Origin of the sequence: Nostoc sp. NMS8, from assembly GCF_017115045.1 — a bacterium.
In the GTDB taxonomy this organism is placed as follows: Bacteria; Cyanobacteriota; Cyanobacteriia; order Cyanobacteriales; family Nostocaceae; genus Nostoc.
The window spans coordinates 1-57,671 of sequence record NZ_JABXKK010000100.1 but is presented as its reverse complement, the minus strand read 5'-3'; the positions used below and the strand labels follow the sequence as shown (position 1 = coordinate 57,671).

The following is a 57,671-nucleotide window of genomic DNA, read 5'->3' as shown; positions in this document are numbered from 1 at the left end:
TGTAACCCCGAAACAGAACATAGTGATACTGAGGCTTGGGAGTGTAGTTTATGTACTATATCTCAAGAATTAATATTAAAAAAAATAGCGATTTCAAGAGTCATAAAAGGATGATGATTCTTACTTAGGAACGTGGATTAAATAAGATGCAAAACTTCATCTTGTCTCTAGCTTTCCTCTCAAATATATCGGCTACAGTGTACACACAAATCAGAACCAGTTTTACACCACGCTTGGGATGAGCCAGAAAACCCTCATGTAGAGACGCGATGAATCGCGTCTTAAAAACTGGTACGTTATACAGACGCGATAAATCACCGTCTCTACAGAAAGTATACTCGTCAATTATTCCTTGACAGACTACTATTTGCGACTTGTGTGTGCACCGTAGCCAATATATCGGAGAAGAATTGAGGTGAGGTAAACCAAGAACATAAATTGTATGTTATTTAATTCTTATTCCTTAGATAAGACCTTGAGGTTTTTGCTGGGGATTTGGTTTTTTGATTTGCGGTAATAAATCAATCTTAAGAATAGGTTTAATTGAGCGCTGTTGTTCTTGCCCCAGAATTTGAATTTCTCTCTCAATTGAATCTTTTCCTTGCCTAAAAAAGTCTTGATAATTATATGGAACCAAGTCACGGGATAAATGTTGAGCTTGTGCTGGGGTTAAACTAGGAACAGCTGGTTGAGCATTAGCAGAAGTCTGTATAGCTAGCAAAAAAGCTGTTGAAACCACCAAGGGTTTTATTTTTATACATCCGGTGGATATTAGGTTTAACATAATTGATACATCTGTTGCGTGAATCTTGCTTTAAACCATCTTGTATTGGTCTGGCTATAAGCAAAGTACACTTATTGGGTTGCTAATTACCTCCCACAAATGGGTGAATTAATTAATCAAACTATTAGTACAGCACAGGAAAAATCCAGCCACCATATCAATTCACTAGCCAAGTTGCTCAAGCAACTTCTTAAAACTAGGCAAACTTCCACCACTTGAAATTTCGATGAATATTGAGAGCGAGAAAATTGTACTAGATGCCAAAAATCTACTATTGAGCATCTAATGGTATTTTTGCCTTTTGAAACATCTGCTCGACCGTAAATTCCAGTCCCTCAAATAAACAATCTGTGAGTAATTCTTCTCCCATATAAGTTTGTGGTGCTGCATCTGGATAAAAAACAGTGATGCTTCTGGCTTTACTATCTAATACCCACACCCGCAGCACCTTAGCATCTAAATAGTCTTTAGCTTTAGCCGCCATTTGTCCAAAGGTTTGTCCCGGTGAAATAATTTCAATTACTAAATCAGGAGGAACAGAACATATTCCTTCTTGATCCCAATCAAGGGGTAAACGTTCATTAGAAATATATAAAATATCCGGTATTGGCATCCAATCTCGCCCTCGACGAGTTAATGCGACAGCTAATTCTGGGCAAACTTCTCCTTTTCCCTCACAGCATTGCTCAATTAAATTCAGAAGAGCGCGGGTAAGTTTAGAGTGAAATTTTTTTGGTGACATTTTAGGAATTGCTTGACCATCAATGAGTTCGTAGGTGATATCTCCCTCACCTGTTGGAAGATTTAAGAACTCTTGCAAGGTTAATTGATTCTTGGCTTGGAGTATCATGGCTCAATAATTCGTAATTTGTAATTGAAGAACATAGCAACTAATGTTTTATTCTGACTCCTGAATTCTTCTTTGGTCACATTCCCCGCAAAACTTGCCGAATAATATCCGATGGCACTTCATCGGTAACTGTTACTACACCAATCTCTGTTGGTAAAACAAACCGCACTTTCCCGGCTTTGACTTTCTTATCCAATTGCAAGGCCTCAATAATTGCTTCAATATCTACCCCAGTTGGTAATTGAGTTGGTAAACCCGCTTTTTGAATTAAAGCATTTTGACGTTCTGTGTCAAGATTTTGCCACATTCCCAATTCCACAGCAATTTGACCGGCTGCTACCATCCCAATAGCCACTGCTTCACCGTGATTTATTAGGCGATAACCAGTCAAACTTTCTACTGCATGACCGATAGTATGTCCATAGTTGAGAATCGCCCGTAATCCCCCTTCTTTCTCATCTTTGCTAACAACATCAGCTTTAGCTTGACAAGAGCGCGTTAATATGATGGTTATTAGCTCAGGTTTGACATAGCGGAGTTGGTCGAGGCGTTTACTTGCTTCCAACAGGGCAAACAATTCGGCATCCCAAATCACACCGTATTTAATCACTTCTGCCATTCCTGCACGAAACTCGCGCATAGGTAGAGTTTTTAACACATCTGCGTCAATCAGAACTAAGCGCGGTTGATGGAATGCCCCAATCAAGTTTTTGCCGTGGGGATGATTCACGCCAGTTTTGCCACCAATTGCCGAATCTACCATTGCTAAGAGAGTGGTAGGTACTTGGACAACATTAATGCCGCGTAGCCAAGTTGCAGCCGCAAAGCCAGTCATATCGCCAATTACACCTCCGCCCAAAGCCACCATAGTCGCAGAACGTTCTAGGCGGTTTTCTAAGGCAATATCGTAGAGTTTTTGGATGGAATTGAGGGTTTTGTAGCGTTCCCCAGGTGGTAGGGTGCAGCTAGCAACTTCAAATCCAGCAGATTTTAGGGATGCGATCGCTCTTTCGCCAAAATGTTTAAAAATCGTCGGATTAGAAACCAGCAATACCTTCTTGCCTAGCTTGAGACTAGCCATCTGTTGACCGAGTTGATCTAAACTTGAAGGTGCGATAGCAATCTCATAAGACTGCCCTGGTAGATTTACATTAATTACAGAAGTCATTGCCCAACCCCTAACAAGCGTTCGTGGGCTGTATTCTATCGCAATCTGGGGATTGGGGATTGGAGACTGGGGACTGGGGACAAGGATAATAACCTATGCCCAATGCCCAACAACTAATGATTCAATAGATTTAGGAAGTATTGTGGAGAAAAATAAATGTTTGCAATTGCAGCTTACATCGGCTTTTTAGCTTTGTTCTTTGGTTTGGCTGTCGGTCTGCTGTTCGGTCTGCGGACTGCCAAAATAATTTAACCGAGAATCTTTCTTGTGGGGTGGGCATCTTGCCTGCCCTCAGTTTACTAGGGACGGGCGAAATGCCCATCCCAGAAAAAGATATTTATCCTACAACAGCCGGACTTGCTATTTTCTCCTGTCTTTGGGAAGGCGATCGCATACCCAAACCAAGTAAGTTCAACATTTCTCGGTCAGTGTCGTAATCTGGACAGGGAGTTGTCACTGTTAACATCTTGTTGTCGTCGCTGGAAAAGATAGAATTGGCTCCTGCCATGAAGCAGAAAGCTTGCTCAACTTCAGAAAGTCTCGCCCTACCAGCACTAAGACGCACATCGGAAGCGGGCATTAAAATCCTGGCTGTGGCAATCATCCGCACAATATCCCAAATGGGGACATCAGGCTGATTTTCTAAGGGTGTGCCTGGTACTTGTGAAAGAATATTGATTGGTACGGACTCTGGATGCGGATGTAAGTTTGCCAGAGTTTGTAACATTCCAACACGGTCATCGACGGTTTCGCCCAAGCCCAGGATACCGCCAGAACATACAGTAACATTTGTCTGACGGATGTTTTCAATTGTGTTCAAGCGATCGCTATAAGTCCTTGTAGTAATAATTGTGCTGTAATATTCCTGCGAGGTATCTAAGTTATGGTTGTAGGCATAAAGTCCCGCTTCTTCCAATTTCCTGGCCTGATTGGCTGTCAACATACCCAGAGTGCAGCACACTTCTAAACCCATTGCGGTTACATCCTTGACCATTTCCAGGACTTCCTCAAATTGTGAGTTATCCCGAACTTCACGCCAAGCAGCACCCATGCAAATGCGACTAACACCAGTTTCTTTAGCTTTCTGGGCAATGTTAACTACAGTTTCCTTTTCTAGGAGTGCTTGCGCCTTTACCTCTGTCTTATAGCGAGAAGATTGGGCGCAGTAGCTACAATCTTCTGGACAACCCCCCGTTTTAATCGATATGAGTTTACAAACTTGTATTTTTGTTGGGTCATGATATTGGCGATGCACGCTAGCAGCTTGATAAATAAGCTCTAGCAATGGCGTGTTGTATATCGCCCGAATCTCTAATTCCTGCCAATCGTAGCGTATTCCCACCACATCACTATCCTTCTTGTAGACTGGGTTAATCAAGAGCTGTTTTTTGCTTGAATCTGCTGCGGTACAGCGTTTGGGCAAAGCGATTTTATCGAAGTTATGCCCTGCACTGTGCTTTATCACCCATTGGCTCTCAATCCTTCCGCTCTAGATATTAGACATCAGCTTATCAAGATTTTGGTGGAATGGCAGATTAAGAGCAAAAATACTCATGTATTGGGGATTTGGGATTTGGGATTGGGGGGACTTATGCAACTGGCGCATATATCTTTTGTTGGTCAACAGTCAACTGAGTGGCTTTAGGATAAAACAGGCGGATTTTGCCTGTATAGCCGCAAATTCTATTGCCTTGACTACTGCTAAACCGCAGGGTATGAGAGAATTTATAAATTTAGAGAATGTTATGGGAACAGATCCCGCCGATTAAGTAATTTATGATATCAGAACTGCCAATAATTACAAGCGATCGCCTATTATTACGAGCAGCCATCCATGAAGACATACCCCAAATTCTCAAATACTTCATTAACAATAAAACTTATCTCACTCCATTCTACCCTCTTTGGGCTGATGGTTTCTTCACTGAAGAATATTGGCAATATCAGATAGAGAATAGTTTTCTAGAATTTATCAATGGGCAATCGTTAAAACTATTTATTTTTACCAAAAAAAATCCCACCGTAGTTATTGGAACGGTCAATTTTAGTAATTTTGTTCGAGGAGCCGCTTATTTTTGCTATGTGGGATATAGCCTTGCTGAAAATAAACAAGGTAGAGGATATATGACAGAAGGGCTAAAATCTGCAACTCAATATCTCTTTCAGGAGTTAAATTTTCACCGAGTTATGGCTAATTATATGCCTCACAACCGACGCAGTGGCAACGTACTTAAAAGACTCGGTTTTGTTATTGAAGGATATGCTAGAGACTATTTATTAATTAATGGTCAATGGGAAGACCATATTTTGACAAGTCTTACAAATCCTAATTGGAAAGTACCTATATTTTAAACATCCTAAGTATAATTGTCAAAAATATTTGTTTTATTTCTCACACTATCTATACACAATATTTACTTATTTATAAATACTACTTTCTAATAAAAATTAGAAAGTTCTGTAAGATAACAAGACTTAAAATTAGCTAAAACCATTATTTTGAGTTTGTAATTATTGCCAAAGTTACAACTAGTGACAATAGGAAAATATTTAACCTGAAATCATTTTCATGTCTCGGTTGTGAACATTTACAAATTCATAGCAAATTCATAATAAATACACAACAAGTCCATAATCAAATGCAATAGTAAGATTTATTCACTACCTGGCTTATTTATCAAGGTTAGCTTTAGCCGATGTGTCCAATTTTATTAAATGACTGAGGAGTTTTTTCAAATGTCCATTAATTCTATAAAACCCTTTTCTGTATTTTCTGCTATCTTCGCTTTTGCTACCATTTTAAACGGAGTTGTCTTGGCAGCACCAGTTCCAAATTCAGCCACTACACCAGTCTTAAAAACTCAGACTAGTGCTGCATCACACCAGCCCATCAAACTCACAAAGCAACAACGCCTACAAATTCAACTGGCTCGCCAGCAAAGAGATAAGGATATTCAGGCTCTATTAAACCCATCCCAAGCTACTAAATTTAAAGCAGCGTTGCAATCACGTCAGAGAATCAGGATAGTGTTAAAATCTTTGGGTCTGAATCAAGAACAACAGAAACAGGTTCAATCCATTTTGCAAACTTATAACCTACAAGTGAAAAAAATTCTCTCTTCACAGGTATCACCAGCAACATCAAACTCAGTAGGAATTGCCGCACCAACATCACAACCAATTAACAAATAAAAAACTAAGTTTCATTTAATTAAGGTTAAGTTTCAGGAGACTGGCGGATTTGATGCAAACTTCGGTTAAGCCAGTCTTCATAGCAATCACAAAAACTCAGAGGTTGCTTTTGATATTAGTGTGATTCTGAACCAAAAAACTCAAATTTAGAGTCTAAAATTTCTAATTGAGTTAACTTTTTCTTTAATTGTAAAATTTTATTCATTATGCGCTCCAGATTTTGACGGTGGTGCTGCCATATTTTAGATATAAGTCGCTTTTTGCATCTATGCTGATGCTGAAGCCAGAGGTAGTATTAAAGGAAGAATGAATTAAGCTTTGCTCGTAATGACTCTGGCTGAAACCCCAAACTACAAGAATTCTAGCAATCCTTTTCTCACCCTCAACTACGAAAGCGCTTTAGAATCTCTAGGCGGCGACTACTATGATGAGGTTGCAGCGGCGGAATTTCCCCAACACTTCCTGCGTTGGCGTAATGATGAACTATTACCCCGTTTTGGTCTAGACCCCCAAGTAGTCAAAGACGAAGATTTCATCACAGCCTTTGGTCAATTTCAAGGGCGCAAACCCTTGTTGGCACTGCGTTACCACGGCTATCAATTTGGTGAATATAACGGACAATTGGGTGATGGTAGAGGCTTTCTCTACGGGCAAGTACGCGCCAATGATGGCCAATTGTACGATTTTGGCACTAAAGGTTCTGGGAGAACGCCCTACTCCCGTGGTGGCGATGGTATGCTGACGCTCAAAGGTGGGGTGCGAGAAGTTCTGGCTGCGGAAGCACTGCATTACTTGGGTGTACGTACTTCGCGCTGTCTGAGTATGATTGAAACAGGTTTACCACTCTGGCGGGGCGATGAACCTTCGCCTACCCGTTCATCTGTGATGATTAGAATGAGCAGTTCTCATATTCGGTTTGGCACTTTTGAGCGACTGCACTATTTCAAGCGTCCAGATTTAACTAAGAAACTGTTAGACCACGTAATTGAGCAGTATTATCGACACTTAAGTGCTGAAGAAGATAAATATGCCCTGTTTTACGCCGAATTAGTTAAACGGGTTGCAGAACTAGTAGCACAGTGGATGGCGGCTGGTTTTTGTCATGCAGTCCTGAATACCGATAATATGTCGATTACGGGAGAAAGTTTTGATTATGGCCCTTACGCATTTATCCCTACTTATAACCCATACTTTATAGCTGCATATTTTGATTATTCTGGGCGCTACTGTTATGGTAATCAACCAAGTATTTGCAAGTTGAATTTACAAATGCTCCAAGAAACTTTAAAGGCGATTATCGATAAAGGCGAAATGGAAGCTGCATTAGAAAGGTTTGATGAATATTATCAAGCTGAATACAGTTCTTTAATGTTGAAAAAGTTAGGTTTTTCAAAGTTGCCACATCCACAAGCTGCGGAACTGTTGAATCTAACGGTTGAATTTTTGAAAGATAGCCAAGTTGGTTATCACCAGTTTTTTTATGAGATGGCTCGTACTTTTTCATCGAAATGGCGAGATGAACCAGGTTTTGTAATGAATGGTTCCGATATTGTACCAGTACCGGGTGCGTCAGCAATTTTTGATGATTGGTGTATACTATACCATCAAATTTTGAATGATTTTGATAGTGACCGCATTGATGTAATTGCCCAAACTCTAGCTATTCATAATCCCGAAACGGTATTATTAAGACCAGTAATTGAATCTATTTGGGAATCAATTGCCCAGGAAGATAATTGGCAACCTTTTTATGATTTAGTCAAGGCAATTCAGTCTAGAAAATAGTTACTATGGGGCAAGGCTTGTAACGAAAATCATTTTTTTACTTTGCCCCTCTCCTTTATTGTCAATATAGCAATAAGCAAACTGATTTCCTTATGACTCTTGTAATTCAATACAGTTCAGTTAGCGTCAAAAACCGGAAACTGCGTAGTAGTCTGTCAAGTTTAAATTTATGGGTAAGCAAGTTCGTAGTCATGACATCAGTATAATCCTCATATAATAAGGCTTTTAAGCTAGTAATACTCCGCAAGAATCGCTGCCGGAACGCTGTTAGCAGATGGGACAATTTCAGAAAAAAGATTCAGACGATTAACCATAAGCACCGTTGGGAAGGAATCCTAAAAGTTGCTTCAATCTGTCGTCTGCTTCTTCATAGCAGTGACTAGGCATTTGATAATTCATAAAGGGTTCATACTTATGGCCAACCAGTCTCTTGGCGTAGGTAACTTGTGTGATGTAACGAGTGATAGAGGAAGAGTTTCTAGAGCCTCTATGCCATACCTGATTGTTAAAACAAACGGCAGAACCCATCGCTCCCAAGCAACTATAAATTCTGTCTTCATATCCGGAAATATCATCGTCGCATAACTTGCCAAATAGATGAGATTCTGGAATTACCTGAGTTGGGCCATTTTCTTCAAACAGTACATCCGTCAGGTAGTAATTAACAGTGAAAGCAAGAACATTCAGGCGAATGTTGGTTAAAGGTTTTCCATCAAGCGAAAGCACGTGGGGTGTATCGTCTTGATGCCATGCATTTTTAGCTAATCCGTCAGTTTTGGGAGGAATTTTAAATGAGTTATTGTGAATAACGTGAATTATATTAGCGTTGGGAATACCATCATGTATTGAGTAGCTGGTGCCATTGGCTCCACCAATTAAATGTTCTGCGAATGTAACGATTGGCTCTAAATCAAAAATATTCAGATTATGCTTAGAATGCTCGAACATTCGCTTCACTATCTTCTTTGATGTTTGATAATCTTTACCTTTAGTCTTTTTCAGGGTTTCATCTAAATCATTTCTTAGAAGCTCACATCGTTCTGGTGTTAACACATTCTCAATGACAAGAAAACCATTAGCATGAAAAGACTCAATCCATTCATTTAGTTGCTCTATAGTTGGCTTTTTACCAGTTAAGTATTCAGGCATTTTCTTCCTTTATTTTTAAAGACTAGTTGAAGGTTTCTACGAAATTGGTAAGACTATTTTTAGTAATACCATTATGGAAGATGGAAGTATTTGTTACGACAGTATTGGGTATTGAATACATAGATACTCATTCTTCTAGCTCAAAAACCGATTTTGTGAATTCAAAAACTAATTCGGTTGTCTCAAAACCTCAAACTTTCCCTACCTCTAACTAAATTGCTGGGCATAAAACCGCGCATAGCGATGTTCTAGGGCTAATAATTCTTCATGGGTTCCCGATTCGACAATTTGTCCTTGTTCGAGAACTAAAATACGATCGCACCTTCTAACTGTCGATAAACGGTGAGCAATAATAAATACTGTCCGTTTTTCCATCAATCTTTCCAGCGCTTCCTGTACCAACGCTTCTGACTCGGAATCTAATGCTGATGTCGCCTCATCAAGAATCAAGATTTGGGGATTGAGTAGAACAGCACGAGCGATCGCAATTCTTTGTCTTTGTCCACCTGATAAGTTTACCCCACGTTCGCCTACCCAAGTCTTGTAACCTTCTGGTAGCTGGCTAATAAACTGATGAGCATTAGCAATTTTTGCCGCCTCTTTAACTGCTTTGATGTCAAAAATATCTTGTCCAAAGGCGATATTTTGGGCAATCGTCCCCGAAAACATGATGGTTTCTTGAGGAACAATCCCAATTTGTCGCCGCAGACTATGCAACTTCACATCTCGAATATCAACACCGTCAATTAATATTTGACCAACTTCGGGATCGTAAAAACGGGGGAGGAGATTCACAAATGTGGTTTTCCCAGCACCAGAGGCACCCACAAGTGCGATCGCTTCACCTGGCGATACCAATAAGCTGATATCTTTTAATACAGGTTCACCCGGTTTATAGGCGAAGGAAATATGACGATATTCTACCTTGCCTTTGACTGGAGGGAGAGCGATCGCATTTGTCTTTTCAATCACCGTCGGTTGAATCGCCATCAATTCAAAAACGCGGTCAACAGATGCTTCACCCTGCTTAAATTCGTTGTAGTTGTTAGTAGTATGACCAATAGGATCGATTAACAGCGCCGCCGCCGCCAGATAACTGAAAAAATTCGCCACTGTCAAGTTACCTTGGGAGATTTGCCACGCTCCCACAATCAGCAACGATAAGGCACTTAAGGCTTCTAGAAACCCGATGATGGGAATCTGAATTGCTTTCAGGCGTTCGGCTGAGTATTTGGCTTTCAGACTGCGTTCTGCTTCATGGCCAAAACGGGCGATTTCGTAATTTTCGGCAGCAAAAGCCTGTACCAAACGAATACCGTTGAAAACTTCTGAAAGGATGGCTGATAAACCCGATACCCGATTTTGACTTTTTAAGGAATACTTGCGTAAGCGTTCCCCAAACCAGCCGACTAAAATACCCATTAGTGGCGCAACTATCACTGTTGCGAGTGTCAGTTGCCAATTTAGATAAATCATGTAAATCGGAATTGCTACCAACTGCAAAATACAGGGGATAAAGTCGTGAAATACTTTATTTACTACTTCGCCAACTCGGTCAACATCTTCCGTGAGGCGGTAAGATAAATCACCAGCTTTTGCAGTTTCAAAATAGCTGAGATTGAGCTTTTGCAGATGGGCATAGACTTGTTGGCGGAGATGAAAAGCAACTCGCAGAGCAGCTTTCGCCATGTACATATCTTGTATAGACTGAAACAAGCCTCTGACAAGAAATACTAAAGCACAGCTACCAGTTATTTGAGCGATCACTACTACATTACCTTGGGCAAAGGGAATTGCCAATTTCCCAGCGACATTGATCAACACTAATGTCGCCAGTACGTATCCCAAGATGCCAATAAGTCCCTTGGTGATGGTTTGCCACTGGAGTCGGATATAAGGCAGTAGTAGCCAGTAATTAGAACGCGTTTTCAAGCTCGAAAGTCCACAACGATATTTTACTTTGTTTGACGCTAACAGTTTTTGGTGAGTTTCTGAACACTTAACTAATTAGTTACAAACTGTTTTAGCGTTGATCCTAGAATTAATTACTTCATAAGATACTAGATAGTTCCATTAATTGCGGTGTGACAGTTCTAGGTGTGGAATCCCGGATTTAATCTTGTTTTGAATATCGCACCGCCCTCATCACCAACGCCGTCATAGGTAAAATAGACGTGCGCCAAGTCCCCATCCGCTAACCCCAGAACCCACCATGACACAGATCACCCTTTCCGATCTCCCCGAAACCATCCAAACCCTACTCAACCAAGCCCAAAAAACAGGCGAACCCCTCACTATTACCCAAAACGGTATCCCCTTCGCCATCATTTCCCCAATCAAGAAAAAATCCCTCCTGGAAACCCTTTCCACCCTTGAACCACTGGACGAAGACTTTGCCGACATGGACGAAGGATTATTACCCTTAGATGATATTGAGTTTTCAAAATGAGTTATTTATACTTGTTAGATACAAACATCATTTCCGGACTAATTAAAAACCCCAGAGGAGTGGTATTTTCAAAAATTAAAGATGTCGGAGAAGACAAAATTTGTACAAGTGTTATAGTAGCTTGTGAACCAAGATTTGGAGCTAGAAAGAAGAACTCCCAAAAGCTCATAGAAAAACTTCAAATAATTTTGGATAGTATTGAAATACTACCCCTAACTCATCCTGTAGAGCAATATTATGCAGAAATCCGCACTGATTTAGAACAACAAGGTGAACCGATTGGAGGTAATGACTTATTAATTGCTGCCCATTCTTTAACCCTTGGTCTAACTCTCGTTACCGCCAATACTCGTAAATTTTCCCGTGTTCCTAATTTAAAAATAGAAACCTGGCTCGAACCTCGCTAAAATCAGAAATATCTAAAAAATTGCCCTCTCCTCATAAGTAAGGAAAAGGCTGAATTAATCTTAAAATACTTCCTAATTTTTCGGTAAATTACGAATTACGAATTACGAATTACTTAATATCCGCCTTCTTCTTCGTATTCTGGCTGTCTTTCCTTGACTTTCTTAGGAATATTCACAGGCTTCGGCGCATCTTCCCAAGCATCGCCGTCTACGTCGTCATAATCGTCGTATTCGTCAACATAAGGCTTGCTATAAGGCTTGGCTTCATACTTTAGCGGCTGCGGTTGTTGATACCTGTCGTTGCCCGTTGCTTCGCTCCAGTTATCTTCTTCCTCGTCTTCTTCGTATTGAATAGACTCATACTGCCGCGCCTTCATTACCTGACGCTGTGGCCTTTCCTCTTCCACATAGTCTTCATTCCATTCTTCTTCCCGCGCTACGGGTTCTGGGGCGCGAACTTTTTGCCTGGGTGGCTGCAATGGCACTCCACTAGGCAGTTGATTGGGTGGTGCAATTGTACGTGGTGGAGTATAGCCGTATTCTTCTTCTGCATCGCGCTCCCACGGCGCTTTCCCGATACCCAAGCGCTCTAGTAAACCAACTGTCAACTGGTTTACCCGTTCTTCGGCTCCCTCAAACACAATCAACCGATTGGGGCCAGTGCTGACAATTTCATCTACTGAGAACTCATAAGTACTCACAAATTGATCGGGAATTTGGGGCAATCCTAAAGAAGCAATAACTATAGATTCAAGCTTCCCGTTTTCGCCGTTGAACTTGAAGCCCCGAACTTTGCCTAATACTTCACCTGTTTCTGTGATTACTTCCCAGTTAATCAGATTACTGAGAGATTCAACTTCGATATCTTCAATGACATCTTCGTTATCAACCAAGATCACATCACCAATCTGGCTGATGTTGTTGAGGTACATATAGCGCGGTATGCCCGAAATGGAGATCAGGCTGTCTCGCAAACCAAGAGCCACAACCTCTCTTTGATCGATATCAACCCAGACTTGACTGATGATGCCTAGCCGCTTGCCGTTGTCGCGGGTAATCACCTGGGTATTTAATATGTCGGAACGCCTAATTATCTGTTCAGAGGTCATTCTATACCGAGTCCTGATCTCGAATCCGGTTTGGTTTATCTATACACTATTATTAACAAAAACTCAAGCAGATGTATTGGATGATTGTAATTTAATCCCCAAAACTTGAGTGTAAGCTCCTCGTGCTTGAGTAACGCCAATTGTGCGTTCGGCTGATTCTATCATCGGACGACGCAAACTCACAACTATAAATTGCGCTTGTTGTGACTGTTGTTTAATCATTCTAGCTAATCGTTCTACGTTTGCTCCATCTAGAAACATATCCACTTCGTCAAAAGCGTAAAATGGCGATGGGCGGTAGCGTTGCAGTGCAAAGATAAAGCTCAAGGCTGTGAGTGATTTTTCTCCCCCAGACATGGATGCTAGGCGCTGTACGGGTTTGCCTTTGGGGTGCGCGACTAAATTCAGTCCACTGCTAAAGGGATCTTCGGGATTTTCGAGTTGCAAGAAGCCGTCGCCGTCGGAAAGAATGGCAAAAATTGATTGAAAGTTTTCGTTGACAGCATCGAAAGCTTCTTTAAAGGCAAGTTGCCGCAATGTGGTAAAGTTTTCAATCCGCAAAAGTAGTTCGGTGCGTTCTCCTTCTAGTGTTTCTAATTTTTGGGTGAGTTCTTGGAGGCGGTTTTGGGTGCGTTCGTATTCTTCTAACGCCAGCATATTAACAGGTTCCATTGCCTGTAAGCGTTTGGTAAGCGATCGCAATTCTTTCTGCAATTCTTCTAAATCTACCTGATCTGGAACTTCTGGTAAGGGATTTGGCAATTCTGCTCCCACATCTCGCGATTGAGTTTGCAGTGCAATTAGTTCCTCTCGCCGTTTCTCTTGGGTTTCTTGGAGTTTTTGGATTTCCCATTCCAATTGTTGTTGGCGTAAAAGGTGCGATCGCACTTCCAGTTCTGTAGCGTCACGTTTTTGTTTCTCTTCACCCAAATTCTGCTCCATAAGGCTGAGGTTGGCGCGGGTTTGGGTGATGAGAGTGCTGAGTGCTGAGTGCTGAGTGCTGAGGGTATTTAGTTGATTTTGTTGCGCCTCTTGTTCGTGATGATATTGGCTAATTCGCTCCTCCCCTTCTTGGATTTTTTCTTGCAAACGTTGTTGCTGATTTTCTAAATTTTTTAATCTTTGTTCCGCTTCCCGTAAAGCTGTTTCGCGTTGTTGCAATTGTTGCTCTTGAATTTTAATGGTTGCCTGGATTTGTTGCCATTCACTAGGGGTTTGGGATGCTTCTAGCTCTGCTAAAGCGTGTCGCAATTGTTGCAACTCATTTTCTTGCCCTGGTAATTCCCGCTCTAAAATTTCCAATCGAGATTGAGCAGTGGTTAACTTTTGGCTGTTTTGGGCGAGTTGCGATCGCGTCCCCTCTAATTGCACTGTTAAATTCTTAATATCTTTCTGCAACTGTTCCAATTGCAACTGCTGTTCGCGCCGCGCTTGACGCGCTTCTGTGAGTTCTTGGGTGAGTTTTTTGGTTCTGGCTGACAAAGTAGCGATCGCTTCAGTACAACGTTCTAAAACTCGCTCAATATCCACCAAACGAGTTTTTAAAGCGATCGCTTCATCAGATTCCGCCGCTTCTGCATTGCCAAACCGCAACGCTGAACGATTGCTATTACTACCACCAGTCATTGCACCGCTAGTTTCTAACAATTCCCCGTCTAAGGTAACGATGCGATACAGTCCTAAATTTTTCCGCGCCGCCTCCAGGCTAGAAAAAACTACCGTGTTACCGAAAACATAGCTGAAGACATCTTTGTAACGGCGATCGCAATCGACTAAGTTAACAGCGTAGTTAACGAAGCCGCTAGCAAAACGCAGCGTAGCATCTTGAGTAAATTTGGGAGCGTGAATTTTATTCAGTGGTAAAAAAGTTGCTCTCCCTGCACGCTTCTGTTTGAGCAATTCAATCCCGGCGGCGGCGATGCTGTCATCATCTACCACAATATGTCCCAAGCGTCCCCCAGCAGCCATTTCCAAAGCTAGTTGATGGCGGGGTTCCACTTTTCCTAACTGCACAACTAAGCCACAAAGTCCAGGTATGCCCGATTGTAAAATAACTTTACTCGCTTGGGTTCCTTGAACTTCTTGCTGTGCTTGCGTTTGCGCCTCGATTTTATCCAACTGGCGTTGTTTTTCTCGTTGTTCAAAAAGTAACCGTTTTTGAGTTTCCTGTTGGATTTGCAGTTCTTGTTCTGTGGCTGAGAGATTTTGGGCTAAATTTTGGATGGGTTCGCTAGAGGTGTTAAATTCCGTTTCAACTCCACTACACTGAGTTTGTTTTTCTGCTAACAGCGGTTCGTCGCGTTCAATTAACTGGGTTTGCTCTTGGATAAGTTGCTGTAACTGATTATTGCGTTCCCTGAGTTGTGCTTGTTCGGTGCGTTGCGGTTCTAGGGTGTGCAGCAAAGCTTCAATTTGACGGTTGAATGCCGTTTGTTGCTGCACCCAGGCTTCCGAAGCCGAGGCGATTTCGGCGGCGGCTTCGCGGGAGGTTTCTAGAGATTGCTGTGCTTCATCTCTTTGTTGCTGGGAAGACGCGATGAATCGCGTCTCTACAATGTGTGTTTCGGCAATTTCTTCTAGGGAATGACGGTGTTTTTGAATCTCTTGTTGAGTTTGAGTTAGACGTTTGGCAGTTTCTTGAGAAGCTGTTTGTAATTCTGTTAGCTGGCGCTGGAGTTGTTTACGTTCTGCTTCTTGGGTGGCGAGGGTAGCTTGTACTGCCAACAGTTCTTCTTCTCCCAAAGCTTTGACATGGGCATTGAGTTGTTCAAGTTCAGCAGTTTTTTGGACGATTTGGGAATTTAGGTTTGTGAGTTGGGTAGTCAGTTCAGTAGAATTGCGATCGCCTGTTTGAATTTCGTGAACTAACTTCTCTTGTTGTGTTTGTAGCGATCGCCATGATAAAACAGCTTCCCAGGATTGCTTCGCTAGAAATTCTGTGCGGAGTTTTTGATATTTCTCAGCTTTCGCCCGATCTTGGGAAAGGCGATCGCGTTGTGCAGTTAATTCCGTTTCAATGATCCGACAGCTATCTTCTTTTTCCTTCACCTCATCTAAAGTTGATTTGGCTTGAACAATTTTGCGATCGAACGCCGCCACCCCAGCCAATTCATCAATAATTTCCCGTCGTTCCCGCGCATTCATCGAGATAATGCTGGTGACATCCCCTTGCAGCACCACGTTGTAGCCTTCAGGATAAACCCGCAGGTTACTTAGTTCTCCATGCAATTCTGTCAACGTGCAAGCTTCACCATTGATATAATAATTCGATGTGTAAGTCCCTTGGTGAGTGACTCTTAGCCTTCTAGTAACACTCCACTCTGCCGATTTTGGATTTTGGATTTTGGTGAGGTAGCCCCCGTCTTGGCGGTTCCCGTCGATGGGGGACTGCCGAACCCGAAGGGATTTTGGATTTTCTTCCCCTGCTTCCCCTGCTTCCTCTACTTCCTCCCTTTGCACCTTTGTGTCTTTGTGTGAGATTTCATCCGACAAATCAAATGTCACAGTGACGCTAGCTTCAATAGAAGCGCGTCCTTTAGCCGTTTGAGTATTATTTACCAAATCCGGTAGGCGATCGGCTCGCATTCCCTTAGAACTGGAGAGTCCGAGGCAAAATAGCAGTGCATCTAAAATATTTGACTTACCCGAACCATTTGGCCCAGATATGACAGTACACCCCGGTAGCAAAGGGACTGAAGTAGTGCCACCGAAGGATTTGAAGTTGGTAAGTTCCACGCGCTTGATATGCACCATAGGCGCTGGTTCACTGGGCTAATGAAGAACAAGTGTATCAACTAATTAAAAATTCGCAAGAGGGTAAGGGGGAGAATTGGAAATTATAGTAGACGCGTTGCGGTAGTCTGTGAGCTTCACCCGAAAGGCTTACCGCAGGCGATCGCTAAGTGTACGGCAAAAATTTTGATGTCGCAAACTTATCATCAAATTTTCCCAGAGCAGATAATATCATGTCTGACTAATTACTTGTAATTTAAAAATTTGAAATAGGATCAAGGCATTCTGACACAGTAATGTAGTTGCTAAGTAACAGGGGGGAGGAAGTGAAAAAAGCAACTCACTCCAATGGTAGAGGGTATTAAAAGCACTAAATGAATTTATAATGTAGTAATCTTTACAATTGGAAAAACGTAGAAAGAAAGCCCCTCTTTACTACCTCCATCTGATGTATGTGATTTGTTTCTGAACCCCCCAAAATTTCTAGAACTTAGTAATGAAGAGATTAATTAAAGGTTTGCGCGAATTTAAATCTAGCTATTTTTCGACACATCAACAATTGTTTGAGCAACTTTCACAGGCTCAAAAGCCCAGAGTATTATTTATTACCTGTTCTGATTCGCGTCTCGATCCAAATCTAATTACACAAGCCCAAGTTGGTGAATTATTTGTCATTCGCAATGCAGGTAACATTATTCCACCGTATGGCGCAAGTAATGGCGGTGAAGGTGCGACAATTGAATATGCTGTTCAAGCTTTAGATATTCGCCAAATTATTATTTGTGGTCACTCTCATTGCGGTGCCATGAAAGGATTAATGAAGTTACACAATCTCAGCGATGAAATGCCGCTCGTGCATGATTGGCTTAAATATGCAGAGGCAACCCGAAGGCTAGTTATGGATCACTACAGTCACTATGACGGAGAAGAACTGCTAGAGATTATGATTGCCGAAAATGTTCTGACTCAAATTGAGAATTTACGGACATATCCAGTGATTCATTCTAAGCTTTATCAAGGAGAACTCAGCATTTATGCTTGGATTTATCACATTGAAACAGGAGAAGTTTTTGCATACGATCCCCAGAAACACGCTTACGTTTTGCCTCAAACTCAGCTTCCACCATCAGAAATAGATGATTCCTTCAGAGGTGAGGTTACAAATCCCAATGTAGCTGTGCTTTCCCCTCAAAACCAGCAGGATGATGTTCAACCTTATGATAAACAGTCTGTTTCTCCATTTGAGTGGTTTCCAATGAGACGACTCTCTCCAGAACAGATGGAGCGAATTTATCGAGGTTCAAATAATGGAAGTTGAAAGATGAAAAATAGAATTAATTATAAATAAGCCATAGCTAAATTTCAGTCTACTCAAGTAGACTGAAACCATTTTTCAGTCTTTTTTATAAGACTTTAACTATTAAGCATAGTAGTAGGAGCGCCCCCACCACCATTGGTGTCAACTTAAGCTGAAAATAGCTTAACTGCTGGTTTCCATGCCCGCCTGGAAATAAATTTCTTTGGCTTTTAGGCTTAACTCTACTGAAGTAGACTGGAGATTTTTGGCAATATTTAGTCATCTTCAGATGACTTTAGCTATGAGATGGGAATTTGAATTCCCGGCGGACAAGCGGTTTCACGTTAAGTTGACACGAATGCCCCACCACATCATCTATTTACCTGAAAATAGCTATAGCAAAAACAGAGACTTACACAGATGTAAGTCTCTGGTTGGCTTTTATGCCGCTGCTAACTGAAAGCTTCAGTCATTCTTTTATGGCTTTTTCACAGTATCAACTTTTGCTTCTACCTTTACTGTCTTCACACCTTGAACTTCTTTAGCCAAGGTTTCAGCTTTCTTGAGTTCTTCAACAGAAGCAGCTGTACCTTTGAGGATAATTTCACCCTCTTTGTTTTCAACTTGTAACTTGTTGCCTGGTAAGCCTTTATTCAACTTTGCGCTAACTTCAGTTTTTAAATTGCTCTTAGCTTTTGTTGCTGCCGTTTTTTCAGCATTTGTTTTAACTTTAGTGCCAGTATTAGCTGCTAAAGGAGTAGCTTGTGTTTCTGGAACTTTGGCAGTTTGATTGATCTGCGAAGCTGGTTTTGCTGGTGCTTGAGCGGCTTCATTAGTAGTGCTAGGAGTTTCCGAACCAGTTTTAGGAGCCTCTTGACAGCCAAAAGTACCAACTACCAAAATGCTACTAAATAGTAATGGAATTAGCTTTTTCATTATCATCTCCGAATTGAGTACTTGAAGTAATTAATGTGTGTGTCATGGTGAGGAGCAGATGTTAAAAAGCAATTAAATATGAGGCAGTAAAAGCACCCAAGCAAGCACTCAGGTCACTTAAAATTGAAACTTGGACGATTTATTGAGGCTAATATTTTGCAGCCACTTTTGAAAAGTACCAATTCAATTTTCCTAACGGTTGCTGACCAGTATAGTCTGCATACAGTCTGTGGTTATCTGTCAATTTAAGGTAGATGCTAATAAGCTTTATTAAGCTGAGACTGTACCGCTTTACAGTCGTGACTCGATATTATCAGATTTGAGTCAGTTTGGCGATGTCTACAACGGGCATAGCTACAACAACTCAAAACTTCAGCGTTTTTGTAATCCTGTCTCAACAAACTTACCAACAAAATGTTACTTTAGAAAACTATGGCTTACTGACAATGCCCTAAATATCAGGAAATATTAGCCAATGCCCTACCTTACTTCCGCCACCGAAATTCGTGCCATTGTCGCTGAATATACCAATGCTAAAACTCTATGGATAGATACAGAAGTAGCTGACTATAAAAGTCGTAATCCCCGACTATCGCTGATTCAGGTATTAGATAATCCTCAAGATATGAGTGGCGATCGCGTCTATCTTTTAGATGTCTTAGATCAGCCTAATATTATAGCTGAATTTATTGAAGAAATTATGATAGATTCTGCTATTGAAAAAGTTTTTCACAATGCCAGTTATGATCTAAAGCTTCTCGGTAGCAAGAAAGCCAAAAACATTACTTGCACTTTGGAAATGGCAAAAAAAGTTCCCTACTATCTTTTACCATTACCCAACTACCAACTCAAGACTATAGCTACAGCGCTTTGTAGCTTTAACAATATCGATAAACAAGAACAAGCAAGTGATTGGGGAAAACGCCCCCTGACTGAAGAACAGATAGAGTATGCTTACTTAGATTGTATTTATCTTGCTCAAATCCACTTAAACTTGTTAGGATTACAAGCCCAAGCCAGCCCCGAACCCGCAACGGAAGACTTAATATCACTAAGTACCAAATACTCACAAGTTGAGCAGCAATGGAAGTTGTTGAATTCAGAATTTGAGCATTTGCAAGAACGTATAAAAAAAGCTATGCAGGCTCAGAATATATCTGAAACTTATGATTATAAGCTGACTAGTTATGAGCGCACTACAATCAAAGCTACATTTACCGAATTGGCAAGGCTAGCACAAACTCAAGGTATTAATTTAGATTTTCCGATTACGCTAACTCAGAAACTCCAAAAAGATTTAGGGCAAAATCTGGAACAATTGTCTGTAGATATTGACAAAAATACTTCTTGGCGGCTAACGCCCAAAGCTCAAGATAGTCAAGCTGAGGATGAATAAATTGTTCATCAGGCTACACATATCGGAATTTATAGAGTTATTGTAAAGCATAAATCTTGAAATTTAATAATTATTTTCTCGTGCCTTCCCTGAGAAATCTATAAGATATTAAGGAAGTTTGTCAATTAACTTTAAGGGTCTATCAAAAGTTAAAATAATTATTGAGTTAAAGAATTAAAATCTAGGTTTTGGTATTAATTCGATTTAGGTGTTATGGCAGTTGATATTAACTTATGAGACGGCGTTTATTTGGGCAAAAGCGAACAAGGGTAAATACTTTATTTACCATAGCTATTTTTACTACATTGGCTGCAACTAGCAGTATTTCTTGTAGTAAGAATGACAATGTGTTGGTGACAGAAATAGGAGTCAGTCAACCTAGCCGTGGTTCAGCTACAACTTCTAAAGGTGGAGAATTCTATCTTCAAGGAAAGAATCAACATTTAAATGGTGACTTACAAGCTGCGATCGCATCATACAGTAAGGCAATCGATCAAAATTCTCAATATGGCGCTGCCTACAACGGGCGGGGATTAGCCTACTTTGATTTGGGAGACAAGGAAAAAGCGATCGCAGATTACAATCAAGCACTCCGCATCAACTCTAACGACGCTGAAGCCTACAATAACTTAGGAAATGCCCGCGCCTCATTAGGAGGTAACAGAGAAGCAGTCAAAGATTACAGTGAAGCGATTCGCCTCAATCCCAACTATGCCGAAGCCTACAATAACCGAGGAAATGCCCGCGCCGCCAATGGAGACAAAAAAGGGGCAATAGACGATCTTGGTCAAGCAATTCTCCTCAACCCCAAATATGCGATCGCCTATAATAACCGAGGAAATGCCCGTGCTGCGAATGGAGATCCTAAAGGTGCGATCGCAGATTACAATCAAGCCATTCGCCTCAATCCTAACTTTGCCCCTGCCTACAATAACCGAGGAAATGCCCGCGCCACCAATGGAGACAAACAAGGGGCACTCAAAGACTTACAACAAGCAGCAAACATTTTTCAAAGTCAGGGTAACAACGACTTATATCAACAAGTGATGAATAACATCAAAGAACTTGGGCAGTAGGGAAAAGCCAACATGAAAAGGGCGGTTAGAAACCGCGTCTACACAAGCAAAACCCACCTACGTGGGTTAAAAAAACCTCATTTTTCATTAGTCCGCCTGCGCGGACTACCCTGCGGGAAGCCGTAAAGCGTCTATGTTTGTGTAGCCGCGTACTCCTGCAAAGAAGCAAGCTACACGCAGTGTGCCGCAGGCAATTCCATTCAATAAGGCTTAAATTTACTTGTTTCTACGTTAACAAAATCACATCCCAGAACCAATGTGAATGCGATCCTCAACTTCCGCAAATTTTTCCTGTGCTTGCTCTTCAGTACTCAACAGTGAAACGACAATCGCCACAATAAATGCTAGTGGAATACTGATTAATCCAGGATTTTTCAGTGGAAAGGGTGCAGAAGCGTGCTTAAGAATCGTTACCTGAATCGTAGGTGACAAATAAATCAGCACTAAAGAGGAGACAGTACCTACTAACATACTCGCAACCGCACCGTTGGTAGTGAAGCGTCGCCAAAGCATTGATAAGAGCAACGCTGGGAAGTTTGCACTAGCAGCGATCGCAAATGCTAAACCTACCATATAAGCCACGTTTTGACCTTTAAACAAAATACCTAAGAATATCGCCACCAACCCCAAAATCATTGTTGCACCACGAGCCACTTTCAGTTGTTCTGACTCGTCAGCATGACCTGAACGCACCACGTTCACCCACAAATCATGAGACAGTGCAGCCGCACCTGAGAGTGTCAACCCAGCAACAACCGCCAAAATCGTTGCAAAGGAAACAGCCGCAATAAAACCTAAGAAAGCATCACCACCGAGAAATTCTGCCAACATCGGCGCAGCCATGTTACCACCAGTACCAATTTTCTCAATGGCATCTTTACCTACCAATACCATTGCTCCAAAACCCAGGATGAAGGTAAGGAGATAAAAAACGCCAATAATAGCTGTGGCATAAGTAACAGAGAGCCGCGCTGCTTTGGCATCGGGTACTGTATAGAAACGCATTAGGATGTGAGGTAATCCAGCAGTGCCGAACATCAACGACAGTCCCAAAGAGATAGCATCCAAGGGGTTGGAAACCAGTTTGCCCGGAGCTAATACACCTGTATATTTCTCAGATGCAGCAGCGAAAAGAGCAAGTGGGTTAAAGCCAAATTGTGCCAGTACCAAAATAGCTAGTAAGATAGTTCCGGCAAGCAACAGAACTGCTTTGATAATCTGTACCCAAGTGGTGGCAATCATCCCACCAAAAATCACATAAGCCATCATCACGCAACCGACAATGACCACAGCTAGTTCATAATCAAAGCCAAATAATAGTTTGATTAGTTCACCAGCACCTACCATCTGGGCGATTAAGTAAAAGCTAATTACTACCAACGTTCCAATCGCAGAGGCGATACGTACAGGTTTTTGCTGCAAGCGATAAGCCACTACATCGGCAAAAGTGTATTTACCTAAGTTACGTAGTGGTTCGGCAATTAAGAACATGACAATCGGCCAGCCCACCAAGAAGCCGATAGAATAAATTAAGCCGTCAAAGCCGTTGAGTGCTACCAGCCCAGCGATACCTAAAAAGCTAGCTGCACTCATGAAGTCTCCTGCTAGGGCCAGCCCATTTTGGAAACCGCTGATTTTACCGCCAGCTGTATAAAACTGTGCCGTATTTTTGGTGAGCTTTGCCGCCCAATAGGTAATGCCTAAAGAACTGATAACAAATAGAAAAAAGAAAGCGATCGCTAACGGGTTAAAGTGACCAAGATTAGTAATATCCGCCGCCAGTGGCAGATTGAACCACACACTATTCATGCTTTTTTGGTTTAGTATTTTTGAATTTGGGACTAGAAATTGCTAATAGCTAATTTACTTACGTGTCAGCCTTGCGATTTGGTCGTCGTAACTGCTATTTGCCCAACGCACGTAGATAAAAATTAATATCCATGCTGAGACAATTACCAGCGCCCCTAGTAAAATTCCCAGGCTAAGACCAGGAAATACTAATGACCCCAGCAGGGGCTTATTGAACGCGATTAATAGGATAAAGCCGAAGTAAATAAACATCATGGCTCCACTGAGAATCAGGGATATCCGCCAACGTTCAGCGGCGAGAGCCTGAAGAGCCTTTGTGCGATCGTTCATGTCTTCCTTTCGGTTGAGAAGATTAGGTCAGATTCTCTCATTGAAGTTGATTTCTGCGTAATTTTCTTAAAGATTATTAGTAAATCTATTGCTATATCAGGTAATAAAATTAACTTTGCAAAGTGATATATCAAAATAACAAGACAATAGCGGCTCTGTCTTGAGTCACAAAAACCTAAAACTATATGACAATCCTATCTGAGTTGTAAGAAATTCCCTACTCCTACTTACGCAAATAAGTTCAAAAATCAAATCGGATTGCTATATCTGTGGTTTTTAATCAAGCTATTTTGAGTATTATATTATACTTTATTATTCTGCTCAACTTAAGTATTAAGTTTTTATATACTAAAACTTAAAATAAATACGTACTTGCTACCAGGTTTTAAAATCCTTCAAGTTCGGTTAAGACAAGAGACGTGATGAATCGCCGTCTTTGTGATGATTTATCGGATCTTTGCGATCTATAATTTTCATCAAAAAATCTTAACCTAACTGTATTGAATCCCGACTTATTTGATAAGTCGGGATTCTAATATTTGCATTCTTACAAATCAAATTAGATTAGTATATACAATCTAATTGTCTACACCTACAGAAATAAGTTTGCTGTAATATTCAGTTTTTCCATAGATGCTGATAATACTATCGCCAACTGCAAAAAAAGTACCTTCTTGCTCATCTTTAGAAAATTGCAAATTTGGATATTTAGCAGCAGCTTCCTCAGCAGTCATGGCTATTGCTTGCATTTGATCTGGCAATAGTCCAGTAGAACCAATGTAAAATATTAAGGGAGATATTTTGTCTTGGTAGATATTTTCTGCATATTTTTCTAGCTTGTTACTTGCTGCCGTTAAAGCTGCAACCATTTCTTGTTTGCTGATTTTTTTACCAGTTTGTTTATCCTGCAATAACTGCGCCAAACTATCAGCACCAACTTTCTTAAGAATACCTCCAACAATGCCATTTTGCTCAAGTCCAAGAAAATCATCAAAAATTGGTTTCATCAATTCGTCAACTTTTGTAATCTTGGTGCGTGATGATAGTAGCCTGTGCCGAAAAGCAAGATTTTCGTTCAATGCCATCTCAAAACTAGGCTTGATGAAAATTTCTCCAGTTATTCTATCATAAAGACGATACATTCTATTCAGAAATTTGTTAGCAGAATGAAACTTACTGAGGTTAAGAATATCTTGATTACCGACATCAATTTTATAGCTCAATCTTGATTCAAGAGTACCATTAACTAAAGCTTCATGAATATCTGTGTATTCATTAGTTGTAGGGTAGTTAATGTAAACATTTTTAGACAGATAGTGCTTTTTAAATTCATCTAACTGCGCTTCTATAAATACATCTGATTCCTTTTTCAAGTGAGCGCAAATAATACTAATCAGTACTTTAATTTCAGCTAATTCATTGAATAGTCCATCAATGCTGTTGTAATAACTATTAGCGGCTACAAGGGGCAAGTTATCTAACTGAATGGTATGTTCAGCACGAAAATCAAATTCTTCTGCATCCAGTATGCCTTTCTCTTTGAGTAAGTCAAAGGCTTTTTTATTACTGATTTTGACTACTAAAGACTTTACGTTAATTTTGCCATCACTGACAATTGTATAGTTATTAAAGGTATTGAGGTCATTCACTAGCAAACCTGCTACCTCAATAGTGGGGGTTTGGTCTTCAAATTTGGCAAGTTTGACTTTACGTTTGATAAGCATATTGAGAGTAGCAGTATTGCGATTAAACTGAAAATCGCCCATACTTACATACTCAGCATTATCAATATATTCGGCTCTCAACCAAGGTTGAAGCAATTCCCCATTTTCGTTTCTAACACCTTTAACACGCTTGATGCCTGTTCTTTGATAATGTTCTTGTAGGTGCTTAATATTGACGATAATATTGTTGCGGTACTGTGTAAAAATTTTGATTAATTCTACCAGAGAAATTTGATTATTCGTCATATTGCTACCTTCTACATCAAGGTCATTAACAATTCAAAATTCAAAAATAAATTCCCTGTAGAGACGGCGATTTATGGCGTCTCTCTAACCGTCAAAATGAATTTGACAGATCACTGGCTACTATGGGCGTTCATTTACTACAAGTTTTGGGCATTGTCTGGTAAATTTCGCGCTGCATACTCATCGGACATTCATACTTTTATAGTACAATTGTATCATAAAAATGCTAAGTTGTGTAGAGGTAGCTCGTGGTCAATATGAGTAGTTCACGCTCCAGGTTTGAAATAATCGAAGAGGCGATCGCCTGAATCTGCGCGAATCAATGCCACAACTATATCTGGTAAGGCGGTTAAACTGGGGTAAACCAAATAACGCGGTTCCCAACGCGGGCGGAACTTTTCTTTATAAGCGTGCAATCCCTTGAAGTTGTAGAAGCGATTCAAGTGCCCATAAAGATAGTGCAATACTTTTTCTAAGCGGTGCGATTCTGGGTTATCTCCAACTCCCGCAAGGGCAGAAAGACCAAAATTAAAGCTGTCGTAGCCGCCCTCTTTAAAATGTTGGAGTAGGGAAATAAATAAAAAGTCCATTGTGCCATTTTCCAGAGATGAGCGGTGTCGCATCATGTCAATAGTGGCTTCGTTAAGTTGGTACTCCCGGAGAATGTTCGCAAAGGCGCTGATCTGACCTTCAGGATTATGCACTACAGCAATCTCGCACCCTCGCAGGTAAGCTTCATCAAACCAACCCAAAGAAAATTGTTTTTCCGAACCTTGCGCCATTTTCAACCATTCATCACTGACAGGTTTGAGGAGGTGCAATAAATCATTAGCGACGGGTGGTTGGTAAAATTCGATTTGGTATCCTAGTTTAGTTAAACGACTGATTGATGGTCTAAAGTTTTTACCGGCTTTACCTTGTAACGTAAAACTTTTCAGGTCAACGATCGCTTCTTCTCCTATCTTAAGCACTCTAAACCCCAATGACTTGTAAAGCTCAATATCATCGGGCAAAGTTTGATAAAAGCCAGGATACCAGTCGTTACGCTGGCAAAACTCTCGGAAAGCAACAATTGTCTCTTTGCGGTCTTCAACAGGGCCAATGGGATCTCCTAAGGCGATCGCACCCCGTCCCTTGGGTACATAAGCAATTACACTATTACCAGAAGGACTGAAATAATAACTTTTATCATTTAAGAGTGCGATCGCTGCTAAAGAAGAACATCCATATTGCTCGACAATTTCTTTAGCCCTTTTTCGCTCATTTGTAGTTGCTAGATTCTGCCAAAGCACAGGTTGCAATAGCATTACCATTGCATAAGTAATAGTAACTGCTGCAATAATATAGATAGAATTAGCAAAAAATTCTCCAAATCGACTCTTTGGTTGCAGTCCCCAATTATCCGCGGTGAAGAACATCGCTAATGTCTGAACTATCGCTTCACGCCAATTAAAATTCTCAGAAAATTTGCCATCTAACAAATAAAATCCAATAGTTCCGTATGCCAGAGTAAATAATAAAGCGCCTATTAGTACTCTGACTCCCTGTGCGATAGAAGGACGGTCTGACTGCGCCGTGAAAAAATGGCGCATCAAGATTAATTGCCCCAGTAAAACTCCAGAGAGTAGACTTTCTTCATAGTCCAATCCCTTCAGCAAATGGCTGAAAATGGAAATTATTAGTAAACCAATGGTAAGCAACCAGGCTATTTTTTTTCGGCGTAATAAATTAGTAGCAAGTGTTAGTAAAATAAACCCAGTCAGAGCTGTAAATATATGACCACTGGCCCGGACATCAAATGGCAAAAATTCCTTCAACCAGTGATTTCTACCATACAGATTAGGTGTCACTGCGGATAACAAATTTACTACTCCGACCAAACCTGTAAGGAATGCCGCACTCCAAAGCCCAATCTGAGTTTTTAAATTATTGGTCATTAGTCATTAGTCATTGGTCATTGGTCATTGGTCATTTGTTTTGGTGTTAAAACTCTTAATTTTTAACTCCTAACTCCTAACTTTTTTCTCTTAACTCTAACTTTTTTGAAACTGTTCACCTACATACGATAGCGAATCTTTAAGATGTTTGTGAAAGTAGTTCCAGCCTATATCTGCACCAGACAAACCATGACCTCCAGGAAATGCATAAAATACGTGAGCAATGCCTAACTGATTCAAGGTTTCGTTAAAAGCTTTGGTAGAAGCTAGTAAATTACTATCGTTTATACCCGCATCCAGATAAACATGCAATTGCTTCCGATCTTGGGGCGATAGCTGCTGCACAATTTGTTGGGGACTATTTTGTGAACCACTGTTATCGGTAAAATAACCGCTATGGCTAAACAAAATCTGGAAGTTGTTAAGATGCCGTAACCCAATATTAAAAGCCCCCCATCCTCCAGAAGACAGACCTCCCAGCGCCCAAGACTGGGGTTTTTCTAAAGTGCGATAGCGCGACTTGACAACTTGCACTAATTCTGAACCAATTAAAGTTCCCACTTTACCATTTGGCCCATCAAAGTAATCGGGGTCATATAAAGGACTGGAACCGCGATTATCATTACCATCGGGTGTAATCACAATCGATGGTGGCAATTTTCGACTTTGATAAAGTTCATGCAGTACGTCTAAGAGTGCATATTTGTCAGCATAAGCACGGGCATCATCATGACCACCATGTAATAAGAAGATTACAGGGTAGCGCTTTTGCGGATTTTTGCTATAACTAGGGGGCAAAATCACGCCATAATTACGGACTGCACCCATCGCTTGGGAGTTGAAAGTAGCTAATTGAAACTTTAGCCCAGTATTGGCCTCTTCTTGGGGTGGGTCTAGTTGGGGCGCACCTAAAATGAATACATAATAATAACCAGCGCTGGTAAGGAGTGCGATCGCTCCTACCAAGATAATTAAAAGTTTATAAATCTTCATATTTTTTTAGCATTTGAAAAGATCACCTCCATTAGAACTTACTATAGCGATTTTTGTTTTACACGGAGATGTGTCTATACAATAGCCTGTTATGAGAGAGTTCATAGTGTATTTTAGGGGTTGTTATTACCAAGAAATTTAGCTTTTAATTCTTCTAATTCTTGATCTATTTTATTTGTACTAGGAGGCTGAGATGTGGGGTTTGGTGGCTGTACTTTATTTGGTTGAGGTTTACTGCTACCCATAAATTGGGTTTTCATTTCTTCTAATTCCCTCTCCAGTTGACTAGGAGATTTCGATAAAAAAGCGGGGGGAGAATTGGGTGGTGGTTGAGGAATAGGTTTTGCCGCAATCGCTGGCGTGGCTGCAACTTGTGAGTATTTATTTAAGTCTTTGAGAACTTCATCGACTGTTTGATAACGCCGAACTGGAATACTTTCTAGCATCTTGTTCAGAATACGACTCAACGGATTACTAATCGGAGTTTGTAAGTATTGCTGCCAAACCCATGTATCGTTTTGAGTATCATAAGAATCGAAGGGCGATCGCTGGGTTAATAAATTCACACAAGTAGCACCCAAACTGTAAATATCGCTAGCGAAAACAGCCCTACCTCTCATTTGTTCAGGTGCAACATATTCTGGACTACCAATACTAGTACCGGTTCTATTTAAAGCAGTGCCAGTGGCAGATTTAGCCGCACCAAAATCTACTAATACTAGTTTGCGATCGCCGCTACGTAAAATAATATTTTCTGGCTTAATATCACGGTGAATTACGTGTCTGGCATGACAAAATTGCAAAACTGACAATAAATCATTTAATAGTTGCCAGATTTGCGTTTCACTAAAAGCCCCTCTATGTGCTAGTTCCTGGGCTAAGTTTTGCCCGTCAATAAATTCTTGTACAAGATACTGTCGGGCTTCTTGGGTAAAATATGCCAATAATTCAGGAATTTGGGGATGTTTGCCCAATTCATCTAACTGCACCGCTTCTTGATTAAATAACTCTACGGCTTTTGCAAGAGTGTTTGTGCCTTGGGATTGGGGATAAAATTGCTTAATTACGCAGCGTGGTTTGGAGGGTTTATCTTCATCCACAGCTAAGAAAGTTTTGCCAAAACCACCTTGTCCGATTGGTTTTATAGCACGGTAACGTTCTTTGAGGAGTAACTTAGAACCGCAAGTCACACAAAAATTGACATGATCGGGATTTTCAGGCTTGGGACAATGGGGATTAAGGCAGTAGCTCATACAGGCGATCGCTCTTATATGTCTTTATTTTCCCCTGTCCCAGGCAAAAGGGGGTAATTAACAGATTTTGGATTTTGGATTTGTGTCACCCAGAAGGGTTGAAAGGGGGTAGGGAGAAGTTATACCAATTCACGAAAATCCTGATACATATAGATTTATCGTAGGGGCATGGCAATGCCCATAGGTGTCAACTTCAGCTGGAAATAGCTTATCTGTTGGCTTCCATGCCCGCCCGGAAATAAATTTTTTTGGCTTTTAGCTTAAGTCTACTGAAGTAGACTGGAGATTTTTGGCGATATTTAGTCATCTTCAGATGACTTTAGCTATGAGACGGGAATTGAAATTCCCGGCGGACAAGCGGTTTCGCGTTAAGTTGACACCAATGGGCAATGCCATGCCCTTACCAGCGTATTTGTATCATTATTAAAGTGAAATGGTATTAGAACCAAAATCTAAAATCTAAAATTGGCTCGCGATGTCTACGACAGGCTACGCCTATGCACTGTTAACTAGCCTATATTTTCTATAACTGGATGGAAGTAAAAAGCAAACCCCAATACTGTATAGGCAGCTAATAACAAAGTGCCTTCCAGCCAATTGGACTTACCATCAGAACTAATACTGTTGGCAATCAACACTGACACAACCACAGCTACTAATTCAAAAGGTTTGAAATCTAAATCCATTGGTTGGCCTAATATCCGCCCTGTGATAACTAACACGGGGGCAACAAATAGGGCAATCTGCATACTCGATCCCACAGCTACCGAGAGGGAAAGATCCATCTTATTTTTCATTGCCACGGTGACTGCTGTAGCGTGTTCAGCCGCGTTACCGACGATGGGAACCAATATCACCCCTGTAAACAGCGCCGTCAAACCTAGCTGAGATGTAGCGACTTCCAGAGAATCTACTAGCATTTCTGACTCAATTGCCACTAGCAAGGTACATACTAGCAACACGCCAACCCACAACATCATATTTGGTTTCGCGTGGGGTGTTTCCTCTTCTTCTGTCTCTGCTACACCCACATCATATAAATAAGAGTGGGTTTTCATCGAAAATAGCAGCGTTAGGGCGTAAACCAAAATTAATACTACGGCAACAGCAATAGAAAGATTTTGCACTGTTTCTTCGTTAATTCCTTGAGAAGTGTAATTCATCGCTGTTGGCATCAAAATGGCAATCACCGCCAAATTCATCGAAGCAGCATTTACCCGCGCCACAATTGGCTGAAATGTCTGTTCTTTGTAGCGCAATCCTCCCAAAAGCATGGAAAAACCCATCACCAATAGTAAGTTGCTAATAATCGATCCCGTGATACTGGCTTTGACTACATCGATTAATCCAGCGTTCAACGCCACTAGGGCAATGATTAATTCTGTGGCATTGCCAAAGGTGGCGTTTAACAAGCCCCCTAATGATGGCCCGACTACGACAGCAATTTCTTCTGTGGCTGTACCCATCCAAGCTGCTAAGGGCAAAATTGCTAATCCAGCAGTAATGAAAACTATCAATTCTCCCCACTCCAGAAAGTGGGCTGCTACAGAAACCGGGATAAACAGTAGTAAAGCGAAAAGAATAATGTTTTTGGTTGACATTTGTTGTCTTAAGTTGAGGGTATCATTCACAGCGAGCAATCCTAAGTTTCAAATTTGGAGTGTTGAATTAGCAATCACTTTCATATCAGCACTTCCATAGGATACTCTCAACCGTCAGTAGACCAATTCAGAGATTGTACTGTTTTCCGTTCGCCGTTGCGAATGTTGTGTAAAGCAAAATTGCGATATGATGAGTTATTGTAATCTTTTGTTGCAAAACTATGAAATTGAGCCAAAATATTACATTAAAAATGGGGTTTAATATATTAAAAGACAATTAAAATTTGATTGACGCCCAAGAATATAAAACCCCTAACTGAGGCTTTGTTCAATGGCTAATTACTTTAAGCCTTCAGGGAAAGGGCTGTCTTGCAAAGTTCCTTTAAGTCGGCACAGCCGCCCAACGGACTTTGCGCTGTGCGATAACGCAGATTTCCCACTACAATAAAACAGCTTTGTCAAAAATTTAGTTGGATTCCATAGTTGTTGTTTATACCGGATTTTGTGTTCAAACTATTGGAGTAAGGTTTACGCACAATGTTTTCGGTGCAACTGCAAGTTTTTTGTTTTGGATAAATATACATGACTTCTGCTGCCCAAATGCCAGCTAGCTCTGGCTCAACGTTAACATTACATTCAGATCCCAATAACACCAAAGAAACTGATCCCCTGAGAAAGGCTAATGGTGTTTACGTGACGGTGCATGGTCATTTTTACCAGCCACCAAGGGAAAACCCTTATCTGGACGCAATTGAACGCCAACCGAGCGCTGCACCTTTCCATGATTGGAATGAGCGGATTCATTGGGAATGCTATCGTCCGAATGCCTTTGCCAGAGTCTTAAATGATCGAGGCGAAGTGGTGGGGATCGTCAACAATTACGAGTATTTCAGTTTTAATATCGGGCCAACGCTGATGTCGTGGCTAGAACGCTACGATGTGGAGGTTTATCAGCGGATTTTAGAGGCGGATGCCAAGAGTAGCGATCGCCTGCATGGTCATGGCAATGCGATCGCGCAAGTATACAATCACATCATCATGCCCCTGGCCAATGAGCGCGACAAATATACCCAAATTCGCTGGGGTAAAGAAGACTTCCGCTCCCGCTTTGGCCGCGATCCCGAAGGAATGTGGTTAGCAGAAACCGCTGTAGATTATGCAACTCTAGAAGCTCTTGTTGCTGAGGGTATTCGCTTCATTATCCTTGCACCATCTCAAGCCCTACGTTGCCGTCCACTGCCTACTCCAGAACATCCTCATCCTGAATGGATCGAAGTTGGCGGTAGTCAGATTGATTCCACCCGTCCCTACCGTTGTTATTTGAAGCCCACACTAGACACTTCATCTTCACCTCTAAGTGCGATCGCCACTAGCTCTAACGATAGTAGTACAGAAGAATTACCTTACATTGATATCTTCTTCTACGATGGCCCGATATCGCGGGACATGGGTTTTAGTGATGTCGTTTATAATTCTAGTCACTTTGCCGGACGTATTGGTTCGGCGGTGCGTGGGGATCATCGTCCAGCACAGTTAATCTCTGTGGCGACAGATGGGGAAACCTTCGGACACCACAAAAAGGGAACTGAAAAAACTTTAGCCTACGCCTTTACTAAAGAGTTTCCTCAACAAGGTTGGACGGTGACGAACTTTGCTCACTACCTGAGTTTAAATTCTCCCAGTTGGGAAGTGGAATTAAAGTCAGTCACAGCTTGGAGTTGCGCCCACGGTGTCGGTAGATGGGAAGATGATTGTGGTTGTGGTGGTGAGGGCGGTGTTTGGCATCAAAAATGGCGTCGTCCTTTGCGGGATGCCCTAAATTGGCTGCGGGATCAGCTAACTGAAGTATATGCAGAACATGGTAGACAGTTATTTCGCGATCCCTGGCTAGCGCGAGATGAATATATCCAAGTATTGCGCGATCGCTCTGCTAGCAATGTCAACCGTTTCTTAGCCCGTCATCAAACCCACAAACTGACGGCAGCCGAACAAGTAGACGCTCTACGTCTATTGGAAATGCAGCGTCACGCATTGTTAATGTTCACTAGTTGCGGTTGGTTTTTTGAAGAAATTTCCCGTCCAGAGGGGACACAAATTCTGCGCTATGCCGCCCGTGCTTTAGAATTGGCAGGGGATGTGGCAGGTGTGCAGTTAGAAAAAGGCTTCGTCAAACGCCTTGGTTTAGCTCCTAGTAATGTAGATGAGTTTAAACATGGTGCGGAAATTTATCGGCAACTCGTGTTAACTGCTCAACTTGGTTTTAAGCAAGTAGCAGCCCATTACGCCATTACTTCCCTATTTACCAATCAGAAACCAGCAGAAACGCACAATTCCCTACCGAGAAAAGATGCTGCTGACAAACAGTCTCAGCGTTACCACAAAAAGGTTTATTGCTACGCTGCCAATGAGTTAGATTACCAACTGCAAAGGATGGGATCGCTAACTCTGGCTGTGGGAAATTTAAAGCTAGTATCAGAGATTACTTGGGAAAGCGAGCATTTGGTATTTGCGGTGCTGCATTTGGGAGGCTGGGATTTCCACTGCGGTATTCAACAATTTACCGGGCGGCGTGATTACAGCCAATTAAAAGAAAAGCTGTTTGGGGCGCTAAAACAAGCTAGTGCGGCTCATACGATCTTGGTGATGACGCAGCTATTTGGCAAAGAAGCTTTCAGTTTGCAAAATCTATTTGCTGAAGAACGCCACCGGATTATGCGGCTGCTGAGTCAGGAAACACTAGCACGTTTAGGACAGTTATATACTCAAGCCTATCGTGATAATTACGGTGTGCTGATGGCGTTTCATCGTGATGAAATTGCAGTACCCCAAGAATTGCAGGTAGCAGCCGATATTGCTTTAGGGCATCGCTGTCTGATGACATTGCGATCGCTTGAGCAAGATATCGCTGATCCCCAAAAGAGTTGGAGTCACATCTTAGAATTAGAAGCGATCGCGACTGAAGCAAAACATCTGCGTTGTCGGCTGAATATTCCCGACGGTAAGCAGATGTTAGAACAATTAATTGCGCGATCGCTCTGGCAATTGTTGCACGATGCCAATGGTAGTTTTAATGCAGATATCCAACTGTTAGAGCGATTGATTGATGTCGGGGATCAACTAAATATTGATATTTCCCTACAGCGATCGCAAGAACTATACTTTAGCTGTTTGCACAGTCAGATAGCGCCAGTCTGTATTACTAACCTTGACAATGAAGGAAATAATCAGTGTCTTCAGTTGCTCAAATTGGGCAAAAAATTAGCCGTTGATGTCAGCACGATCTCAAATCAATTGGGATAAGTGCGTAATGTATCCAAAACCCTAATTGTAGAGACGCGATAAATCGCGTCTTGATTGAGAACCGTCATAAATCAAAATGCCGCCGGAAACGGGGATCAATATTGTCTGTTTTCTGCTGATTGCAGTTTAAGCAAAGAGTTTGCAAATTGCTGATATCATTTTGACCGCCACGGGCGAGAGGAATGATATGGTCAATGCTGAGGTTAGTTTCTCCAGTAGTTTTACCGCAGCTTCGGCATTGGTATTGGTCACGTTGAAAAACATATTTCTTTACTTCCGGCGGAATACGAATGCGAGGTGTTTTGCTCATTTGTTTTCTAGTTACTAATGAACCCTTCCAAGCTGGGAACATCTACCCAGCTTGCTTTTTGATGAGATTCATGGGATAAATCCATCAACAACTGAGAATAAATTCCTTCTCGTAATGATGGTGTAATTTCCTGATTGCGTTCAATTCCCTGTACCCATTGGTCTACTACGCGGATAAACGCCGAAATACGCCCATCAGCATGATTATTGGGGAAAATCAACCGATTCGGTATTTCTATTTCCGTTAGAGGTTTACCTGCCTGGGAACCCCAAACCCGAAAACCATGTATATAATCTTTTTGATTTTCACTGCCCACTATTAATGTACCGCGATCGCCATATACATCTACCCAATGGGTTCTTGGTGCATGAACAACCGCACTGATAGAAAGTTGACAAGGTGTGCCATCTGCCAATTCCAGGGTTAATATACAGTTGTCATCTGTATCCACTGGTTTAGATTCCCCACTCACAGGGTCAATTCGTGTGGGAATCCCAGTAGTTAAATGGGCGTTTAATCTACGGACTGGCCCAAATAACCAGTGAATATAATCAAAAGCGTGAGAACCCAAAGATCCTAATGCACCGCCTCCTTTATCTTTCTCAGAGTACCAATTCCAAGGGCGTGAAGTATCAGCACGAGAAGAACCTAACCAATCAATTTTAATTAGGCGTAACTTACCCACATAGTCTTCTGACAATAATTCTGCAAACAACTGCCATGCTGGTACAAAGCGGAATTCAAAATCTACAGTCGCAATCACGCCTTTTGCTTTAGCTAACTGATAAATTTCTTTAGCTTCACCTACATTTAAAGTTGTCGGTTTTTCTAGTAATAAATGTTTGCCAGCTTGCAATACAGTTTTTGCCATTTCATAGTGTAAAAAGGGCGGTGTAGAAATGCTAACTGCTTGCACTTCTGGCAATGCCACAATATCTGCAAATGAGTCGGAAGCGTAGGGGATATTATGGGATTCTGCTATGGCTTTGGCTTTATTGATATCTCGGTGATAAACAGCAACTACTTCAGTGCGAGGATGCGCTTGGAATCCAGGGATGTGGACTTTTTGACCAAAGCCGGTGCCTGCGATCGCAATTCCAATCATATCATTTTTGCTCCTATTAATTATTTATTAAACTCCAATAATCTTACCCCGCAAAAGGTACGCTTTTTTTTATCGCAAAATTCTAATTTTAAAAAAATAACAACAATGTTCACAATTATAATTTTTGATAGCAGCAAAAAAAGTTATACCAAAGAATTATAATATCAAGTTTAATGAAATTAAGCACATGAAAAAAATTAATAATTTGTCTATAAATTTACAGATAATCATCTACTGAAATTATCTATAAAAAAGCCAAACAATAGCTTAAAATCTGAACATTTATCTGTCCTAGTTTTTAGGAAGAGGTTTTATTTACCAGACTATGCCTCTCGAAAGATGGTACAGAATAAGTATCAGATGATAAGGCTAAAACTACCTAATAAAGCACGACAGAAAGCTTCTCGCTAGGAATGCGGGAAATCAAAAAAATGCTATATTGTTGATTAAAACTATTTTTTTGAATGCTGTAATAGACTACGCTCCAGCATAACCCATCGCCATTTGTTTTTATTCGCTGATATTTTTTGATAAGCAATAATTATATACAGCTGTTATCAGGCATTTTTATGTATATTAGCTATCAAGTTTTAGTGTAGTCTGATTTTTATCATGTTGAGAATGCTGGAAAATCAGAATTTCAATAATTTTACTTGTCTAAATACTAATTAGAGTTTATAGTGATACGGTGTTTCTCGTTTCACTTTCTCGGCAGGTTTATACCATGAATTATTCTCGCAAATTACAAAAGTATTTTGCATGTTTCTCTTTGTCTATAGTATTAGCATCTGATTTATTACTCACACAAAAAGCTCCTCCAGTTTTAGCCCAAACAGTAAATTCATCTATTGGTAATGCTGTGACATTCACTTGCGGTGATAGTGAAGCAACAATCAAAGCTAAAAATGGCCCCAGAGTAGTTAGTGGAACAACAAGCTTTTACATTGGTTATCGGCAAGTCTCATCTAATAACAAAAATCCTAGAACTATCCGCTTTAATAATGGGATAAAAGCCTGGTGTCGTGATGATTATGAAACAACTGGGGACGATGGTACAGGTTATGGATTGTATTGGAATGGGAGCAATGTTTTATATGGCGTTTACTCTTCCACCGGCACTCAAACAGGTAATGATTTTCGCCGCTTTGCTACTGGGCGTTGGCTGTCTAACTATGGTAGCGGAGGCGGGCCGAAAGTCGCAGTTATAGCCCGGATTAATCCAGACAATGGCGATGTTAATTATGCCACATTCTTATCTGCTAAAAAGGCGGATGATGGCAAAACTAACTCTTTAGTTGTTAATGCTCTCTCATGGAACGGCGCAAATTTGACTGTGCAAGCAAAGTCATGGTGGACTCCCCGTCGTGCTAATACAAATTCCATGAATTGTTCTGGTTCATCACCTTATCAATACACAGTTATCTTCACTGGCGATTTAACAACAGTGAATTCTGCTTCAGCAAATACTTGTAGTTAAAAGGGAAGAATTTAGCGATCAAATTGCTCGATCTCTTATTGTAAATCCTCTAAATCTCGCAATTTATCAGGCGATTTAGAGGAATTTTTGTATAGGCTGTAGACTATGTACCCTTTAGGCGACAAGACTTCATGCAAAATCGTTTTGGCGTGAAAGAAAATTGCTAAAAACCAGTTTCTCTGAGATCGACGAGTACTGAAAACACCAGATCTTCAGGCATTCACCGACTTATTTAATGATTGTGCGATTGCGCGATTGTGCTTTCGCTCAAATCCCCTATCTCATTTATTGGTAAACCACTAGCTTTAACAAATCATATAAGACTATTTTATATATATGAAGAGATAAAAATAAAATCCTGATATTAAATCGGTTTCAAAACTTATCCTTTTTTGGAAGCAAGCGCGAAGAAACAAGGTTTTGAATATTATTTGATGAGAGTAATAAGATAGTCCTAAAATCATCAGGTATTAAATGATTACTAGAATTAACTTCAGTAACTCGATTCTCTGTATAATTAATTTTATTAATGAGTAAAAATCCTATACCATCAGTGTAGTAGTATCTGAACAACTTTCTAGTTTTGATGGGTTGAACGAGTAAGGTTTAACCCCGTGTTGTGTCCTATTCTTTTTCAGAAATAAAATTGGATTCTGATATTAAATCTATAAGAATCCTTGTCTAAATTTTACAAAAGGAAAAATATGCCAGGAAGTACATTAACGACGGCTCAAAACATTGGTATTCTCACATCCTTTAACTACACTGATGCTATCAGCAATGCAAATCCACTTGATTACTATAAATTTTCGCTGACAGGTACAAATAATATTACTTTGCTTTTGAAGGGAGTGACTCAAAACTATGTCAATGCCTTCATCTACTACGATAGCAATAATAATGGGTTGATTGAGAGTGGAGAACAACTTTATTCTGATTATGCTGGCTCCAGTCGAAACGGTCAAATTACTACAACATTAGGAGCCGGAAATTACTATATTGGAATTACTCAAAATTCTACAAACGTCAACTCTAACTATTTCTTACAGTTAGCAGCCACATCTACACCTCCTTCCATTCCTTCAAATCCTGGGAACACACTTAGCACTGCATACAATATTGGCAATCTAACTAGTACTCAGACTATCAAAGAATTTGTCGGAAATGTAGACCCAGTTGATTACTACAAATTCTCCCTGACAGGTACAAATGATATTACTTTGCTTTTGAGTGGAGTGAGTCAATACTATGTCAATGCCTTCATCTATTACGATAGCAACAATAATGGATTGATTGAGAGTGGAGAACAACTTTACTCTGATTATGCTAGTAATGGTCGGAATGGTCAAATTACTGCAACCTTAGGAGCCGGGAATTACTATGTTGGAATTGCAGCAAACACCAACGTCAACTCTAACTATTCCTTACAGTTAGCAGCCACATCTGCACCTCCTTCTATTCCTTCAAATCCTGGGAACACACTCAGTACTGCATACAATATTGGCACTTTGACTAGTACTCAGACTATTAAAGAATTTGTTGGGAATGTAGACCCAGTTGATTACTATAAATTCTCTCTAAGCAGCACAAGTAATATTACTTTGCTTTTGAGTGGAGTGAGTCAATACTATGTCAATGCCTTCATCTATTACGATAGCAACAATAATGGATTGATTGAGAGTGGAGAACAACTTTACTCTGATTATGCTAGTAATGGTCGGAATGGTCAAATTACTGCAACCTTAGGAGCCGGGAATTACTATGTTGGAATTGCAGCAAACACCAACGTCAACTCTAACTATTCCTTACAGTTAGCAGCCACATCTGCACCTCCTTCTATTCCTTCAAATCCTGGGAACACACTCAGCACTGCTTATAATATTGGCAATCTGACTAGTACTCAGACTATCCAAGAATTTGTTGGAAATGTAGACACAATTGATTATTACAAATTCTCCCTGACAGGCACAAATGATATCACTTTGCTTTTGAGTGGAGTGAGTCAATATTATGTCAATACCTTCATCTATTACGATAGTAATAATAATGGATTGATTGAGAGTGGAGAACAACTTTACTCTGATTATGCTAGTAATGGTCGGAATGGTCAAATTACTGCAACATTAGGAGCCGGGAATTACTATGTTGGAATTACAGCCAACACCAATGTTAACTCTAACTATTCCCTACAGTTATCAGCCACATCTAGACCTCCTTCCATTCCTTCAAATCCTGGGAACACACTCAGCACTGCTTATAATATTGGCACTCTGACTAGTACTCAGACTATCCAAGAATTTGTTGGGAATGTAGACACAGTTGATTACTATAAATTCTCTCTAAGCAGCACAAGTAATATTACTTTGCTTTTGAGTGGAGTGAGTCAAAACTATGTCGATGCAGCCATCTATTACGATCGCAATAACAATGGATTGATTGAGAGTGGAGAACAACTTTACTCTGATTATGCTGGTTCTGGTCGAAACGGTCAAATTACTGCAACATTAGGAGCAGCAGGAAATTATTATGTTGAAATTAGTCAAGACTCCAAAAACGTCAACTCTAACTATTCCTTACAGTTAGCCAACAATACCAGCACAAGCAATCAGCGTCTCACTGGTAATGCACTAAATAACACTCTGATTGGCGGTGATGGAAACGATCAGTTGCAAGGGTTAGCAGGAAATGACACCCTCCAAGGAGGTAATGGTAATGATATTCTCACTGGTGGAACTGGTGATGATTTACTCTGGGGAGGACTGGGCGATGATATTCTTAATGGTGGAGCCGGGAGGGATAAATATCTGTTCCAAAGTAGTGGGGTTTTTAACACAAGCTTAGGTGTTGATTACATAACCGAGTTTGAAGCTGGACAAGACCAGATTGTACTGAGTAAAACCACCTTCAATGCTGTTACTAATACTGTAGGACAGGCTTTAACTAACTTTGCAGTTGTCAGTGACGATCAATTCGTCAATGCTAATAGTGCGCGTATTGTCTTTAGTCAAAGTAGTGGCAGCCTATTCTATAACCAGGATGGTAATGCTTTGGGTACAGGAACAGTGTTTGAGTTTGCTCGTTTAGGAAATCCTGATATTACTCTAAGTAGTAGCAATTTCAATCTGATTGCCTAGCTTTTTAGGTATTACAACTATTTTAAGGTAAATAGACTACGTGGTAGGGGTACAGCAATGCTGTGCCTTTACGACAGATATGGTTCAAATATATGAAAACTGCTGTAATACATAGAACATTTTAATCTCACTTTTCAAACTTAGATTTAGATGCTTAACACTGTATCAAAATTATTAGGTGAGCATTGCCCACCTAATAATTACCTACCTTGCGGCAGTCGGCATACCCAAAATATCCTCAAGCCTCGGCATATCTTCCAAGGCAATCACACGCCCTTCATCCTCAAAACCGGCGATTTGATCGAAGTTCAAATACCGATACAAATCATTGGCAAAAGGATGAATTTTACTCGCCACAATATCCAAATATTCCTGTACTGTCGGAAGTCGTCCCAGTAGCGCACAAACTGCGGCTAATTCTGCTGAACCAAGATACACTCGCGCATCTTTACCCATGCGATTATTGAAGTTGCGGGTTGAGGTAGAAAATACTGTTGTGCCATCAGCAACTCGCGCCTGATTACCCATGCACAAACTGCATCCTGGCATTTCTGTACGCGCACCCGCAGCGCCAAAAATGCTGTATACACCTTCTTCTTTTAATTGGTGTTCATCCATGCGCGTTGGTGGTGCTATCCACAGGCGAGTTTTCACTTCACCTGCACCTTCCAAAACTTTGGCTGTTGCCCGATAATGACCAATATTCGTCATACAAGAACCAAGGAATACTTCTTGCACTGGATCGTTAGCAACTTCCGATAATAACTTAACATTATCGGGGTCATTGGGAGCAGCAACAATTGGTTCTTTGATTTCGTTCAAATCAATTTCAATTATTTCGGCATACTCCGCATCGGCATCGCCTTCTAATAACACGGGATTTGCTAACCATTCTTCCATCTTGGCCACACGGCGCAGCATGGTACGCGGATCGTTATAGCCTCGTGCGATCATATTTTTCAGCAATGCGATGTTAGAACGCAGATATTCAGAAATTGTCTCTACACTCAGCTTAATTGTGCATCCGGCACAAGAACGTTCAGCACTTGCATCAGTGAGTTCAAAGGCTTGTTCAACTTTTAAATCTGGCAAACCTTCTATTTCTAAAATTCGCCCAGAGAAGATGTTTTTCTTATTCTGTTTCTCTACTGTCAGCAAACCTTTTTGAATTGCCACGTAGGGAATAGCATTCACGACATCTCGCAAGGTAACACCTGGTTGCAATTCTCCTTTAAATCTTACCAAAACTGACTCTGGCATATCTAAAGGCATGACACCCAAGGCGGCTGCAAAGGCTACCAACCCAGAACCGGCGGGGAAGGAAATACCCAAGGGGAAGCGGGTGTGAGAGTCGCCGCCAGTTCCCACGGTGTCGGGTAGCAGCATCCGATTTAACCAAGAGTGGATGATACCATCACCGGGACGGAGGGCAACACCGCCACGAGAGGCAAAGAAATCGGGGAGTTCGTGATGAGTTTTAATGTCTACTGGTTTGGGATAAGCAACAGTATGGCAGAAACTTTGGATTACTAAGTCTGCACTGAAACCAAGACAAGCTAGTTCTGTCAATTCGTCGCGGGTCATGGGGCCTGTGGTATCCTGAGAACCAACGGTAGTAATAATAGGTTCGCAGGATGTGCCGGGACGCACACCAGGTAATCCGCAAGCTTTACCTACCATTTTCTGTGCTAGGGTGTAGCCTTTCCCTGTATCAAAGGCTTGCTTGGGACGGGTGAAAACGTTGCTGGGTTCTAAACCAAGTGCAAGACGGGTTTTGTCGGTGAGGGTACGCCCGATAAGTAGGGGGATGCGTCCACCTGCGCGGACTTCATCGAGGATAGTATCAGGTTTAAGGTCAAAGGTGGAAATGACTTCGCCTGATTCGTTGGTGATTTCACCTTTGTAGGGATGGATGGTAATTACCATGCCGGTTTCGAGTTTGGTGACATCGCACTGAATAGGCAAAGCACCAGCATCTTCTGCTGTGTTAAAGAAGATTGGCGCGATCGCACCACCTAAAACATAACCCCCAGCGCGTTTGTTTGGCACAAAAGGTATATTATTTCCTGTATGCCACAACACGGAGTTGATGGCAGATTTCCGCGAGGAACCTGTACCAACTACATCCCCCACGTAAGCTACAGGATGGCCTTTTTTCTTCAACTCGACAATGGTTTGTAAGCTTCCCGGTTGCCGTGACTCTAGCATCACTAAGGCGTGTAAGGGAATATCTGGGCGAGTTGTGGCGCTTTGGGCGGGGGATAAATCGTCGGTATTGGTTTCGCCAGGAACTTTAAAAACGGTGACAGTAATCGCTTCTGGGACTGTGGGGCGCATGGTAAACCATTCAGCTTCCGCCCAAGAGTCAACCACCCGTTTGGCGAAAGGATTGGTTTTAGACAACTCTAAAACATCATGGTAAGCGTCATACACCAACAGGATTTTGCTTAAGGCGTTGGCGGCGTAGGCGGAAATGGGTTCCTTTCCTTGTCCACCCATTACCAGAGGTGTTTCGGATGAGTCGGAGAGGGATACAGTGGGCAATTGCAGCAAATCGATTAAAGATTGCACGTTATAACCACCGATCATTGTGCCCAGCAATTGCACTGCTTCTATGGGCGCAATCAATGGACTGGTGATTTCTTCCTTGGCAATGGCGGTGAGAAATCCAGCTTTGACATAAGCTGCTGGATCGACACCAGGAGAAACGCGATCGCTCAATAAATGCAATAATATCTCCTCTTGACCCTTGGGCGGATTTTTCAGTAATTCACATAATTCTGAGGTTTGCTTCGCATCCAATGGTAAGGGGGGAATACCGAGTGCTGCTCTTTCGGCAAGGTGTTTACGATATTGTTCTAGCATTTTTATCTTCTCCATTGGGATTTTCTCCCTTCAATTATGAAATATTTTTAGGCAATACTTGGCTATAAGAGTTTAGCTTACTTTTATTACTAAAAGCCTTACTGGTAATCGGTTATTAGCAGCTTTTTTTATACTGAAAGTTTGGAAGGTATTGAGCAAATGGAATTCGCTACTACACAAACATAGTCCACCTCCGTGGACTAAAAGAAAATCAAGGATTTTTAACCCAAGTCGGCGGTTTTTGTCTCTATAGCTGCATTTTCTAGTACCGTAAGGCGGAATTAAGAAGTAAGATGTAGGGTTTTTAAACCCTTTAATTTACGATAATTATTTCTCAAATTGGTATTACCTATTCTCCATAATGTGTATCTGCAACTTTCCCTCGAAACACAATGTAATTGTAGATGTTGTAGAACAACATAATGGGAATCAGAAATCCAATGAAAATAATCATGAACACTAACGCACTAGGTGCTGCGGCTGCCTGATAAATGGTGATGCCTGGGGGGATGATATAGGGAAAAACAACTAATCCCAACCCCACAAAGGTAAGTAGAAAAAGTAGTACTGTCCAAACTAGGGGAGTTGTTTCTGCTTTGCGGTTCAGGCTTTGAATCAATAACCCAATCAGCAGCACACCTAACACTGGAATGATTGAAAATAGATACACTTCTGGCTGATGAAATAACTTTGCCCTGGCATTTTCATACACAACAGGAGTCGCAATCGTGATTAAGATTGCACCTACAAGCGTTGTCCAGGCAGCGATTTTTGCTGTGCGGTAATGGGATGTTTGTAGTTCTCCCTCAGTTTTCAAGATGAGATAGGTGGAGCCAATTAACACATACCCCTGGATCAATGTCAAGGCAACTAAGAGCGATCGCCAATCAAGCCAATCCCACATACTGCCGATAAAGTGACCCGCTTCATCCACCTTAATGCCTTCTAAAATGGTGCCCAAGGCAAACCCTTGAAATAGCGCCGCCATGAAACTACCGACTCCAAACGCCACATTCCAAAATACTTTGTTTGTAGAATGCTCTCGAAACTCAAAGGCCACAGCCCGAAAAATCAAGCCAAAGATCATGCCAAAAATGGGAATGTAGAGCGCATTCAGAATGGTGCCATAAGCGAGAGGAAATGCTCCAAACAACGCACCCCCCATTAACACTAACCAGGTTTCATTAGCATCCCAAATATTACCCAAACTCGTCATTAAGATGTCGCGTCGGTCGTCATTGGAACTGGTTAGCGATAGGATACCTACGCCTAGATCAAACCCGTCTAACATGACGTAGAGAAATAAAAACAGAGCCAAAATGACAAACCAAACTTGTGCTAGAAAGTGTTCTAGATTCTCCATATAGTTACCTATTGATTTACCATACTCAGCACGGGCTAAACCCTAGCTATCCGCTAACAGCAATCTTCATTGCGAATTGCGTTAGCGGAGCGGGGCGTTAGCCCATTGCGAATTGGTTTCATTGCTCTGCTTCGATAGGACGTTGATCTGGAACAAATTCAGCCGGAGTAGTTTCTGCGGCAGCTTGCATGTCAATGCCTGGAATCGGAAGCTCTAGGTTCGGGCCTTGACGAATGATCCGACTACCAAAGAATAAAGCACAAATAAACAGGGCTGTATAAATTCCAGCAAAAATTAGCAGAGATGTTAAGACCTCACTAGCAGGTAGGTGAGAAACTCCGTCTGCTGTGCGAATTTGCCCGTAGACTACCCAAGGTTGCCGCCCAACACAACGCACAATCCAGCCTGATTCGACGGCGATATAGCCCAATGGAGCCGCCAAAACCCAGATTCGCAGTAGCCATTTTTGCTCGGCGATCGCTTCTGGTGAGAGTTTGCCCCGTAACCACTGAATCACACTAAGTCCTATCAATCCAGCCATGAAGAAGCCAATACCGCTCATAATACGGAAGGCATAATAAATCAAACCCACCATCCGGGGGCGATCTTCAGGCTGCCAATGTTTCAATCCAAGAACGGGTTTAGAGAGGTTCTGTTTGAATTCTAAAATGTAGCCTAAGCCGTTGGGAATTGAGATTTCCCAGTCATTTTGTTCCGTCTGATTATTGGGTAATGCCACCACACTCCAGGGCGCAGGAAGACCTGCTGGAGAGGTTTCCCACTTGGCTTCCATCGCCGCAAGTTTGGTAGGCTGATAATCAGCTACCTGCTCGGCGCTGAGGTGTCCGACATAGATTTGTAATGGGGTGACTGCGATCGCAATTGCCAAGACAATTTTGAGCGATCGCCCAAAGAAAGCCTCATGACGGTTATTGAGAATATACCAGGCGCTAATTCCTCCAATTACAAACAGAGAAGTTTCCAGCGTCGCCAAAAACATGTGCGAGACGCTGTTGAGCATGAAGGGATTTAAGATTGCCTGAAAGTAATCATCGACAACAAACTTTCCGTTCACTATTTCCCCACCTGCTGGGGTCTGTAACCAAGAATTTGCCGCTAAAATCCAGAAGGTAGATAGGTTTGCACCAAAGGCAACCATAATTGTCGCGAAATAGTGAATGACTGAGTTTACTCGTTCCCAGCCAAACAGCATAATCCCCAAAAATCCGGCTTCTAGCATGAATGCCATCGAAGCCTCAAAGCCTAAAATGCTGCCAAAAAAGTCGCCTACCGCTTCAGAAAATGGCGCCCAGTTCGTGCCAAATTGAAACTCCATCGGTAAGCCGGATGCTACACCAATGCCGAAATTCAACACATATAGCTTTGCCCAGAAACGAGCATGGTGGTAGTAATCGGGATTGCGTGTTTTGAGCCACATTCCTTCAACGATGACTAGATAAATCCCCATCCCAGTGGTGAGAACAGGCCATAGCATGTGAAAGATCGCCGTCAGTGCAAACTGCATCCGCGACAGGGCAACGGTATCCGATAGAAAATCCATGAACTAACCTCTGAATTCGTTTAAATCTTGACTTGCACAGCATCTTTGGGTCATAGCCATCTGTGAGAGTTTAAGAAAAAGTACATTTTGTCAATCAGCTAAAATACTCAAAAGTTTTTAAATAAAAATGATAATCGTAGCAGAGGTGGGGGAGGAGGCACTTTGGTGCAAAAGAGAATCAAGATTTAGGAGTAGTCAAATTCTTGTCTAAAGTCTTGCATAAGCTAGGGCGTGTCAGCGATGAAGTCCAATTTCATTTTAGAACCAGCAAAGGATCTATCAAAATTCTTACTAAGGTTATTTTAAGTATTTTGACTAGTTTACAAAAGGCACTTTATCTTAAATTTTCACGAATGCCCTCCCTTCCCCTCTCCTCCATTGATGCAAATATCCTGCACTTAGCTAAAGTTAACAAATATATTCTTCAAATAATGTATTTAATAAAGATTTATCTGGATATTTTTTAACTTTTTCCTAGATTTTTTAGTTTGACTAAATGTCATAGAAAAGAATGACAGTCTGTCTTTTGACATTTGTAAAATTCTCATTATAAAATAGACAGACTTATTTATATTGGTTCTAGATAATCTGGGTTAAAGATGATTGCTTAATCGGAAGAGATTGAACATTTGGTAAATTTTATTGATTGAGTTGAAATAGGCATATTCATTAATTTCTGGATAATTGGAGGTTTAATCAAGATTCTAATTAGCTTAATGTCTGAAAAAAATAAGTTAATCGATAATCATCTTCTCTAAAAGCTACATTTAAAAACGGCAGTCGCTACAACGGAAGGAACCCTCGCAACGCACTGCCTCTCCAAAAATACGTCAGGAACGTAAGACACCTGACGAAATTAAATCTACAATGTCCCCAAAGTCCCCTTTACTAACAGTTAGGGGATTTACTTTATGCGTGTTATCTGTAACACAAGTATAATTCCATATCCAGTAAGTAATATGGAGAATCAAAATTGTTATCGACTGAATTTACATATACACAATAACTATGGTAGTGTGACACATAACTGTCGGTTCTGATGGTGAGCAGCCATCAGGCGCAAGGGGGAAAGTTCGGTGTAAATCCGGCGCTGTCCCGCAGCTGTAATGAGACGAATAGAACGTGTCTCTTAGTCAGAATGCCCGCCGACTCACTCTAGACACAAAACATTTATCTGCGAGGCACAGATGATACATTTGATTACAGAATTTCATGGGTACAGATACTATTTTAAGACAGTACCCTGTGCAAGTTTTACTAATTCGCTTCGCTGTTAGTAACAACAGTCAATTTTGGGTTGTTCTATAGAAATTTGGGTATCCATAAGGAATACCACAAAGTCTTTTTTGCTATCCAAATATGTATCCACCATGATTTAGGTATGGCAATGCATTGTAGCAAGCTAGTTGAAACCTAAATCTGAAAAACTCATAGCACAAATAAATACTTGCATTTACTGAAAACGAGGAGTTTCATGTCCACTTCCCGTATAGTTACTTATTGTGAATTTTTCTCAAAAATCTTCGTTTTTACCACAATTTATACAATGGTATGTGGAAGAAATGTAGCCATTGCTAATCAAGTTCAACAGATATCTGAGTTTCCCAAGTATGAAAGTTCTGCTTCATACTTACAACCAGTTGCACAAACGACACCTGAAAATACCCCAGCGTCCACAGAAGAACCTGATATTGAACTAACAGTCATCGACAAGCTACTCAATGAACCTGTTTACTCACCCTTTCGCCGAGAAGGAACAGTAAAAGATTCCACCCGTCCGGTTTATGTGATTACGGGTGAAGAGATGGAAGCGCAGGGTGCTAGAACTGTCAGAGAAGCGCTAAAATTCCTTCCAGGTATCTTACCTGATGGTACAGTTGGCACAGAAGTAAACGCCTTAAGCGGTCAATTTATCCGGGGTTCTAACTCTGCACAAGTCTTGATTTTACTTGATGGTAGACCAATTAACGATTTGGGTTCTGGTGGTTTTGACCTTTCAGAATTTACTACCAATATCGTTGAAAGAGTCGAAGTATTACCAGGTGGTGGTTCTACGCTTTATGGTTCCGATGCAATTGGGGGAGTGATTAACATTATCACTCGTCGTCCCACAGAAAAAGTGACGACACAAGCGGGAGTCACCGTTGGCGCGTATGGACTAAATCAACAGACTATCAACAGTAGCGGTAAAATAGGGGATATTGGTTGGGTTGTAGGTTACAACCGTACCGAAGCCCAAAATAACTATCCTTTTTCTATCCCAGAAGCGAATTTCAAGGGAACCAGGGAAAATAATGATACTCTCTACAATAACTTTAATGTCAAGTTGTCGGCGGATTTAGGGAAACGCAACACCGTAACCCTTTCAACCCTATATTTAGGTAAAGACCAAGGAGTACCAGGAGGAGTCCCCATTCCTGAACCATTATTTGGTCAAGGTTATTTTAACTCATTGACGAATAGCGATCGCAAATACACAGACCAAGTTCTCACCGATTTAACCTGGAACTCAAAATTAGGAGGTGGGGATGATTCACTACTAACAGCAAGAGTTTACGCAGATTTCCTTAACACTCGTTATGATAGTCGCAATTCATCCCAAGCACGATATGATAATGGGCAGACTTCTTATGGATTGCAAACACAACACAGTTGGAAATTTGCTCATAATCAAACCTTAGTTTATGGCTTTGATTATCGCAATGTATCAGCTACTAATAGTACATTCGACTTTTCTGCTAATACAAAAACAGTCACTTACGACGATAGTATTAGTCAAGGGGCGCTATTTGCTAGATATGAAATTAACTTTACCCCTGGTTTCACTGCTAACTTAGGTTTACGTCAAGATTTTAGCAGCTTGACAAATGGCTCTTTTACATCACCAAGTGTAGGAGCAAAATTTGCACTTACAGACTCTACCACCCTGAGAGCTAACTATATCAAGAATTTCCGTGCGCCGAATCTTTTCAGCTTATATGCGAATGGTGGTAGTTACGTTGGTAATCCTAATCTCCGTCCAGAGAAAGGCGATAGTTATGATATCGGAATTGACCAGAAGTTAGGCAATTTTGGTTTATTGCGCTTCACATATTTCAACAATACAATATCAGATTTAATCGCCTATAACTTTGCTGTTCCGGTAGCTACTTACGAAAATATTGGTAAGGTTCGTACTACGGGAATCGAAGCAGTTTTAAATTTGCAGCTAGCGAAGAATATCTACACTTTTGTTAGTTATACAGCAAATGATCCACGGATTTTGAAAAGTACAAATTCTGCCGAAGTTGATAAAGAACTACGGTTTGCTGGTGCAGATAGTTTGAATGCAGGACTTTCTTATGAAACTCGTCAAGGTTTATATGCTGGAATACTGATGCATTCTTTGGGTGCATATCCCACAAACAATACTAATACAGAATTTTTGTCTGGTTATACTACTTTTGATTTCAAAATGCGGGTTTCTCTCAGTGATAACTTAATATTAACAGGCAGTCTGGATAATATTTTTAACCAGAGATACCAATTATTTCCTGGTTATCCTGATGGAGGGAGGGTTTTTCAAGTTGGGTTGAGTTCTACGTTTTGAAGTCAAGAGTTTTTTCACGCACAGAGGAGTTTTGAATGACTGAATTTAATTGTTGGGTAACTCCAGTAAATAAGGTTGTGATTGAGCCTTTATCTACTGAGGGGTCTATTGAATATGAATATTTTGATTCTAGTACCGATGTTTTGTCGTCGCTACTTTACACTTTATTTCAGCAAAATTGGCAGCAGGTAGGGGTAGGGCATATTGTCCAAGGAGGTGTATTAGAATTAGAATTTAATGCTCCACCCAAAATTTGTATCCTCTATGATGGATATCTCACAGTAGTCACAGAAGGCTGGCATTTGCATTTATGTATTGAGGCTAATTTAGGTGGCCCCCATTGTAAGACTCCTTTGGAATTAAGGCAACAACGTCAAGTAAATCGTGCTGCATTTTATCGACGGTTTAATGCAGAAGGTATCCCTAGAAGTTGGGGAATAGATTTTTGGAATGGTGCAGATGAAAACCTCATGACTATTTTCTTGCCAAATCCGTATGTAGAAGGTGAGAATTTATTACCAGAAGGTAAGCCGAATTTATCAAAGTTAGCTTTTTATGAGGAACTACGAGATATTTATGTATTAGGAAACCAACCTATACCATTTACCAAAAACCCCCTAAAACATTCTTATATCTCAGTTTGTACTTCTACTCGCTGTCTTCCTTCACGCAAATGGCAACCTACATTTGATGCTTTAAAATCAGCAGTTGAAAATGCAGGTGTAGATGTGGAAGTAAGAACATCTGGCTGTTTGGAAGTTTGCCAACAAGGCCCAGTAGTATTTTATTCTGATGATAGGACTTGGTACACTCGCGTTAACTCAAGTGTAGCGGAAACTATTGTCAATGAACATTTGCTAAAAGGTAACAAAATTATTGAATATTGCTATCCACCAGAGTCTGTGTAATTTATCATTTTTAAAATTTCACGCAAAAATATAAAGCTGTTTTCTTATCATTCTTCTTTGCATGAGATAAAACCACGTTTCTCTAAAAGTCCATGAAATTGATAAAATATTCTCGCTCAAAATCAATTCTTTTTTTATGCCAATTCTTCTTAATTGCTACTTTAATTATTGCTTGCCATAGTACACCAATTAACACATCTGCAAATACCAATAATAATAGCTGTATTCAAAAATATGACCCCAATACTGATTATTTCCCTAATAAAATCAAGATTACTCATGCAACAGGCTTCGCAGTAAAGTATCATAAACACTACAAAATCGTCACTATAAAAAATCCTTGGCAAAATGCCAATACAAAGTTTCAATATGTTTTAGTCCAATGTGGAACTCCCACACCAAAAGAATTTAATCAAGCACAGTTAATTACAGTTCCCATTAATTCCATAGTTTCTCTATCTACTACTCATTTACCCCACCTAGCCAAATTAGGTGTAGTTGATAAACTAATTGGTATTAGTAATAGTAAACAAGTAAATACACCTGATGTAGTCGAGAGAATCAAAGCCGGAAAGATAGCACAAGTAGGTGATAATTCAAATGTGGATATAGAGAAAGTACTAGAATTAAATCCTGACTTGGTAACAACTTTTGGTACTGGAAATTCCCAAAATGATAGTTATGCCAAACTCACAGAGGCAGGTTTGAAAGTGGGGATAAATTCTGAATATATGGAAGACACGCCACTGGGAAGAAGCGAATGGTTAAAATTTACTGCTCTGTTTTTTAATAAAGACGAGCAAGCAGAAAAAATATTTAGTGAAATTGCCAATAAATATGAACGAGTAGCTGAAAAAGCTAAAGCTGTAAAAAATCGTCCAACTATATTTGTTGGATTCAATTTTAAAGGTACTTGGTATATGCCTGGGGGTAAAAGTTACTTAGCCAAATATCTAGCTGATGCAGGAGCAAATTATCTCTGGAGTGATGATAAATCCTCTGGTAGTTTACCTTTATCTTTTGAAGTTGTTTTGGAACGTGCAGCCAATGCTGACTACTGGTTGAATTTTAGCCAATCTTGGAAGAAATTAAAGGATTTAGTCGCAGAAGATAATCGCTATGCTGATTTTAAGGCTGTGAAAACAGGCAATCTTTACAATAATAATGCCCGTGTCAATGAAAACGGAGGTAATGATTACTGGGAAGGCGGAATTAGCAATCCAGATATAGTTTTATCTGACTTGATTAAAATACTACATCCAGAGATATTACCTAACTATAACCTATTTTATTACCACAAACTTAATTAATAATGTTAAGCGAAAAATATAAATTTAAAAATCCCAGATTAAACCAAAAAAATCCAGTTTTCAAAAGCATTATTTTTTTAATTATACTTATAAGTTTAATCTTGGCTTTTTTATTAGACTTAGCTTTAGGTTCAGTTGATATCCCTGTTAATGAAGTAGTCAAAGTTTTGCTCGGACAAGAACCAGAGAAAGTAACATGGACTCATATTATTCTCAAATTTCGCCTACCTAAAGCTTTAACTGCAACTTTAGCAGGTGCAGCATTAGGTGTGAGTGGCTTACAAATGCAAACCCTATTTAAAAATCCTTTAGCGGGGCCTTTTGTATTGGGAATTAGCTCTGGTGCAAGTTTAGGTGTAGCGTTAGTTGTGCTGACAGCAAGTGCTACGACACCAACATTATTAGCAGATTTGGGATACTTCGGCGATTTTAGTTTAGTCATAGCAGCAAGTCTCGGCGCAGCATCAGTTTTAGGGATGATGTTAGTTGTTTCTCGCCGAGTACAAGATACGATGACACTATTAATTTTAGGTTTATTGTTTGGTTATGCTACTAGTGCAATAGTAAGTATTTTGTTGCAGTTTAGCTCAAAAGAACGCATTCAAAGTTATATCATGTGGACTTTTGGTAGTTTTGCTGGGGTGACTTGGAAACAGTTAGTTGTTTTAATTCCAGTGATATTTTTGAGTTTATTGGGAGCAGTGTTGCAATCAAAATCTCTGAATGCACTTTTACTGGGTGAATCTTATGCACGTAGTCTAGGTTTAACGGTGCAAAAAACCAGATTTTCAATTATTACGAGTGCATCTATATTAGCTGGAGCAATTACCGCTTTTTGCGGCCCTATTGCATTTTTAGGTGTAGCAATTCCTCATCTTTGTCGTAGTCTGTTCAATACTTCCGACCATCGGATATTAATTCCTAGTGTAACAATGATGGGTGCAATCTTAGCATTAATTGCAGATTTGTTTTCTCAGCTTGCGGTAAGTCAGATGGTTTTACCTTTAAATGCTGTTACTGCTTTGATTGGAACTCCTGTTGTGACTTGGGTTATTCTGCGGCGTAATTCCCAAAAGTCTTTTTAATATTTTTGAAACGCAGAGGTACGCGGAGGTAGGCGCAGAGGTACGCAGAGTCTTTTTAAGGTGAAGTTTCTTATGAGTAACTCGATTTTAACAACTCACAATTTGACTATCGGTTATAAGACATCCCGAAAAACTGTTCGGTGTGTTGCGTCGGATATTTCTGTATCTCTGCAAGCTGGGGAACTGGTTTGTTTACTCGGCCCCAATGGTGCAGGTAAATCTACATTACTGCGCTCGCTCGCCGGAATGCAATCCCCAATATCAGGTGAAGTGCGACTCTTGGGAGAAAATATTTACAAGTTAGCACCACAAAAATTAGCCAAACGTCTGAGTTTGGTACTCACCGAGAAAGTTGATGTCGGAATGCTATCAGCCTACACCTTGGTAACTCTGGGACGATATCCTTACACTGATTGGTGGGGAAATTTGACATCTGAAGATGAAGCAATAGTACATTGGGCAATAAAAGCTGTAGGAGCAGTACACTTAGCACAACGCCAAGTTAGTGAATTAAGTGATGGTGAACGCCAAAAAATTATGATTGCGCGTGCTTTGGCTCAGTCGCCTATTGTGATGTTACTTGATGAGCCAACAGCATTTTTAGATTTACCGCGACGGGTGGAAATTATGCAGTTGTTGCGTCAGTTAGCACGAGAAACTAATCAGGCGATTCTCCTTTCCACCCACGATTTAGATTTAGCTTTGCGTCTTGCGGATAAAGTTTGGCTATTATCAACTAATGGAATTTTACACGTTGGCGCACCGGAAGATTTGGTGTTGAGTGGTGCATTTGCTGATACTTTCGAGAGTGAAGGTGTAGAGTTCGATGTTGCTTCTGGGGAATTTCATCTCCATACATCCCACAAAGGAGAAATTAATTTGATAGGTGAGGGGATTGCAACTGTGTGGACTATTCGTGCTTTAAAACGTGCAGGCTTCAAAGTTAATCAAAGTCACAATAGCTTACCAATCTCAGTAGAAGTAATATCAAACTCTAAATTTTTGTGGAAAATCACAAACAATAAGACTGTGTACACTCATAATTCATTGTATGAAATGATTAAATCTTTAAATTCTTTATAAAATCATTTTCCTTAATTTGTTGAATTATCTAACTATTTGCTAAAGGAACTTGAGTTATAGCAAAATTCCGGCGAATTTGATAAATGAAGCAACAAAGCCACCAACAGGTGCAGGAAAAGTTAGGGCGAGTTGGATAGAAGTGATAATGTAGGTGAGTAAATCTGCGATCGCAGCTGCTAGAAATATGGCGATTTTTTGTTTACCACCCAACTTGATTGTTAGACTATATATCCAGTAAGCTACAAATGGCCCTGCGATCGCCATCGAAAAAGCATTTGCCCCCAGCGTCGTCAAGCCGCCATGCGCCAGTAACAAAGCTTAAAACAACAATACTAAGCTACCCAAAATTGACATAGTAAGGGGGCCAAACAGCACCTAACCTTCTGACTCACCAATTTTGGTTTACAGTTGCGGGACAGCGCCGGATTTACACCGGACTTTCCCCTTGCGTCCGATGGCTGCTCCCCATCAGAACCGATTAGAGTAACTATATCACCGCTACTAAATTTTTATAGTAAGATGTTCAAAATTAGTTGCTAGAAGTATCACTCTTTAACCTAAATTTTTCTAGTAACATCTGGATATTTTTAATTAATTCAGATAAACTAATAAATTTGTCCGTAGGATCGCACTTCCTTTGTATATGTCCAAAACTTACACCGTAGAAATTAATCATCAAGGCAAAATTCATACTTTGCAAGTTCCCGAAGATGAAACGATATTATCAGTTGCCGAAGCTGCTGGTTTGGAGTTGCCCAGTTCTTGCAATGCTGGTGTTTGCACAACTTGCGCCGGTCAACTATCTGAGGGAACTGTAGATCAAACTGATGGTATGGGCGTAAGTCCAGATTTACAAAAGCAAGGTTACGTATTGCTTTGTGTTGCCAAACCCCTTTCTGATTTGAAACTTGAGACAGAAAAGGAAGACATCGTTTATCAGTTACAATTTGGCAAAGGGAAATAATCAACGAACAGTTATCAGTATATCGGATGATTATTCATCACTGAGTAACTGTTCACTAACATCACAAAATCTGATAAATAACATAAATATTTCATCGCAGTTGACCGAAAACGACTCATGATACAAGCCCCTGAATTTATTTATGGAGAAGCAAAAAAATGTATTTCTAGACGCACAGCGCAAGAAATACTACGTCTTTGTTTCAAGCCCCTAAATTTATTTATGGGGATTGTAATTTTTAATTTTTAATTTTTAATTTTTAATTCCCCGAAGGGGTTGACATCAGCTATTGTAGTAACTACAAATCAACAGGATTTCCCAAAATGACGACTCATTTTATTACCGCAGAAATTGATTTACAAGAAACTCCCACAGAATTACTAGAAGCAATTGAAACAGAGTTGAAGAAACAAGGCGAACCCTTGCGTTGGGCAGTTACTTCTTTGGACGTTGACGAACAAAAAGCGACAGTTGAAGCTGTGGTGACAAAGAGTGCCCAGTAGTGAGTAGTCAGTGCTGAGTGCTGAGTTATAAATCAAAAGCCATTAAAAACTAACTCCCAATTACCAATACTCAACTTTACAACTTCCAACTCTCAACTCCTAATTCAGCACTCAATTATGTACACAGCTATCTTAATTGTACCAACTGGCGTTGGGGCTGCCATTGGGGGTTATGCAGGAGATGCTTTGCCTGTTGCTAGAGTTCTAGCACAGGTTTGCGATCGCCTCATAACTCATCCCAATGTCCTCAATGGCGCAAGTTTATATTGGAATCTCCCTAACGCTTTCTATGTTGAAGGTTACGGACTTGACAAATTTGCATCTGGATGCTGGGGTTTGCGTCCAGTCCGTAGCAACAGAGTAGGCTTGCTTTTAGACCAAGCTCTTGAGCCAGAGTTACGGCTACGACATATACAAGCCGCCGATGCAGTTAGAGCCACTCTCGGATTGACTTTAACAGACTATGTAATTACAGATGCACCATTAAATGTAGAATTACGGACTACAGCATCGGGAGCGAGTTGGGGAACAATTGGCAACCCAGATAGCTTGTTACGGGCAGCTGAAATATTAATCAAAAAAGCAGGGGCAGATGCGATCGCAGTTGTTGCCCGTTTCCCCGATGATATGGATGAGGAGGCAGTACAAAAATACCGCTACGGTGAAGGGGTAGATCCTTTAGCGGGCGCAGAAGCCGTAATTAGCCATTTGCTAGTGCGAACCTTTCAAATTCCTTGCGCCCATTCTCCCGCACTTTTGAGCGCACCTCCCGAACCTGATTTATCTCCCCGTTCCGCCGCCGAAGAATTGGGCTATACCTTTTTGCCCTGTGTCCTTGTAGGATTAAGTCGTGCCCCACAATTTATAATAGAAAAAACAGCGATTGCATCAAAGAAAGAAGATATTTGGGTAGATGAAGTAGATGCTGCGATCGTACCTGCAACTGCCTGTGGTAGCAGTGCCTTACTGAGTTTAAGTCAAAGACGATGCCAAATAATTACAGTCGAAGAAAATAAAACTCTGATAAAAGTTCCTCCCCAGCCGTTGGGGATCAAATCTATACAGGTAAACTCATATTTAGAAGCAGTGGGTGTATTAGTAGCACACAAAGCAGGCATCAACCCTTCTGCTCTCCGTCCTAAATTATTACCTTTGCAGTCAATTAGTCATTAGTCATTGGTCATTCTCCCCCTGCCCCCTCCCCTTAAAAACCCGTGGTTGAACAACAAAAGCAAGAGCCAGAAATTCCATACCTGACGCGCATCCAAATACTTGGGGCGATGGGAGCGACTGCAATCATTTTGTTGATAGTCGCCAAACTCTCGTTATACTTTGGCAACTTTTCCCTATTTTCTTGGGACTTGAACCAAAGAGAGTTGCTCTTGGGCATAGGGCTAGGGTTCGTCATCACTGCGTTAAGTGGCTTAACTTATCGCCTATGGAGCGCCTATCGTAAAAGTGCAGATTATTACCTAGAAGTGGTGCTGAAGCCTTTAGCTTTACCAGATTTAATTTGGCTGGGGTTACTACCGGGGTTAAGCGAAGAATTATTATTTCGAGGTGTGATGCTGCCAGCTTTAGGCTCTGATTTTACAGCCGTAATTGTATCGAGTCTTTGCTTTGGCATCTTGCATTTTAGCGGCTCGCAACAATGGCCTTATGTGATTTGGGCAACAATTGTCGGCATCATATTGGCATATAGCGCCCTGCTCACGGGCAACTTATTAGTACCAATTGTCGCTCATATTATTACCAATTGGATTTCTAGCTATTTCTGGAAAATGTGGCAATTGTCGGCAATTAAAAAATAAAGCCTCTTCAGTACTAGGGCGTGTCATCAATTAGGTAAAGTGGAATAAGAACAGGTGAAGAAAGATAAATAACAGGAAAA

Annotated in this window: 42 protein-coding genes, 1 pseudogene and 2 riboswitches; of the genes and pseudogenes, 21 read left to right on the top strand and 22 right to left on the bottom strand. The window is 40.9% G+C overall.

All coding sequences use genetic code 11. The features are described 5' to 3' along the window. Positions 1-463: 463 nt before the first annotated feature. The 3 genes from HWQ39_RS25255 to aroB all read right to left on the bottom strand — a co-directional run bounded on the left by HWQ39_RS25255 (position 464) and on the right by aroB (position 2,802). Positions 464-784: a hypothetical protein gene (locus HWQ39_RS25255; RefSeq protein ID WP_292851224.1), complete on the bottom strand. Its 321-nt coding sequence runs from the start codon at positions 782-784 to the stop codon at positions 464-466. Positions 785-1,055: 271 nt separating this feature from the next. After that, positions 1,056-1,634, bottom strand: coding sequence for a Uma2 family endonuclease (locus HWQ39_RS25250; protein WP_292851221.1), 579 nt, complete (start codon positions 1,632-1,634; stop codon positions 1,056-1,058). 76 nt (positions 1,635-1,710) lie between these two features. Further along, on the bottom strand, positions 1,711-2,802 hold the full coding sequence (gene aroB / locus HWQ39_RS25245; protein WP_292851218.1) for a 3-dehydroquinate synthase: 1,092 nt from the start codon (positions 2,800-2,802) through the stop codon (positions 1,711-1,713). A 156-nt stretch (positions 2,803-2,958) separates the two neighbouring features. On the opposite strand from aroB, the gene petL reads away from it, so the two are divergent. Further along, a complete protein-coding gene (petL, locus tag HWQ39_RS25240; RefSeq protein WP_109007553.1) occupies positions 2,959-3,054 on the top strand; it encodes a cytochrome b6-f complex subunit PetL in 96 nt (31 codons plus the stop codon). An 85-nt stretch (positions 3,055-3,139) separates the two neighbouring features. Here petL and bioB read toward each other — a convergent pair whose 3' ends face one another. Then, a complete protein-coding gene (gene bioB / locus HWQ39_RS25235; RefSeq protein WP_292851442.1) occupies positions 3,140-4,147 on the bottom strand; it encodes a biotin synthase BioB in 1,008 nt (335 codons plus the stop codon). A gap of 431 nt (positions 4,148-4,578) precedes the next feature. On the opposite strand from bioB, the gene HWQ39_RS25230 reads away from it, so the two are divergent. The 3 genes from HWQ39_RS25230 (at position 4,579) to HWQ39_RS25220 (ending at position 7,779) form a co-directional block, all read left to right on the top strand. Beyond that, the gene (locus tag HWQ39_RS25230) at positions 4,579-5,154 is read left to right on the top strand and encodes a GNAT family N-acetyltransferase (RefSeq protein WP_292851215.1); all 576 of its coding nucleotides are present in this window, start codon (positions 4,579-4,581) and stop codon (positions 5,152-5,154) included. Between the two features lie 384 nt (positions 5,155-5,538). Continuing rightward, positions 5,539-5,994, top strand: a complete 456-nt coding sequence (locus HWQ39_RS25225) for a hypothetical protein (protein ID WP_292851213.1) — start codon at positions 5,539-5,541, stop codon at positions 5,992-5,994. 327 nt (positions 5,995-6,321) lie between these two features. Then, positions 6,322-7,779 (top strand): YdiU family protein, encoded by a 1,458-nt coding sequence (locus HWQ39_RS25220; protein ID WP_292851210.1) that lies wholly within the window; start codon positions 6,322-6,324, stop codon positions 7,777-7,779. Positions 7,780-8,085: 306 nt separating this feature from the next. On the opposite strand, the gene HWQ39_RS25215 is transcribed toward HWQ39_RS25220, so the two are convergent. Then, entirely contained in the window at positions 8,086-8,928 is an 843-nt protein-coding gene (locus tag HWQ39_RS25215; RefSeq protein WP_292851207.1) for a phytanoyl-CoA dioxygenase family protein, read from the bottom strand. A 207-nt stretch (positions 8,929-9,135) separates the two neighbouring features. Beyond that, positions 9,136-10,860, bottom strand: a complete 1,725-nt coding sequence (locus tag HWQ39_RS25210) for an ABC transporter ATP-binding protein (RefSeq protein ID WP_292851204.1) — start codon at positions 10,858-10,860, stop codon at positions 9,136-9,138. Between the two features lie 280 nt (positions 10,861-11,140). Here HWQ39_RS25210 and HWQ39_RS25205 point away from each other — a divergent pair, with 280 nt between their 5' ends. Together HWQ39_RS25205 and HWQ39_RS25200 are read left to right on the top strand one after the other, a co-directional pair. Then, on the top strand, positions 11,141-11,377 hold the full coding sequence (locus HWQ39_RS25205) for a type II toxin-antitoxin system Phd/YefM family antitoxin (protein WP_292851201.1): 237 nt from the start codon (positions 11,141-11,143) through the stop codon (positions 11,375-11,377). After that, positions 11,374-11,784, top strand: coding sequence for a type II toxin-antitoxin system VapC family toxin (locus tag HWQ39_RS25200; protein WP_292851198.1), 411 nt, complete (start codon positions 11,374-11,376; stop codon positions 11,782-11,784). Before HWQ39_RS25205 ends, HWQ39_RS25200 begins: the two co-directional genes overlap by 4 nt. Before the next feature lie 113 nt (positions 11,785-11,897). Here HWQ39_RS25200 and HWQ39_RS25195 read toward each other — a convergent pair whose 3' ends face one another. After that, the gene (locus HWQ39_RS25195; RefSeq protein WP_292851195.1) at positions 11,898-12,893 is read right to left on the bottom strand and encodes a PRC-barrel domain-containing protein; all 996 of its coding nucleotides are present in this window, start codon (positions 12,891-12,893) and stop codon (positions 11,898-11,900) included. A 63-nt stretch (positions 12,894-12,956) separates the two neighbouring features. Further along, positions 12,957-16,646 carry a chromosome segregation protein SMC gene (smc, locus tag HWQ39_RS25190; protein ID WP_292851192.1) on the bottom strand — a complete coding sequence of 1,230 codons (3,690 nt, stop codon included), beginning with the start codon at positions 16,644-16,646 and terminating at the stop codon, positions 12,957-12,959. 475 nt (positions 16,647-17,121) lie between these two features. Between smc and HWQ39_RS25185 the strand changes: the two genes are divergently transcribed. After that, a complete protein-coding gene (locus HWQ39_RS25185) occupies positions 17,122-17,943 on the top strand; it encodes a carbonic anhydrase (RefSeq protein WP_292851189.1) in 822 nt (273 codons plus the stop codon). A gap of 456 nt (positions 17,944-18,399) precedes the next feature. On the opposite strand, the gene HWQ39_RS25180 is transcribed toward HWQ39_RS25185, so the two are convergent. After that, on the bottom strand, positions 18,400-18,858 hold the full coding sequence (locus HWQ39_RS25180) for a BON domain-containing protein (protein ID WP_292851186.1): 459 nt from the start codon (positions 18,856-18,858) through the stop codon (positions 18,400-18,402). A gap of 475 nt (positions 18,859-19,333) precedes the next feature. Here HWQ39_RS25180 and HWQ39_RS25175 point away from each other — a divergent pair, with 475 nt between their 5' ends. Together HWQ39_RS25175 and HWQ39_RS25170 are read left to right on the top strand one after the other, a co-directional pair. Beyond that, complete coding sequence (locus tag HWQ39_RS25175; protein ID WP_292851183.1) at positions 19,334-20,254, top strand: ribonuclease D; 921 nt, start codon at positions 19,334-19,336, stop codon at positions 20,252-20,254. A 233-nt stretch (positions 20,255-20,487) separates the two neighbouring features. Further along, positions 20,488-21,330: a tetratricopeptide repeat protein gene (locus tag HWQ39_RS25170; RefSeq protein ID WP_292851180.1), complete on the top strand. Its 843-nt coding sequence runs from the start codon at positions 20,488-20,490 to the stop codon at positions 21,328-21,330. A gap of 240 nt (positions 21,331-21,570) precedes the next feature. Here HWQ39_RS25170 and HWQ39_RS25165 read toward each other — a convergent pair whose 3' ends face one another. The 7 genes from HWQ39_RS25165 to cax all read right to left on the bottom strand — a co-directional run bounded on the left by HWQ39_RS25165 (position 21,571) and on the right by cax (position 31,223). Then, entirely contained in the window at positions 21,571-23,139 is a 1,569-nt protein-coding gene (locus HWQ39_RS25165) for a sodium/solute symporter (protein ID WP_292851177.1), read from the bottom strand. Between the two features lie 54 nt (positions 23,140-23,193). Continuing rightward, on the bottom strand, positions 23,194-23,469 hold the full coding sequence (locus tag HWQ39_RS25160) for a DUF485 domain-containing protein (protein ID WP_292851174.1): 276 nt from the start codon (positions 23,467-23,469) through the stop codon (positions 23,194-23,196). A gap of 578 nt (positions 23,470-24,047) precedes the next feature. Continuing rightward, complete coding sequence (locus HWQ39_RS25155) at positions 24,048-25,439, bottom strand: hypothetical protein (RefSeq protein ID WP_292851171.1); 1,392 nt, start codon at positions 25,437-25,439, stop codon at positions 24,048-24,050. 266 nt (positions 25,440-25,705) lie between these two features. Beyond that, positions 25,706-27,376 (bottom strand): phosphatidylglycerol lysyltransferase domain-containing protein, encoded by a 1,671-nt coding sequence (locus HWQ39_RS25150; RefSeq protein ID WP_292851168.1) that lies wholly within the window; start codon positions 27,374-27,376, stop codon positions 25,706-25,708. A 96-nt stretch (positions 27,377-27,472) separates the two neighbouring features. Next, the gene (locus HWQ39_RS25145) at positions 27,473-28,369 is read right to left on the bottom strand and encodes an alpha/beta hydrolase-fold protein (protein ID WP_292851165.1); all 897 of its coding nucleotides are present in this window, start codon (positions 28,367-28,369) and stop codon (positions 27,473-27,475) included. A 113-nt stretch (positions 28,370-28,482) separates the two neighbouring features. Further along, entirely contained in the window at positions 28,483-29,622 is a 1,140-nt protein-coding gene (locus HWQ39_RS25140) for a serine/threonine-protein kinase (protein WP_292851162.1), read from the bottom strand. 509 nt (positions 29,623-30,131) lie between these two features. Further along, positions 30,132-31,223, bottom strand: coding sequence for a calcium/proton exchanger (gene cax / locus HWQ39_RS25135; RefSeq protein ID WP_292851160.1), 1,092 nt, complete (start codon positions 31,221-31,223; stop codon positions 30,132-30,134). A 582-nt stretch (positions 31,224-31,805) separates the two neighbouring features. On the opposite strand from cax, the gene HWQ39_RS25130 reads away from it, so the two are divergent. After that, entirely contained in the window at positions 31,806-34,523 is a 2,718-nt protein-coding gene (locus HWQ39_RS25130) for a DUF3536 domain-containing protein (RefSeq protein WP_292851158.1), read from the top strand. 64 nt (positions 34,524-34,587) lie between these two features. Here HWQ39_RS25130 and HWQ39_RS25125 read toward each other — a convergent pair whose 3' ends face one another. Further along, a complete protein-coding gene (locus HWQ39_RS25125; RefSeq protein WP_292851156.1) occupies positions 34,588-34,833 on the bottom strand; it encodes an HNH endonuclease in 246 nt (81 codons plus the stop codon). Positions 34,834-34,840: 7 nt separating this feature from the next. Beyond that, positions 34,841-35,938 carry a Gfo/Idh/MocA family oxidoreductase gene (locus tag HWQ39_RS25120; protein WP_292851153.1) on the bottom strand — a complete coding sequence of 366 codons (1,098 nt, stop codon included), beginning with the start codon at positions 35,936-35,938 and terminating at the stop codon, positions 34,841-34,843. 769 nt (positions 35,939-36,707) lie between these two features. Here HWQ39_RS25120 and HWQ39_RS25115 point away from each other — a divergent pair. Then, positions 36,708-37,415: a hypothetical protein gene (locus HWQ39_RS25115; RefSeq protein WP_366932300.1), complete on the top strand. Its 708-nt coding sequence runs from the start codon at positions 36,708-36,710 to the stop codon at positions 37,413-37,415. Between the two features lie 704 nt (positions 37,416-38,119). Further along, the gene (locus HWQ39_RS25110; RefSeq protein WP_292851147.1) at positions 38,120-40,549 is read left to right on the top strand and encodes a hypothetical protein; all 2,430 of its coding nucleotides are present in this window, start codon (positions 38,120-38,122) and stop codon (positions 40,547-40,549) included. 204 nt (positions 40,550-40,753) lie between these two features. Here the strand turns inward: HWQ39_RS25110 and acnB are convergent, their stop codons facing one another. From acnB to HWQ39_RS25095, 3 genes are all read right to left on the bottom strand, one after another. Further along, positions 40,754-43,414 (bottom strand): bifunctional aconitate hydratase 2/2-methylisocitrate dehydratase, encoded by a 2,661-nt coding sequence (gene acnB, locus HWQ39_RS25105; RefSeq protein WP_292851440.1) that lies wholly within the window; start codon positions 43,412-43,414, stop codon positions 40,754-40,756. Positions 43,415-43,763: 349 nt separating this feature from the next. Continuing rightward, the gene (gene cydB / locus HWQ39_RS25100; protein ID WP_292851144.1) at positions 43,764-44,777 is read right to left on the bottom strand and encodes a cytochrome d ubiquinol oxidase subunit II; all 1,014 of its coding nucleotides are present in this window, start codon (positions 44,775-44,777) and stop codon (positions 43,764-43,766) included. Positions 44,778-44,895: 118 nt separating this feature from the next. Further along, positions 44,896-46,338 (bottom strand): cytochrome ubiquinol oxidase subunit I, encoded by a 1,443-nt coding sequence (locus tag HWQ39_RS25095; RefSeq protein ID WP_292851141.1) that lies wholly within the window; start codon positions 46,336-46,338, stop codon positions 44,896-44,898. A 1,014-nt stretch (positions 46,339-47,352) separates the two neighbouring features. Then, positions 47,353-47,503, top strand: a riboswitch (cobalamin riboswitch). Positions 47,504-47,884: 381 nt separating this feature from the next. On the opposite strand from HWQ39_RS25095, the gene HWQ39_RS25090 reads away from it, so the two are divergent. From HWQ39_RS25090 to HWQ39_RS25070, 5 genes are all read left to right on the top strand, one after another. After that, positions 47,885-49,927: a TonB-dependent receptor gene (locus HWQ39_RS25090; protein WP_292851437.1), complete on the top strand. Its 2,043-nt coding sequence runs from the start codon at positions 47,885-47,887 to the stop codon at positions 49,925-49,927. Positions 49,928-49,962: 35 nt separating this feature from the next. Further along, positions 49,963-50,835: a (2Fe-2S) ferredoxin domain-containing protein gene (locus tag HWQ39_RS25085; protein ID WP_292851138.1), complete on the top strand. Its 873-nt coding sequence runs from the start codon at positions 49,963-49,965 to the stop codon at positions 50,833-50,835. A gap of 92 nt (positions 50,836-50,927) precedes the next feature. Next, complete coding sequence (locus tag HWQ39_RS25080; protein ID WP_292851136.1) at positions 50,928-52,145, top strand: ABC transporter substrate-binding protein; 1,218 nt, start codon at positions 50,928-50,930, stop codon at positions 52,143-52,145. Positions 52,146-52,147: 2 nt separating this feature from the next. Beyond that, entirely contained in the window at positions 52,148-53,230 is a 1,083-nt protein-coding gene (locus tag HWQ39_RS25075) for an iron ABC transporter permease (protein WP_292851133.1), read from the top strand. 72 nt (positions 53,231-53,302) lie between these two features. Further along, positions 53,303-54,313 (top strand): ABC transporter ATP-binding protein, encoded by a 1,011-nt coding sequence (locus tag HWQ39_RS25070; RefSeq protein WP_292851130.1) that lies wholly within the window; start codon positions 53,303-53,305, stop codon positions 54,311-54,313. A gap of 37 nt (positions 54,314-54,350) precedes the next feature. Here HWQ39_RS25070 and HWQ39_RS25065 read toward each other — a convergent pair. Next, positions 54,351-54,688: pseudogene (locus tag HWQ39_RS25065) on the bottom strand (energy-coupling factor ABC transporter permease); the annotation flags it as partial. 4 nt (positions 54,689-54,692) lie between these two features. Next, positions 54,693-54,753: riboswitch (cobalamin riboswitch) on the bottom strand. Between the two features lie 203 nt (positions 54,754-54,956). Here HWQ39_RS25065 and HWQ39_RS25060 point away from each other — a divergent pair. From HWQ39_RS25060 to HWQ39_RS25045, 4 genes are all read left to right on the top strand, one after another. After that, positions 54,957-55,277 (top strand): 2Fe-2S iron-sulfur cluster-binding protein, encoded by a 321-nt coding sequence (locus HWQ39_RS25060; RefSeq protein WP_292851127.1) that lies wholly within the window; start codon positions 54,957-54,959, stop codon positions 55,275-55,277. Between the two features lie 323 nt (positions 55,278-55,600). Further along, positions 55,601-55,780, top strand: a complete 180-nt coding sequence (locus tag HWQ39_RS25055; protein WP_292851124.1) for a hypothetical protein — start codon at positions 55,601-55,603, stop codon at positions 55,778-55,780. A gap of 117 nt (positions 55,781-55,897) precedes the next feature. Then, positions 55,898-56,953 carry a DUF3326 domain-containing protein gene (locus HWQ39_RS25050; protein ID WP_292851121.1) on the top strand — a complete coding sequence of 352 codons (1,056 nt, stop codon included), beginning with the start codon at positions 55,898-55,900 and terminating at the stop codon, positions 56,951-56,953. A gap of 41 nt (positions 56,954-56,994) precedes the next feature. Then, positions 56,995-57,591 carry a CPBP family intramembrane glutamic endopeptidase gene (locus HWQ39_RS25045; RefSeq protein WP_292851118.1) on the top strand — a complete coding sequence of 199 codons (597 nt, stop codon included), beginning with the start codon at positions 56,995-56,997 and terminating at the stop codon, positions 57,589-57,591. Positions 57,592-57,671 lie beyond the last annotated feature (80 nt).

Bases quoted from the DNA above. Each gene is read 5' to 3' on its own strand.
- HWQ39_RS25255 (WP_292851224.1), bottom strand. From the start codon at position 784: ATGTTAAACCTAATATCCACCGGATGTATAAAAATAAAACCCTTGGTG.
- HWQ39_RS25250 (WP_292851221.1), bottom strand. From the start codon at position 1,634: ATGATACTCCAAGCCAAGAATCAATTAACCTTGCAAGAGTTCTTAAAT.
- aroB (WP_292851218.1), bottom strand. From the start codon at position 2,802: ATGACTTCTGTAATTAATGTAAATCTACCAGGGCAGTCTTATGAGATT.
- petL (WP_109007553.1), top strand. From the start codon at position 2,959: ATGTTTGCAATTGCAGCTTACATCGGCTTTTTAGCTTTGTTCTTTGGT.
- HWQ39_RS25230 (WP_292851215.1), top strand. From the start codon at position 4,579: ATGATATCAGAACTGCCAATAATTACAAGCGATCGCCTATTATTACGA.
- HWQ39_RS25225 (WP_292851213.1), top strand. From the start codon at position 5,539: ATGTCCATTAATTCTATAAAACCCTTTTCTGTATTTTCTGCTATCTTC.
- HWQ39_RS25220 (WP_292851210.1), top strand. From the start codon at position 6,322: ATGACTCTGGCTGAAACCCCAAACTACAAGAATTCTAGCAATCCTTTT.
- HWQ39_RS25215 (WP_292851207.1), bottom strand. From the start codon at position 8,928: ATGCCTGAATACTTAACTGGTAAAAAGCCAACTATAGAGCAACTAAAT.
- HWQ39_RS25205 (WP_292851201.1), top strand. From the start codon at position 11,141: ATGACACAGATCACCCTTTCCGATCTCCCCGAAACCATCCAAACCCTA.
- HWQ39_RS25200 (WP_292851198.1), top strand. From the start codon at position 11,374: ATGAGTTATTTATACTTGTTAGATACAAACATCATTTCCGGACTAATT.
- HWQ39_RS25195 (WP_292851195.1), bottom strand. From the start codon at position 12,893: ATGACCTCTGAACAGATAATTAGGCGTTCCGACATATTAAATACCCAG.
- smc (WP_292851192.1), bottom strand. From the start codon at position 16,646: ATGGTGCATATCAAGCGCGTGGAACTTACCAACTTCAAATCCTTCGGT.
- HWQ39_RS25185 (WP_292851189.1), top strand. From the start codon at position 17,122: ATGAAGAGATTAATTAAAGGTTTGCGCGAATTTAAATCTAGCTATTTT.
- HWQ39_RS25180 (WP_292851186.1), bottom strand. From the start codon at position 18,858: ATGAAAAAGCTAATTCCATTACTATTTAGTAGCATTTTGGTAGTTGGT.
- HWQ39_RS25175 (WP_292851183.1), top strand. From the start codon at position 19,334: ATGCCCTACCTTACTTCCGCCACCGAAATTCGTGCCATTGTCGCTGAA.
- HWQ39_RS25170 (WP_292851180.1), top strand. From the start codon at position 20,488: ATGAGACGGCGTTTATTTGGGCAAAAGCGAACAAGGGTAAATACTTTA.
- HWQ39_RS25165 (WP_292851177.1), bottom strand. From the start codon at position 23,139: ATGAATAGTGTGTGGTTCAATCTGCCACTGGCGGCGGATATTACTAAT.
- HWQ39_RS25160 (WP_292851174.1), bottom strand. From the start codon at position 23,469: ATGAACGATCGCACAAAGGCTCTTCAGGCTCTCGCCGCTGAACGTTGG.
- HWQ39_RS25155 (WP_292851171.1), bottom strand. From the start codon at position 25,439: ATGACGAATAATCAAATTTCTCTGGTAGAATTAATCAAAATTTTTACA.
- HWQ39_RS25150 (WP_292851168.1), bottom strand. From the start codon at position 27,376: ATGACCAATAATTTAAAAACTCAGATTGGGCTTTGGAGTGCGGCATTC.
- HWQ39_RS25145 (WP_292851165.1), bottom strand. From the start codon at position 28,369: ATGAAGATTTATAAACTTTTAATTATCTTGGTAGGAGCGATCGCACTC.
- HWQ39_RS25140 (WP_292851162.1), bottom strand. From the start codon at position 29,622: ATGAGCTACTGCCTTAATCCCCATTGTCCCAAGCCTGAAAATCCCGAT.
- cax (WP_292851160.1), bottom strand. From the start codon at position 31,223: ATGTCAACCAAAAACATTATTCTTTTCGCTTTACTACTGTTTATCCCG.
- HWQ39_RS25130 (WP_292851158.1), top strand. From the start codon at position 31,806: ATGACTTCTGCTGCCCAAATGCCAGCTAGCTCTGGCTCAACGTTAACA.
- HWQ39_RS25125 (WP_292851156.1), bottom strand. From the start codon at position 34,833: ATGAGCAAAACACCTCGCATTCGTATTCCGCCGGAAGTAAAGAAATAT.
- HWQ39_RS25120 (WP_292851153.1), bottom strand. From the start codon at position 35,938: ATGATTGGAATTGCGATCGCAGGCACCGGCTTTGGTCAAAAAGTCCAC.
- HWQ39_RS25110 (WP_292851147.1), top strand. From the start codon at position 38,120: ATGCCAGGAAGTACATTAACGACGGCTCAAAACATTGGTATTCTCACA.
- acnB (WP_292851440.1), bottom strand. From the start codon at position 43,414: ATGCTAGAACAATATCGTAAACACCTTGCCGAAAGAGCAGCACTCGGT.
- cydB (WP_292851144.1), bottom strand. From the start codon at position 44,777: ATGGAGAATCTAGAACACTTTCTAGCACAAGTTTGGTTTGTCATTTTG.
- HWQ39_RS25095 (WP_292851141.1), bottom strand. From the start codon at position 46,338: ATGGATTTTCTATCGGATACCGTTGCCCTGTCGCGGATGCAGTTTGCA.
- HWQ39_RS25090 (WP_292851437.1), top strand. From the start codon at position 47,885: ATGGTATGTGGAAGAAATGTAGCCATTGCTAATCAAGTTCAACAGATA.
- HWQ39_RS25085 (WP_292851138.1), top strand. From the start codon at position 49,963: ATGACTGAATTTAATTGTTGGGTAACTCCAGTAAATAAGGTTGTGATT.
- HWQ39_RS25080 (WP_292851136.1), top strand. From the start codon at position 50,928: ATGAAATTGATAAAATATTCTCGCTCAAAATCAATTCTTTTTTTATGC.
- HWQ39_RS25075 (WP_292851133.1), top strand. From the start codon at position 52,148: ATGTTAAGCGAAAAATATAAATTTAAAAATCCCAGATTAAACCAAAAA.
- HWQ39_RS25070 (WP_292851130.1), top strand. From the start codon at position 53,303: ATGAGTAACTCGATTTTAACAACTCACAATTTGACTATCGGTTATAAG.
- HWQ39_RS25060 (WP_292851127.1), top strand. From the start codon at position 54,957: ATGTCCAAAACTTACACCGTAGAAATTAATCATCAAGGCAAAATTCAT.
- HWQ39_RS25055 (WP_292851124.1), top strand. From the start codon at position 55,601: ATGACGACTCATTTTATTACCGCAGAAATTGATTTACAAGAAACTCCC.
- HWQ39_RS25050 (WP_292851121.1), top strand. From the start codon at position 55,898: ATGTACACAGCTATCTTAATTGTACCAACTGGCGTTGGGGCTGCCATT.